Origin of the sequence: Flavobacterium algoris, from assembly GCF_048158525.1 — a bacterium.
In the GTDB taxonomy this organism is placed as follows: domain Bacteria; phylum Bacteroidota; class Bacteroidia; order Flavobacteriales; family Flavobacteriaceae; genus Flavobacterium; species Flavobacterium algoris.
Map to the genome: position 1 here is coordinate 1 of NZ_JBLNKT010000021.1, position 57,671 is coordinate 57,671.

Consider the following 57,671-nt stretch of genomic DNA (forward strand, 5'->3'; position numbering starts at 1 on the left):
TCTAACAATTTGAAGCTTTAAAGACATACTGTAATCGCGTTGGGTGCGTTTTACATAATTTATGTTTTCTTCCATAACGATCTTTTTTGTGTATCGCTATTTCAGGACGGGACATTTAGATACAATAAAAAGCCATTCGCAATTCGAATGGCTTTTTTTATGCAACAAAATTGAACAATTCTATTATTTCTTATATGGTTTGTCTTTATCAACATATAAGAAATAGAAGTTCATCTGAGCATTAAAAAACAGTAATCTCATATTCTTCATTAACATTAGTCGTTTTTATCTTAAATTTGATTTTCAATTCAAACCATATCTAATGGTTTAGTTTAAAATAATAACTCATGAAATCGCCATGATTCAAAATCACAAACAATAATGGAGAATGGCGATACCATATTCCTATAAAAAATAAATATTAACTTCGTATGAAAATCAACTCCCTTATAGTAGAAATAGACGGTATCGATAAAGAAATATTACGTGACCTGATGGAAGATGCCCGAAAACCAATTCTTCAAATCGCGAACAAAATAGGGATTTCAGGAGCCGCCATTCACCAGAGATTGCGAAAACTGGAACAATCCGGCGTGATTTCTGGGTCCAAGTTTACGGTAAATCATAAGATTTTGGGTTATAATACAATGGCCTTTGTTGGAATTTACTTAGACAAAGCAGCTCGAAACCCAGAAGCCGTGAGAGATTTGAAAAAAATTCCCGAAGTGCTGGAATGTCATTATACCACTGGAAACTGGTCGATATTAATCAAGATTATTTGTCGCGATAATGAGCATTTAATGCATTTGCTCAACACAAAAATTCAGGCTATCGAAGGCGTTTCCAGAACAGAAACCTTCATATCATTAGACCAACAAATTGATCGACAGATTCAACTCTAAAAAGACTTTTAGATTTATAAAACAAAGAAACCGTCTCGTTAAGATAACAAGACAGTTTCTTCTATAATTCTCTAAAGATCTAACAATCTAATTTCGTCTTCCGCCCATGTATATCGAAACATAATACAACAGCGTTGCAATAGACCCCAAAGCAGCAACCACATACGTTCTGGCAGCCCATTTTAGTGAATCTTTTGCTCCAGCCTGTTCTTGCGGCGTCAGCATTCTTTTATTTTCCAACCAAGCCAAGGCACGATTACTCGCATCATATTCTACCGGTAAAGTAATAATAGAGAACAAAGTTGTTGCCGCAAAAATTACGATTCCTACCAATAACAATTGAGGAAAAGTTCTCATCATCAAAATACCAGCCAGTAAAATCCACTGCATGTACGTTGAAGCGACATTTACGATTGGAACTAATTGCGAGCGCATAGTCAACCATCGATATCCTACAGCATGTTGTACTGCATGACCACATTCGTGAGCAGCAACAGCGGCCGCAGCAGCATTTCGTTGGTTATAAACCGCCTCGCTTAAATTTACTGTTTTATCCAAAGGATTATAATGATCCGTTAATTGTCCCGCAACCGAGATTACCCGCACATCCCGAATTCCATTATCAGCAAGCATTTTCTCGGCAATTTCAGCACCGGACATTCCGTTTTGTAATTGTAATTTAGAATAATGTTCAAATTTGCTTTTTAGTCTTGAACTAACTAACCAGCTGAAAAGCATAATTGCTCCGGCAAGAATCAAATAACCCATTCCCATATTTTTGTTTTTTAATTGTATCGTTTAAACTTATAAAAGAATCATCAAAATCTGAACCAATTTTTTACAATGTCAATTTGGCATCCTGAAATGGAACGCAGATGAAACGAATTTGCGCGGATTTCATGAATGGGAATAAAAAAATCCAAATTCTAATATAGAATTTGGATTTCAGAATAATTGTAAATTCTATTTTTATCCCACCAAATTAATAATTTTCCCCGGAACAATAATCACCTTATTTGGTATTTTACCGTCCAATTGTTTGATGGTTCTTTCGTCTTTCATTACGATTTCCTCGATTTGTTCCTTGGTTAAATCCAAAGGTAAAACCATCGTGAAACGCATTTTTCCGTTGAAAGAAACTGGATATTCTTTATTACTTTCCACCAAATGTGCTGGTTCGAACACTGGAAAAGCAACCGTTGCAATCGAACCCGTATTTCCTAACAACGACCATAATTCCTCGGCGATGTGTGGTGCATACGGCGAAATCACAATCGCTAATGGCTCCAGAATCGCACGAGAATGACAGTTTTGGGTTGACAATTCATTCACACAAATCATAAATTGTGAAACCGATGTATTAAAAGAGAAACTCTCAATATCTTCCGCCACTTTTTTGATAGTTTTGTGCAATGATTTTAAGTTGTCTTTAGTTGGTTCGTCATTGGTAACAATCAAACCATTTTCATCAAAATACAAACGACACAGTTTTTTCAAGAAACCAAAAACGCCTGAAATTCCTGCCGTGTTCCAAGGTTTCGCTTGTTCCAATGGTCCTAAGAACATTTCATACAAACGCAACGTATCCGCTCCGTATTCAGTACAAATATCATCTGGCGTTACAGCATTAAACCAACTTTTTGACATTTTACCTATTTCTGTTTTAGCAAAAATTTCGTTTTCAGAAATATCAATTGAGTATCTAAAAGTACTATCTAAAGATATCAAATTTACATCAATCTTATTAGTTTGTGAATCAACTCCTTTTATAGGAATTCTCTTGTACTCATAATTATAATTAATATTTGAAATTTGAAATTCGAAGAACTCATCATCTATTACATCTAAAGTTTCAAAATCACCTTTACAATCAATAAATGAATATTCTGACTTCATCTTTTTCAAAACGGGAGAAAAAATCAAACACTTTTTAGCATTTATCTTTTGTTCTATAATAGAAGTTAAATTATTTTCAATATTTGAAAATGAACTATTAGGTTCTTCAATTAAATCAAAAAACACCTTCACAAAAATTTCATAACCAAATACATTACCGTATTTTTCTGAAATAAAGGGATTATCCTTAACGTCAATTTTAACATTAACATCGATATAAGGATAATAACCAATATTTCCCAAAATCATTCCCTGATTAATCAGTTTTTTGAACGGTTCTTCGGTTGGTGCAAAACCTTTGTCTTTTAGGAATTTGTTCCAAAAACGGGAATATAATAAATGTCCGGTTGCGTGTTCGCTTCCGCCAATGTATAAATCGACGCTTTCCCAATATGCCAAGGCGTCTTTACTGGCAAATTCATTCTTGTTATGTGCATCCATATAACGCATCCAGTACCAAGAACTTCCCGCCCAACCTGGCATCGTGTTCAATTCAAGAGGATGAATTGTTTTATTGTCGACTAAATCCGTATTAACTACTTCATTCGTTTCTGTATTCCAAGCCCAAACCAAAGCATTACCTAAAGGCGGTAAACCATCTTCGGTTGGCAGGTATTTCTCTACTTCCGGCAAGATGATTGGCAAATGTTGCGCATCAATCATTTGCGGCAAACCATTTACATAATATACCGGAAACGGTTCTCCCCAATACCGCTGGCGAGAGAAAACGGCATCACGCAAACGGTAATTCGTTTTTCCTTTTCCTTGGTTTAATTTTTCCAGTTCCTCAATTACTTTTTGAGTTCCTTTTTTATAATCTAATCCATTTAGGAAATCAGAATCTACTAATTGAAAACCTTCTTTGGCTCCAAAAGCAGCTTCAGAAATATCTTTATCAAAAATGTTTTTGATTTCGGGCATTCCATTTTGACCTTTGAAAAAATTCGCAAAAGCATAATCTCTTTCGTCGCCACAAGGAACCGCCATAACGGCACCTGTTCCGTAACCCGCCAAAACATAATCCCCAATCCAAACTGGAATTGGTTCTTTCGTAAACGGATGTTCTGCATACGCTCCCGTAAATACTCCCGAAATGGTTTTTACATCGGCCATACGTTCTCTTTCGGAACGTTTTGACGTTTTTTCTATATAGGCTTCTACTTCCGCTTTTTGTTCCGGAGTAGTGATTTGCGCTACCAATTCATGTTCTGGCGCCAATGTCATGAACGTAACTCCAAAAATTGTATCAGGACGCGTTGTAAAAACATCTATATATTGTTGCTCCCTTTCGACGGTAGAATTTTGACTTTTGACTTTAAAAGAAACTGTCGCTCCAACGGATTTCCCAATCCAGTTTCTTTGACTTTCTTTGATACTTTCGCTCCAGTCAATATCGTTCAGCCCTTGTAACAAACGTTCCGCATAAGCCGAAATTCGCATGCTCCACTGTGTCATTTTCTTACGAACCACAGTAAAACCACCTCGTTCAGAAACGCCATTTACGATTTCGTCATTCGCTAAAACTGTTCCTAATCCCGGACACCAGTTAACCTCAGTCTCGGCTAAATAAGTCAATCTGTATTGCAGCAAAATTCGCTCCTGCTGTTCTTTTGCGAAAGCATTCCATTCATTTGCTGAAAAAGCTTCAATAGTATCATCACAAACTGCATTGACATTCGTATTTCCTTCCGTTGAAAAAATGGAAACTAAAGTTGAAATATCTTCTGCTTTATCGCTGTTTTTATTGTACCAAGAATTGAATAATTGGATAAAAATCCATTGGGTATGTTTGTAATAATCCGGATTTGAAGTACGCACTTCCCTGCTCCAATCGAAGGAGAACCCAATTTTATCCAATTGCTTTCTGTAACCCGCAATTTTATTTCCTTCTTTATCCGTTCCTCCGTCAATATTTACCGAAGTCGTATCTTCCGGACGTTGCCCCGTTTGAATGGCATATTGCTCTGCAGGCAATCCAAAACTGTCATAACCCATAGGGTGCAATACATTAAAACCTTGGTGTCTTTTGTATCTTGAATACACATCAGAGGCAATATATCCCAGCGGATGCCCAACGTGCAATCCCGCTCCAGATGGATAAGGAAACATATCAAGTACGTAATATTTAGGTTTTGTTGCGTTATTTTCAGCTTTAAACGTTGCGTTATCTAACCAATATTTCTGCCATTTGGCCTCTATTTCGTTCGGATTGTATTTCATTCCTCTTTTTTATTGTTTTTTAAATGGAGTCATGCTGTCGCGCACTCAAGTCATTCCTCTTTTTTATTGTTTTTTAAATGGAGTCATGCTGTCGCGCACTCAAGTCATTCCTCTTTATGTATTGTTTTTTTTAATGAAGTCACGCTGTCGCATACTCAGGTCATTTTATAAAAGTTGTAAAGTGACAAAGACTTTTCAGGATGGCTATTTTAGGTGCCAAATTTAAGGTTATTGTACATTGTACCAAAGCTATTTCTTTGACAAAGAAAAAAATAAATAATTAATTAATCAAAACTAAGTAAAAATACTTATTTTTGTAAAATAATATATACGTACTTTGAATTTATCAAATCCTACATAATTTTATTTATAAGTAGTTAGTTGCTTTTCACTATATCTTTTAAAACATACTGATGGAAGAAAATAAAAAATACACTATAGCGGTCAGAATTTGGATTGAAGAAGCTGACGGCCCTTTTTTAGGCATTGGAAAGATATGGTTGCTGGAGAATATCGCAAAAACGGGTTCAATCACTAATGCAGCCAAAGAAATGAAAATGGCCTACCGACAAGCTTGGCAATTGGTTGAAGAAATGAACAAACGTGCCGAAAAACCACTGGTAGAAAAACTACTTGGCGGCAAAGGTGGTGGTGGCGCCAGATTGACGGAAGCCGGAGAAAGAACCATTCGAACTTTTTATGAATTAGAAAAAAAAATTCAAGATTTTGCCCGAAAAGAAACGTTGAATTTGAAATTTTAAAAAATTTGAATAGCAGTATTCTTTTTAAAACATACTGAAAAATCAAAACTATTATGAGCCCAAAATTATATCTGACCCTAGTACTACTAAGTTTAAAAAGCTTTGCCCAGTCTCAAAAAGAAAATTCAAAAACAAGTCAAGACAGTCTCAAAAAAGAAATACTAAAGGAAGTAGTCGTTACCGCTTCCCGTATTCAAGAAACGTTTATACGATCTCCTATAAGTATTGAACAATTAAAATCGGCTGATACAAAAAACATGGGCTCTCCATCCAATTTTGATGCGCTCGAAAACTTAAAAGGAGTTCAAATTATCACACCAAGTTTAGGTTTTAAAGTCATAAACACGAGAGGATTTGCCAACACAACCAATGTACGGTTTGCCCAATTAGTAGACGGTATAGACAACCAAGCGCCACATTTAGGGGCACTTGGAGCAAACGACCTTGGAGCAAACGACCTTGACATCGATAAAATTGAAATAATTCCCGGAGCGGCTTCTGCACTATATGGAATGAATGCCATCAATGGACTGGCAAATATCCAAACCAAAAATCCATTTGAATATGAAGGATTGAGTATTCAGCAATTAACCGGAGTCAATCATGTTGGACATGCAGACCGCTTCTCTCCAAAGCTTTATAACCAGACCAATTTCCATTATGCAAAAGCAATAAATTCCAAAATAGCTTTCAAAATAAACGGTTCCACAACCGGAGGAACGGATTGGGTTGCAGACAACAGAACCGATTTGGCTCCAAATATAAATTCTTCAACCAATTTATATGGTGCTGATAATCCCGCTTTTGATGAAGTAAATGGTTATGGAAACGAATCAGCAAACCGAAGAACGGTAACCCTGAACGGTAAAAAATATGTAGTTTCCAGAACGGGTTATAGAGAAACCGACATTGCAGATTACAATATCCAAAACTACAAAGGTGATGTTGGCTTCTATTTCCGTCCAAAAAAGGGACAGGAATTGGTCCTAACTTATAAAGGAGCTTTAATCAATACGGTCTACCAACGTTCGAATCGTTTTAGATTAGAAGATTATACCTTACATCAATATAGCATTGATTACCATACCGATATTTTCCAGATACGAACCTATTTAACCCAAGAAAACACTGGAAAATCATATAATATGCGCTCTCTGGCAGAAAACATGGATCGGGCTTTCAAATCGGACGACCAATGGTTTTCGGATTATACAACTGCTTACAAAAATGCAATAACCACTGGGGCTACCGTTGCAGACTCCCAAAGAATGGCTAGAACAGCCTCTGACCAAGGAAGATTTATTCCCGGAACCGATGCCTTTAACAATAAGAAAGACGAGTTAACCAACATCAACAATTGGGATTTTGGTGCCGCTTTGCACGTAAAATCTTCTTTAGTGCATGCGGAAGGCTTGTTTAATTGGGATAAAGCTTTTGCTGACTTTTTTAAAAAAATCGATACACAACTCTTAAGTGGTTTCGATTATAGAACGTACATCATTGTTCCCGATGGAAATTACTTTATAAATCCTGTTGATGACGGCAAAAACCTGACCTATGGAAAAACAGGGGGATTTACCCAGTTAAGCACCGATTTATTTGACAAAAAATTACGCCTGAGTGCAACCGTTCGCGCAGACAAAGTAGACTATTTCGATCTGAAATTCACCCCTCGATTTACCGCTGTGTTTTCTCCAAAAGAGGAAATCAACTTTAGAGCTTCTTACCAAAGCGGTTATAGATTCCCGAGTATTTTCGAAGGATTTTCTAACGTTAACAGTGGTGGTGTAAAACGCGTGGGTGGATTACGCATCATGTCTGACGGGATTTTCGAAAATTCGTACACAAAAGCATCTATCGATAAATTCCAAGCACAGGTAACTAGCGACATCAATACACTAGGTCTAACACAGGCACAAGCCATTGATAAAAACAAGGGCATTATCCAGAAAAACCCATATACTTATTTACAACCTGAATTTGTTCGTTCTTTTGAATTTGGATTTAGAGGAGCTGCCCTAAAAAAGAACTTGTTTATTGACGCCGATTTTTATTACAACTCCTATGAGAATTTTATCGCTCAAGTTGAAGCAAGTATTCCTAACACAGCAGATGCAGCACTTATACCAACTTCGCTATATTCTAAAGCTTCGCAAAGTCGCTATCGTTTGTGGACCAATTCTAAAAGTAAAATCTACAATTACGGAGGCAGTTTAGGATTGAAATACAAATATAACAATGTGTTTTCATTTTTAGGGAATGTAACCTACACAAAATTAGACCGAACAGATGATAAAGATGGACTGGAAGATGGTTTTAACACGCCTAAATTCATTGTGAATGGAACAGTAATAACAGAAAATTTATGGAAAACCCTTGGTGCAAGTATTACGTATCGCTATCAAAATAAATATGATTATGTTTCTTTCCTTGTTAGTGGTGAAGTACCCGCCTATTGGTCCATGGATGCACAGGTCAATTATAATTTTAAAAAACCAGGTGCAACTGTTAAACTGGGAGGGACTAATTTTCTCAACAAAACGTATTACTCTATATTGGGTGGACCTTCAATTGGAGCATTGTATTATTTATCATTGACTTGGAATATTGGTAAAATCTAAAAAAAGAGTATTTAAAAGATTGGTTTGCTTTTGAAATTTACGTTTATTGTACGAAAGTTAAAACTTTGAGCGTTATTAACTTTAAATAAAGAAATTCTTTATTATTTTTACCCCATAATTTAAGTAAACTATGAGTTCTTCCTTTGATAAATTTCAAAAACGCAGATTAATTTCCTCTTATTTTTCGGTTGTACTAAGTGTATTCTTAGTGTTATTCCTATTAGGAATGTTAGGATTTTTCATTATAAATTCTAAAAAACTGGCCGATGATTTCAAGGAAAAAATTGCCATGACGGTGTTTTTCAAAAACGATGCTAATGACAGTATTCTGAAAGCTTTTGGAACCGAATTAAAAAAAGCTCCTTTTGCAAAATCATACGTTTATGTCACTAAAGAAGCTGCAGCAAAGCAACATACTGATATTATAGGTGAGGATTTTATGGAATTTCTTGGTGAAAATCCTTTGCAAAACTCCTACGATATTCACTTAAAAGCAGATTATGTAATCAAGGACAGTATTGCAAAAATCGAAACTCGCTTACGCAAAAATGCCATGATTTCGGATATTGTTTATGACAAACAATTAGTGAATCTGGTAAATGACAATATCAAAAAGGTCAGTATGTGGATTTTAATAATCAGCGGATTTTTTACCGTTATCGCCGTTTTATTAATCAACAGCTCTTTACGTTTATCCATACATTCGAATCGATTTATCATCAAAACCATGCAAATGGTTGGTGCTACGAAAGCCTTTATCAGAAAACCATTTGTGATGCGAAGCATAAAACTGGGAATGATTGGTGCAGGTTTAGCGATTTTAGCGTTGATTGGTGTTTTGATTTACGTTCAAACTAATTTTCCTGACCTTGGTATTCTTGACGACAAATTACTGGTTGGCTTAGTTTTATTAGGTGTTTTGGGTATTGGTATTTTGATCACTTGGTTGAGTACTTATTTCGCAACACAACGCTTTTTGAACTTAAGAACAGACGATCTTTATTAATTTTAGATTGCAGATTTAAAAAAACAGCCTTATAATTCAGCATTTTTAGATGCTGAAATAAATTCAGCATAAATGAAAAACGAAGAACAAAAACAAGAATTTCTTTTTGACAAAATAAACTATAAAATCCTATTGATTGGAATTGGAGTAATTACTTTGGGATTTATTCTAATGTCAGGTGGCGGAAGTAATGATCCAAAAGTATTTAGTGAAGCAATATTTGATTTCAGAAGAATTCGTTTGGCTCCAACAACTGTTTTAATCGGTTTTGGGATTACCGTTTATGCCATTCTTAAAAATCCAAAAAAAGCATAAATGAATACACTACAAGCTATTATTCTTGCCATAATTGAAGGAATTACTGAATTTCTACCTGTTTCTTCAACTGGACATATGATTATCGCATCTTCTTTTTTTGGAATTGCACAGGATGATTTTACAAAACTATTTACGATTGTCATTCAATTGGGAGCTATTCTTTCAGTTGTAGTTTTATACTTTAAACGATTCTTTCAATCCTTTGATTTTTATTTCAAACTGCTTGTTGCATTTATTCCAGCAGTAGTTTTTGGATTGCTTTTCAGCAAAAAAATAGATGCTTTGTTAGAAAGCCCGGTTACTGTTGCCGTTTCTCTTTTGATAGGCGGAATCATTTTATTAAAAGTAGATGATTGGTTTGCAGTCCCAGAAGTTGGTTCTCCGGTCAGTAAAGAAATCACCTATCTGCAAGCATTCAAAATTGGTTTGTTCCAATGTCTTGCCATGGTTCCCGGTGTTTCCCGAAGTGGCGCCAGTATTGTAGGCGGAATGTCCCAAAAATTATCTCGAACTACCGCAGCCGAATTCTCGTTTTTTCTTGCCGTTCCCACCATGTTAGGCGCAACTGCAAAAAAATGTTATGATTATTATAAAGACGGATATGTATTGACACACGATCAAATCAACTTTCTTATCATTGGTAATGTGGTGGCCTTTATTGTCGCACTTTTAGCCATAAAATCATTCATCGGTTTTTTAAGTCGAAAAGGATTTAAACTATTTGGTTATTACAGAATTATAGCTGGGATTGTATTATTGATAATCCACTTTTTTATTCATCCCTTGACTATTATTTAATGACAGCCGAAGACTTTCAAAACGGACAAATCATACTCATTGACAAGCCTTTACATTGGACTTCCTTTCAGGCAGTGAACAAATTAAAGTGGGCTTTAATAAGCAAGCTGGGTCTTCCAAAAAAATTTAAGATTGGCCATGCAGGAACTTTGGATCCGTTGGCAACCGGATTGCTTCTAGTCTGCACCGGAAAATTTACCAAAAGAATTACCGAACTTCAAGGTCAAGCCAAAGAATATACTGGAACGTTCTATATAGGAGCGACAACGCCTTCGTATGATTTAGAAACCGAAATTGACCAGACATTTCCAACTGAACATATTGACGAGGCTTTAATTCAGGAAACTGTAAAACAGTTTTTAGGTGAAATAGACCAAAAACCGCCTATTTATTCCGCTATAAAAAAAGATGGCGTTCGCTTGTACGAGCATGCAAGAGCAGGAGAAACAGTAGAAATTGCTACTAGAAAAACAACTATACACGAATTTGAAATTACCAGAATCGCACTTCCTGAAGTCGATTTCAGAGTAGTTTGCAGCAAAGGAACTTACATTCGTTCGCTGGCTTTTGATTTTGGAAAAGTCATGAATTCAGGTTCGCATTTAACCGCTTTACGCCGAACAAAAATTGGTGATTATAATGTAAATAATGGAATGGATGTTGAAGCATTTGAACAAACTCTAGCTCCTCAATTGTAATCAAAAAAGCAAAAACACATGACAAATTCAAAAAATGAACTTGCGATGTGTTTTTTCTAAAAATTAAAGTAGTTTTAATCCATACTTTTTTTGTTTACTTGGCTGTGCCATCGGTTTTAATAATGCGTTACGTTTTTACCCCCAAATAGTAAGCACGATAAATAATCATAAAACCTTTCAAATAGCTTTTTCATAACGATGTTTTTTTAATTGAAACAATATTTAAACACCAATAAAAAAAGTAAATTGTAAATCAAATAATAGACCTGGTTGGCAGTCACTAAGTTACGATTTATTTTAAAAACAACAACAACAAAAACAAAAAAACACACTTAATTATTAACACAAAGAAGTTAATAACCGTGCGTCTTTTTGTATTTAAAGATTCTGCATCACATCAATTATTTCCTGTTGTGTACTTAGACCTTTATCTTTTAAATACCATAATTGTAATTCTGTTTTGACTTTTTCATCAATGACTCCAAATTTCTTTTTATAATCATTTATCAAATCTGTTGCTCCTTTTGGTCTGGGTCCCCAACTGCCGAGCACGCTTCCGGTTTCTCTGTCAATTATAATTAGTTTGGGAATCGCTTTCTTTTTATTAGTCAAAAACAGCTCCATCAACTCTTCATTTTCATCACGCAAAACAACTTTCATTTCTATTTTATACTCTGAAGCAATAGTCATTTGATTGAAAACAGGCATTATTTGCGCTGCATCTCCACACCAGCCCTCAGAAATAACCAACCAGACGTATTCTCTTTTTAAATTTTTTATTTTTAAAATATTTTCATCTGAAATTCTCATCGTTTTATCCAAACGATCCATACGGGTTTCATTCAAAGAACTATACTGTGTCAAATTTTCGGATTGTTCATTTCCAGTTGATTTCCCATCAAATAATAAATCAGAAACTAATTTTCTATATTCTGAATACGAATGACTGTGAAATAATGCTTTAGCTACTATTGTTTTCATGATAAAATCTTTATACATACAAAGTTACCATAAAATTGGGTCTTAAATATGACTTATATCAGTTACAGTTACACAAAAAGAGTAATTTTATAACAAATATTTAGAATGGATTTAAAAACAAAATCGATAGGACTGGTACTTTCTGGCGGAGGCTCTAAAGGTATCGCACATGCTGGTGCAATTAAATTCTTGGAAGAGAAAAATATCTTTCCTTCTCGTATTGCAGGAACAAGCGCAGGCTCAATTGTTGGTGCCTTGTATGCCTGGGGAAAAACACCCGACGAAATCCTGGAGTTTTTTAAGTCTATCTACCTATTTCATTGGAAACATTTTACCTTCACCAAAGCAGGTATAATTGATTCTGAATCTTTCAAAAGTTATTTTCATGCTATTTTCAAGGATGCCTTACTACAGGATCTCAAGATTCCAATTCATATTACAGCGACTGATATGGTAAGAGGAAGGCTAAAAATATTTGGTCCTGAAACAACCATTATTGATGCTATTCTCGCTTCATCTGCATTTCCCGGAATTTTGTCACCTTACGAAATCAAAGGAAAATTATATAGTGATGGTGGCATATTAAATCATTTTCCCACAGATATTTTACAAGGACAATGTGACACTGTAATTGGAGTTTATGTAAGCCCTATCCAAAAAATTGAAGCGAAAGACTTAAATTCAATAAAAGCCGTAACTACCCGCGCTTTTGATATCCTTTCGGCAAATTCAAATATGCATAAATTCAATGTTTGTGATTGGGTTATTGAGCCAAAAGATTTGTGCCTCTATAGTACTTTTGAAACCAATAAGATTAAGATGGATGCCATCTTCAACATTGGCTATGAAGCCGCAAAAAAATCCTATGGAAAACTTAATTTATAAATTTTAAATAACACTTTTTTTAAAAAACAGAATATGTCTATATTTGCACCAATCAACGCAACACAAAAATGAAATACAAAAGAATTCTTCTAAAACTAAGTGGCGAAGCTTTAATGGGCGACTTGCAATACGGAATTGACCCAAAAAGATTAGCTGAATATGCTGACGAAATCAAGCAAATTCATGAAAAAGGAGTAGAAATAGCCATTGTAATAGGTGGTGGAAATATTTTTAGAGGAGTTGCCGGAGCGAGCGCAGGAATGGACAGAGTGCAAGGAGATTATATGGGAATGCTTGCCACAGTTATTAATGGAATGGCCTTGCAAGGGGCATTAGAAGATAAAGGAATGCTTACTCGTTTACAAACGGCTTTGAAAATTGAAGCTATTGCTGAACCTTATATAAAAAGAAGAGCCGTTCGCCATCTTGAAAAAGGCCGAATTGTAATTTTTGGTGCAGGAACTGGAAATCCTTATTTTACAACGGACACTGCTGCCGTTTTACGTGGTGTGGAAATCAACGCCGATGTAATTCTAAAAGGAACTCGTGTTGATGGGGTATACGATTGTGATCCTGAAAAAAACGCATCTGCAGTGAAATTTGATTTTATCTCATTTGATGATGTTCTTAAAAAAGGATTAAATGTAATGGATACCACAGCATTCACATTAAGCCAGGAAAACAAATTACCAATAGTAGTTTTTGACATGAATAAAGTAGGTAACTTGTTGAAAATTTGTGAAGGAGAAAACATAGGAACAGTAGTAAATATATAATAGACTAATTAGATTATTAGACTACTTAGATTGTTAGATAGACTAGATGATTAGTGGAACTAAAAAACTAAAAGCTTAATAAATCTAAGAAGTCCAAAAGTCTAAAAAACTAAAGATCTAAATTATGACAGAAGAAATTGAATTTATATTAGATAGTACTAAAGAATCTATGACAGGTTCTATTGCGCATTTAGAAAAAGAATTTTTAAATATTCGTGCAGGAAAAGCATCTCCAGCAATGCTAGGAAGTGTTTTTGTAGATTATTATGGATCCGCAACACCGCTTTCACAAGTATCTAAAATTAGTGTTCCTGATGCCAGAACGATTACTTTACAGCCTTTTGAAAAAAACATGTTACAAGTAATTGAAAAAGCAATTATGGTAGCAAACATTGGTTTCAACCCAATGAATAACGGGGATGTAATTATCATAAGTGTTCCTGCATTAACTGAAGAAAGAAGACGTGATCTTGCTAAACAAGCTAAAGTAGAAGCTGAAGATGCTAAAGTTGGTATTCGAAATGCAAGAAAAGATGCTAATACTGATATTAAAAAACTAGAAAAAGAAGGAACATCCGAAGACATTTGTAAAAGTGCCGAAGAAGAAGTTCAAAACTTAACCAATAGCTACATCAGAAAAATAGACGAACTTCTAGTGCTGAAAGAAGCTGAAATAATGAAAGTTTAAGTTTCAAATCAATCAATATTAAAAATCCGTCCCGACAAAATTACGAGACGGATTTTTTTATTCTTATTTTTGCCATAACAAAATGAGATTGTACCCGTTTTGTAATAAAATGTATTTATGAAGCAATTTTGTTTGTTGTTCTTTTTATTTACGATTTCGCTTCAGGCACAATTTCAGGCAAATGGAATTGTAAAAGATTCTTCAACAAATAAACCACTCCCTTTTGCAACCATTATTACAGATAATAGTATAAATACCATCTCCGATGTTGACGGAAAATTTAGTGTTTTATCTCTAATTCCCATATCAACTTTTGATGTTTCTTATATTGGTTTCATCAAAACTACTGTTCCTATCCAGAAAAACAAAAACTATTATATTGTAGTTCTTTCCCAAAAAACAAATAATCTGAACGAAGTTCTTGTGCCAAAAGAGAATCCGGGTTTGGCAATTATTAGGAAAGTAATCGAAAACAAAAACAACAATAATCCCCAAAAAAAACTAAACAGTTTTGAGTTTAAATCCTATAATAAATTAATTGTAACAGCTAATCCTGATTCCATTGACGGAAGAATCGATTCTGTTTTTATCCAAAAATCCATTGGAAAACAGTTCTCTAAAATTGATTCCTCTGATTATAAGTTTAAAGAAATTATCCGGAAACAACACTTGTTTCAAACCGAAAAAGTGTCGCAATACCAATTCCATAATTCGAAATTAAAGGAAACGATTTTAGGCACTAAAATGGCTGGTTTCAAACAACCTATTTATGAAATTCTTGCTTTTAATTTGCAGTCTTTCTCTATTTATGATTCGAGTTATGAACTTTTTGAGACCAAATACAATAGCCCAATTGCTAACGATGCTTTAAAGGATTACAACTATAAACTACTCGACTCTTTGACAATAGATGGTAGGAATACCTATATGATTTATTTTAAAAACAAGAAGAAAAGGAAAGCATCGGGACTAGAAGGAGTATTGTATATTGATCAAAATAATTTTGCTGTCGCCAAAGCTATCATGCGTATAAAAGGAGTGCTTGACATTAGCGGAACGCATAATTTCAAATACATTCCTAGTGAGAATTTATGGTTTCCATCTGATAAAACTTTTAAAATAGTAAAAGGCAAAAATGATGACGATCTAAAAATTCTGGGCGGAACCATTCAATTTGACGGTGATGTAGAAAAAGATTTTAAAAGAAGAAAAAAAGAAGCTTCAGATTACACCTACTTGTTATCACAAAGCAATAATTTTGATATTCATTACAATACGCCAATAGAAATTAAAAAAGCATCCATTTATATCGAGATTAAAGACGATGCCATTAACAAACCCGAAAATTTTTGGAACAGCTACAGAAAAGACAGTTTAGACAGTCGAAGTAAAAACACCTATTTAGCACTTGACAGTATTTCTGTAAAAAAAAGAATAGAAAGCCGCATCCGTTTTGGCAGAAAAATCATCAATGGGTATTTGCCTATAGGAAAATTTGATTTAGACCTGCGAAAATTGTTTAGCTATAATAACTACGAAGGCTTCCGATTGGGAATAGGCGGTATTACAAACGAGGATTTTTCAAAAAAATATAGAATTGAAGGCTATTCTGCTTATGGAACAAAAGATGGTAATTTCAAGTATAACTTAGCAACGGCAACTCGGGTGGGGAAATTCTCCAATTCTTGGATTGGTGTTTCTTACACTGATGATGTTCGGGAAATTGCCAGTACTTCCTACGCTATAGATAAAAGAATTTTTAAACTCTATGATCCTAGGCCTATAAACATTAGTACATTTTACAAATATGTGAGTTGGAAAACATTTATAGAAACTAAAATCATCCCTAAAACAGAAAGTATATGGGAACTTTCTCATTCTGTTGTGGAACCCAAATTCAACTATCTGTATAATCTTAATGGGAAATTATATTCTAATTACACCATGACAACAGCAATGGTATCCTTGCGATGGAATCCTTTTAGTGATTATATGCAAACACCAACAGGAAGAATTGAAGTAGAAAAACGTTTCCCAAAATTCACCTTTCAATATACACAATCACTACCTAAAATTTGGCAAAATGATTTTGTCTTCAGTAAAATTGACTTCAAAACCGAATATGAAAAAAAATATTTAAACGGTCAAAAAACGAGTTTGCTTTTTGAAGCGGGATATGCTTTTGGTGACATTCCACTGACCCATTTGTACAATACATCCCCTAATAATTTAAATAAAGAAACGATAATTCAAAGAATTACTTTTGCAGGGAAAAACAGTTTTGAAACTATGTATTTTAATGAATTTTTCTCCAGTGAATTTGCTTTTTTTCAATTCAAGCATAGCTTTAGTCGCGTTACTATATTCAAAAAAATAAAACCTTCCTTAGTTCTTGTATCCAGAATGGCTTGGGGAAATATGAAAAAACCGGAACAACATGTTGGTGTCGATTACAAAACTTTAAATAACGGCTTTTTTGAATCAGGAATAGAACTTAACCAAATTTTTAAAGGTTTGGGACTGAGTGGATTTTACCGTTACGGATCCAATCAACTTCCTAAATTTGAAGATAATATCGCTGTAAAAATAAATTATGTACTTAATTTAGGTCTTTAAACTAAAAACAAAGTCCTGCAAGTTTTATAAAAATGCAGGACTCTATTTGTTTTTATTTAAAATATTTTATGGTTTAATAATCAATACTGACGGTGTATTATTAAGCCAGATACTGTGGGAATCCAGTAGTTTTTTCCAACTTTCTAAACTAATAATCATCAAATCCTGATGTTCTAAAAACTCTTTTTTAATCGTTCTTTCCTGCATCATCATAATATGATTGGGCGCTATTTGTTCTATGGAACGAATCCCTTCTTGGATTTTTCGATTGTTTCTAATGTGCCCAACGGCATCTAAAACGGTAATTTGGGAACCATTATTGTGAATCAATTTCTGAGCAAATTCAATCAAAAAAGCATCTTCATCACTAAAAATAGGCATAAAAACCTGATTGATTTCATCTAATTCTTTATCCACGAGAATTCCAACTGACATTTTACTTTTAGCAATAATTTGCCTTGTTCTTTCATCAAAAGGAGAGTTTTCAAACAAGCCTTCTTTTCCAGTAAATTTATCAATCAAACGGTCTGGATTGATGATTCTTGTCGTAAAACCAAGCACTTTCCCTAGTAATGTTCCTTCAAAAATAGACTGTCCTAAACCTACTAATAACAAGTCATAGTCACCATGATTTGCTGTGTCCGTTATATCCGAATCAATGTCATTTGATGCCTTGAAAAGGGTAATTATTTTTTGATTTAGATTTTCTGATTCCGAAATAACCGGTAAAAACATTTCTCGTTCATAATCTTTCACATCAAAGGAGTGCAACTCTGAACTCAAGGATAAATGCATTGCGGTGACAACGCTATTCCCACTTTGCTTTTTAACCAAACTATTGGCCACTTTCAACAATGTTTTTCCTTTTTCGGGTGTAGCAAAAGAGATCAGCACTTTGTATTTACTTTTATTACTGATTTCTTCTGGTACGACGTTGCTTTTCGTTTTAAAAATAAAATTAATTAAATCCAAAGCCGGACCGGTCATAAAAGTGGTTGCCAGTGCCATAATAACCATCATGGTGAAAATTTGAGTGGACAAAACACCTAAATCATACCCAATATTCAGCACCACCAATTCCATTAAACCCCTTGTGTTCATTAATGTACCAATCGACAGGCTGTCTTTCCAACTGTGCCCAACGAATTTTGCCGCAAGCGCACTACCAAAAAACTTACCTACTACTGCCACCAAAATAATCAAGCCTGTAATTTTCCATAAATAAGGATCGTCGATTAATCCTATTTGGGTGCGTAAACCCGTAAAAACAAAGAATAAAGGGAGCAAGATTACAACAGACACGTCTTCTACTTTTTCGATAAAAATAGTACGGAATTTATTATTTTCCGGCATGATTGCCCCAGCCAAAAAGGCTCCGAACAAAGCGTGAATCCCTATTAACTCAGACGCATAAGACGACAACAATAATGTCAAAAAGAAAATAGCCACAACGGGTTTATTCAGACTTTCCCTGGTGGAATTCAAATCACCAACTCTTTTCAGGAAAGGGCGAACCACTTTTAGCATTACAATTACATAGAGTATCGCCAGTCCAATAACATATAACGAACTCATAAAAGAACCCGCTTTTACAATGGCGATTACTGCTGCCAGAATGCACCATGCCGTAATATCATCGGCAGCGGCACAAGTAATTACAATTGCTCCCAATTTAGTTTTATGAATTCCGCGTTCCCGAACGATACCTGCCAAAACCGGAAATGCCGTAATACTCATGGCAATTCCCAGAAACAAGCCAAAAGAAAGAAATTCAACACCGGGAGGCGCAAAAGAATGGTATATAAAATAAGCAAGTCCCAACCCTAAAGTAAACGGAATAATAATACTGGCATGACTAATAACAACAGCATCATGCGCTTTATTTTTAAGCACTTTTAAATCCAATTCCATTCCAATGACAAACATAAAAAGGATCAACCCAATTTGGCTCAAAAACTGCAAGTTGCCTAACGAGTCTTTTGGAAACAACATTGCCGAAAATTCAGGAAAATACATCCCGATTAAAGAGGGACCTAAAACAATCCCTGCAATCATCTCCCCTATTACTGTTGGCTGCCCAATTCTTCTACAAACCCATCCAAAAAATCGAGCTACCAAAATAATAGTTACGATTTGCGCCAGAAGAATGGCTAGAGGATGCTGCAAATTGTTGTTCATCGACGTCAAAAAATCATTCCAATGTCCGTTTTCTATTTGGTAACGAACAATATTCTGTCCTATTTCCAATGTTTTCCCTTTTAGGATAATCCAATACATCAAGGCAGAAAATCCGCCTATAATTATCAAATAAAAAAATGAATTTTTAAAACTTCTCATGCAACCTGTTTTTTAAATTATCAATGTTTTGCGATGCAAATATGGGAAGTGATTTTTGAGGAATAAAGGAAAACACAAGGTAATTTCCTTCGAATGTAACAAGATAGGAAAACTTTGTAATAAGTTAGATTTTGACTTTTATTGAAAAATCCGAACGATAGGTTTCGCTCAAAATTAGCGTAGTGAATTTTCCGTTTTGTTCTTGATGGTTTAGCGTAATTTCATTGTGATTGAAAAATTTCACCGCCGTCATCGCAATAATTTCTTTTTTATTCACTCTGCAAAAATCAGTATTAGGAAGTTGGCTTAAAAGCGAATCAAAATTAATATTTTTTAAAATCAGGGAACTGCCATCAACCAGAAACACTTCCTTATCTCTACTGTCAGTCACAGCAGTTTTGATGTATTGAATCTGATGAAAATACAACAATGCTTTCCCTTTATCCGTATTCAAATGAATGAATTTTTTAGTAATTACCGGTTTATTGAATCGCTCCAAAGCCTTTGCAACTGCTTTTTGCAAACGCTCTTTTGTAACCGGTTTTGTGATGTAATCAACCGCATCAATATCAAATGCTTCGGCAGCGTAGTTTTTATAAGCCGTGGTGAAAATGACTAATTTATTTTGTAGTAAACCCGCAAGAGTCAAACCATCAATCCCAGGCATTTCGATATCTGAAATACACAAATCAAAATCGAGTTTTGGAATTTCAGCCAGTAATTTCTCCGGATCATTGAATGCCTTTACGATTTCTAATTCTGGAATTTGCTCACACAGCATTTTCAGGTACGTTAACCCCGGCAATTCATCGTCCAGCAGCAAGCATTTGAGTTTTGTATTCAAGAAGATTGATTTTTAAGTGCGCAATGTAAATGTCATTTTCGACAAATTTATCCAGTTTGAACTGATTTTTGTATATAATTTTCAATCGTTGTTCCAATGTCGTGGCTCCAATGCCACTTCGTTCTTTTTTCAATGTCTTTTTATCTGAAATTTTATTCGAAACCGTCAAATAGAAACAATTGTCTTTGAATTCAAACAACACCGAAATAAAGGCGTCTGCACTTTGCAAATCAGCATGTTTAAAAGCATTTTCTATTAAATCAATCGAAATTAAAGGTGCTAAAAGTCGTTGTTCATAAAGCATTTCGCCTTCATTGATTTTGGTTTTCACTTTCAATTCAAAAAGCGGGCTAACTTTAATTTTATTGATTTCTATCAAATTCAGTGCAAACTCGATTTCTTCTTTTGGGGAAACAAACTTTTTTTGGCTTTCATATAAAATGTAATCCAACACATTCGCCAATTTATCCAACGCAAAGTACGTTTGATAGGCGTGTGACTGAATCGAATTGAGAATGTTTTTAAAAAGATGGGGATTAAGCTTGGATTCCAATGTTTCCAACTGTAAAGTATTCACTTTCATTTCCAGTAAATGAAATTTCTCTTCCACACTTTCTTTCGCTTTTCCTGATTGAATTAATCGATAAATAAGATAACAAAGTGCAATTATAAGGATCAGAATAATCGCCAGAAACATATAAATCACACCATTATTTTCTTGAATTTGATTCATATTTTATATTTAAAATACTTTAGAAAGTAAAATCATTTTTTGAGTTTAATGACTCGACACGAATTTCAGCCCAATAATCGAAGCGATTAAAGTAGTGATAAAGAAAACCCTCCAGAAATCAGCCGGTTCTTTAAAAATAAAAATTCCTACCAAAACAGTTCCCACGGCTCCTATTCCTGTCCAAACCGCATAGGCAGTTCCTATTGGCAATGTTTGCGTAGCTTTATAAAGCAATACCATACTAATGGTCAAACAAACTAAAAAACCACCCAACCATAGTGTGGCGGTAATGCCTGAGCTTTCTTTAGCTTTACCTAAACAAGTTGCAAAACCCACTTCAAAAAGACCTCCTATAATCAATAAAATCCAGTTCATTTTTAATGTTTTAAAATCAATACAGACGGAACACCACTCAACCAAACACTTCTTGAATCTACCAGCGTTTTCCAACTTTCGAGACTTATTAACATTAAATCCTGTTTCGCTAAAAATTCTTTTTTAACGATTTTATCTGTGATGATGCCAATGTTATTTGGGTATTTTTGTTCTAAAGAATTTATGGCACTTTTAATCACAAAGTTAGAGTCAATATGGCCATTTACATCCAAAATCATTATTTTAGAATTGTTATTGTAAATTAATTTTTGGGCATATTCAATCAAAAAGGAGTCTTCCTGACAAAAAACAGGAAGAAAAACTTCGTCCACATTTTGTAAATCTTTGTCAATCAAAATCCCGATAGGCATCTTGGTTTTAGAAATAATCTGTCTGGTTCTTTCGTCGAAAGGGGAATTTTCAAACAATCCCTCTTTTCCAGTAAACTTGTCAATCAATCGGTCCGGATTGATTATTCTGGTTGTAAAACCAATCACTTTTCCAAGTATTGTCCCTTCAAAAATTGATTTCCCCAAACCTATAAGTAACAAATCGTAATCGCCTTGATTCGCAATATCTGCAATATCCGTTTCAATGTCAATCGTGGCTTTAAAAATAGTGGTGATTTCCTGTTTTAGAATTTTAGATTCCTCAACAATTGGAATAAAACTATTTTTCTCTTTATCCTCCATATTAAATTGATGCATTTCATCACTCAAAGACAAATGCATTACTGTAATAGAGGACGTTTCCTTTGTTTTCTTTAATAAACTGTTGGCCAATCGTAAGAGTGACTTCCCTTTTTCATTATTTCCAAACGAAATTAATATTCGGAATTTATTATTTCCAACTTCTTCGTTGTCAACATTGTCTTTCGTTTTAAAGATGTAATTGATTAAATCCAAAGCAGGACCAGTCATAAAAGTAGTGACCAACGCCATGATAACCATCATCGTAAAAACTTCGGGAGTCAACACCTTAAGTTCTAATCCGATGTTTAACACGATTAATTCCATCAACCCTCTGGTATTCATCAAGGCACCAATAGTTAAACTGTCGCGCCAACTCTGACCTACAAATTTAGCAGCCAAAGCACTTCCTAAAAACTTCCCGACAACCGCAACCAGAATGATAAATCCAGTTACTTTCCATAAATAAGGATCATTGATAAGTCCAATCTCCGTTTTTAATCCTGTAAAAACGAAAAATAAAGGCAGTAAAAGAATCAAAGCAACATCCTCGACTTTTTCAATAAATATAGATCTGAATTTTGGAACATCAGGCATAATAGCTCCCGCCATAAAAGCTCCAAAAAGCGCATGAATACCAATCACTTCAGTAGCATACGATGAAAGTATAAGCACCAGAAAAAAGATGGCTACAACCGGTTTTATAATACTATCCTTACTTCCATATAAATCCCCGATTCTTTTCAAAAAAGGCTTTACGATAAAAATCATCAATAGCACATAAATGATAGCCAGCGAAATAATGTAAAGCGAACTAACGAAAGTTCCTGCTTTTACAATCGCAATTACTACCGCCAGAATACACCAAGCCGTGATATCATCCGCAGCAGCGCAGGTAATAACGATGGCGCCAAGTCTTGTTTTATGAATTCCTCTTTCCTGAACAATTCTTGCCAAAACAGGAAAAGCAGTTATACTCATGGCAATTCCCATGAACAAACTGAAGGAAAGAAATTTTACGCCTTCGGGGGCAAATCTATTGTAAACGAAATAAGCTAAACCAATTCCAAGTGCAAAAGGAATAACTATACTGGCATGACTAATTACAACGGCTTCATTGGCTTTATTTTTTAATACTTTCAAATCGAGTTCCATTCCTATGACAAACATAAAAAGGATCAATCCTATTTGACTCAAGAATTTTAAATTTCCTAGGGATTCCAACGGAAATAAAGCGGCTGAAAATTCCGGAAAATACATTCCTAATAAAGAGGGTCCAAGGACAATCCCGGCAATAATCTCACCAATCACAGAAGGTTGCCCGATTCTTTTAAAAACCCAGCCAAAAAAACGGGCCACAAGTATTATCGTTATAATTTGGGCTAAAAGTATCGCTAAAGGATCTTGAAAGTTATGTTGCATTGAAGCTATAAAATCATTCCAAGAACCATTTTCAATTCCGGAAACAGTGATCTTTTTACTACTTTCTAAGTGTTTTCCTTTTTTAATAATCCAATACATTAAAGCCGTGAACCCACCGGTTACACCGAAATAAAATAATGCATTTTTATAGTTTTTCATATTTATTTTTAGGTGAACTTACTCCTCTTTTAAAAATGCAAAGATGAGAAAACCAAATATATAATTTATATCTCATAAATTATATTAATGTAAATAAAAAACAATGAATTATCCTTGCAACGACACAAAAAATTGGCTTTAAACTTTATCGTTATAACGGTTTTTATTACATTTGCATGCATTTTTAAAACAGCTATGAAAAAGAAAATAACAGTAGGATTCTGGGAATTAATAGCCCGAATTGTACTTAAAAATAGAATCGTAATACTAGGAGTTATTCTTGCCCTAACCGTTTTTCTGGCATTGCAATGGAAAAACCTTGGTATGACGTATACCGAAGCCAATTTACTTCCTAAAAAACACATTATAAATCAACAATACGAAGATTTTTTAAACAAGTTTGGCGAAGAAGGCAATTTGATTGTTATCGGTTTCAAAGACAAAACCTTTTTCACCCCAAAAGCTTTTGCTGCTTGGAATGAATTAATGACAGGTTTAAAAAATTCCAAAGAAGTGGAACTGGTTGTTTCTTTGAATGATTTAAAAAAATTACAAAAAAACGAAGCAGAAGAAAAATTTGAATTGGTTCCGCTTATCGACCAAACTCAAACTGTAAACCCAGAATATTTACAGAAAATAAAAAACGAACTCTTTAATAATTTGCCTTTTTACGAAGGATTATTATTCAATAAACAATCTGGAAGCATTCGTTCAGCGGTTTATTTAAACAAGAAAATTGTAAATACTGCAGGTAGAAAAACTTTTATTATTGAGAATCTGGTTCCAAAAATCGAGAAATTCGAAAAAACAACTGGAATCGATCTTCGCGTTTCGGGAATGCCTTACATCCGCACGATAAATGCCGAGAACATGAAAGGCGAAATTGGTCTTTTCATTGGTGCGGCGTTGTTTATTACTTCATTAATTTTCTTTTTATTCTTCCGTTCGTTTCGAGCGACATTTATATCCATTTGTATTTTGCTTTTTGGAGTGATGTGGTCTTTTGGAACATTGGGATTATTCCATTACAAAATCACGATTTTAACGGCTATTATACCACCATTGATTATTGTTATTGGGATTACAAACTGTATTTTCCTGATTAATAAATACCAGCAGGAAATAAAACTGCATAATAATCAAGCCAAAGCCCTACAACGTGTAATTTCCAAAATTGGTGTTGCTACGCTGATGACGAATTTAACAACAGCTGCCGGTTTTGCCACATTTATGATTACGGGTAACGACTTACTTTTTGAATTTGGATTAGTGACTTCCATCAACGTCATCTCCGTGTATCTGTTGACACTGGTTGTTGTGCCAATTTTTTACAGTTTTATGCCTTTACCAAAGGAAAAACACCTGTATCACTTGAGTAAAACCTATATTTCAACCTTGTTAGATCGGGTGGAGAACATTGTAAAATACAAACGAAAAACGATTTATATCATCTACGCTTTACTACTTCTATTTAGCTTAATTGGGGTTTCACAGATGAAAGTTTCGGGAAGTTTAATTGGTGAAATGCCAAAAAGCGCTTCTTTCTTTAAAGACATTGTTTTCTTCGAAAAGGAATTCAACGGCGTTATGCCACTGGAAATCATGATTAACACCAAACGCAAAAAAGGGGTTATGAAGTTGTCCACAATGAAAAAAATGGACGAGTTACAAGAAACTATTGCTGCCATTCCAGAATTGTCAAAACCTATTTCTATTGTAAATTTGGTTAAATATTCCAAGCAAGCCTATTACAACGGCAATCCGGAATACTATGAATTACCTACCTCGCAAGAACAGGCATTCATCCTTTCGTATGCCAAAAATGCCACTAAAAACACCAAAGAAAACTTGATGAAAAGCTATGTGGATTCCACGGGACAATATGCCAGAATCACCACTTTCATGAAAGATATTGGAACCGTGGAAATGGCAAGAGTGGAACATCAGTTGCAACAAAAAATAGATAAAGTTTTCCCAAAAGAGCGTTACGAAGTGACACTTACCGGAAAAGCATTGGTTTTCCAAAAAGGAACTTCTTACTTAATTGACAACCTTATCGAATCCTTGATTTTCGCTATTTTCTTGATAGCACTATTAATGACCTATTTATTCAGATCGGGGAAAATGGTAATGGCGTCCGTAATCACTAATATTTTACCGCTTTGTATCACCTCCGGATTGATGGGTTATTTTGGCATTCCCTTGAAACCATCTACAATATTGGTTTTCAGTATTGCTTTTGGGATTTCGGTGGATAATGCGATTCAGTTTATGGCAAAATACCGTCACGATTTACTGCAAAACAACGGAAAAGTCAAAAAATCAGTATTCAGTGCGTTGAGAGAAACGGGAATTAGTACGTTTTATACTTCGGTTGTATTGATTCTTGGATTTGCGACTTTCACACTTTCCAGCTTTAGCGGAACCATTGCCCTTGGTGGTTTAATTTCTTGTACTTTATTGTTCGCGATGTTTGCCAACTTATTGGTTTTACCCGCACTGGTATTGACTTTTGAAAAGAAAAGAGCCAAAAAAGAAGACCTTATAGAAGCCGAATTAGTGAATTAATTTTTTTATTTGGAGCTGTTTCCCGCTATTCGTTGCAATCTTTTTCAATCCTGTCAGGGTTCAAAACCCTGACAGGATTTAGAAAAAGGATTTCCACTACTATCGGGGCTAGGGAATTGTGGTAACTAGAAATTATTAAGCATTCTATTTGTACCGTTAGGTACTACATATTGGTAACAACATCCAGAATCCAATCATTTGTCCCGTCAGGGACTAAACCAATTTAGGCTATAATATAGTCCCTAACGGGACAAAAGAAATGAATCGTATATTATTTCTACCAATAGGTATTTGCTCACGCAAATAATCTACGGGATAAAACAATAACCGAACTCAGTTGCGAGATTAAAAAACCCTGCAAAATATTCAAAAAAAATATTTCCTGAAACACCAAATCTATCCATTCGTTTAGCCCCGATAGCAGCGGCATCCTTTTACTTTTTTCTTTAAAAAGTAAAAGATATAGCGGATAGCGGGAAATAGCTCCTGATTACCCAATTTCTCGCAATGACTTTTAAAACAAATCCTTTATATTTGCACTTCGGTTACAATTTTCAATATCAATTATATACTTAAAATGAGACATACAAAAGTTAAAGACTTACTAAACAGTACCACGACGCTTCACGAAGTTAATGCAAAAGGATGGGTGAGAACTTTTAGAAACAATCAATTTATTGCCTTAAACGATGGTTCGACCATTGATAATATACAATGTGTTGTCGATTTTGAGAACACGCCAGACGAAACTTTAAAGAGAATTACGACCGGAGCAGCCATATCTGTAACTGGAACTTTAGTGGAAAGTAAAGGTGCTGGGCAAAAATTTGAAATTCAGGTGATAAAACTAGAAATCCTTGGAGATTCGGATGCGGAGAAATTCCCGATACAACCTAAGAACAAACCAAGCTTGGATTTCTTGCGTGAAAATGCGCATTTAAGAGTTCGTACTAATATGTTTGGTGCGATTATGCGCGTACGCTCCGTATTGTCGTTTGCCGTTCATAGTTATTTTCAAGAGAAAGGTTTTGTGTACGTGAATACGCCAATCATCACGGGATCGGACGCGGAAGGTGCCGGTGAAATGTTCAAAGTTACTGCTTTGCCATTTGACGGGACGCCAAGAACGGAAGACGGAAAAGTGAATTATAAGGAAGATTTCTTCGGGAAAGAAACGAACCTTACGGTTTCGGGACAATTGGAAGGAGAAACTTTTGCAATGGCTTTAGGTCAGATTTATACTTTTGGGCCCACATTCAGAGCCGAAAACTCAAATACTTCGCGTCACCTTGCGGAATTTTGGATGATTGAGCCAGAAGTGGCTTTCAATGATTTGAATGACAATATGGATCTAGCCGAAGATTTTATTCAGCATGTAATCAAATATACCATGGACAAATGTCCGGAGGATTTGAAATTCCTGGAAGGACGTTTATTGGATGAAGAGAAATCAAAACCGGTTGCGGAGAGAAGCGAAATGCCTCTTTTGGAAAAATTGAACTTTGTTTTGGAAAACAATTTCAAACGTGTTTCGTACACCGAAGCAATTGATATTTTAAGAGAGTCTACGCCAAATAAAAAGAAAAAATTCAACTATATCATCAACGAATGGGGTGCTGATTTACAATCGGAACACGAGCGTTATTTAGTGGAAAAACACTTTAAATGTCCAGTAATCTTGTTTGATTATCCGGCCAATATCAAAGCATTTTACATGCGTTTGAACGAAGACGGGAAAACAGTTCGCGCGATGGATATCCTTTTCCCTGGAATTGGAGAAATCGTAGGAGGTTCGCAAAGAGAAGAACGTTTTGATGTTTTGGTCGAAAAAATGAAAGCCTTAGGAATTGACGAAGAAGAATTGTGGTGGTATCTTGATACTAGAAGATTTGGTTCAGCGGTTCACTCTGGTTTTGGACTTGGATTCGAAAGATTGGTATTGTTTGTAACTGGAATGACAAACATTCGTGACGTAATTCCTTTTCCAAGAACCCCAATGAATGCGGAATTCTAAAAAAATTTATTCGGTTAATCGTTTATTAGTTTAACCGATCATCCCGAATAAACGATTAAACAAATAAACGATTAAACGTAATGTTAAAGCAATTCTTAAATTTAAAATTATCCCAGAAATTATCTCCTCAACAAATCCAGTTGATGAAGTTAATTCAATTGCCTACGCAAGCTTTCGAACAACGTTTATTGGAAGAAATGAACGAAAATCCAGCGCTGGAAACTGGAAAAGAGGAAGAGGATTATGAGAAAGATGAGTTCGAAAACGAAGATTATGACGATTATGATGATGCCGAATCGGAACGAATTGATGCCGAAGACATTAACATAGATGAATATTTAAGTAACGACGAAACACCAGATTATAAAACACAGGCCAATAATTACAGTGACGATGATGATGATCGCGAAACACCTTTCGCGGCTCCTGTAAGTTTTCATCAGGATTTAATCAATCAGTTGAATACGTTCATCCTGAATGATGAAGAGCGTGAAATTGCCGAATTCTTGGTAGGTAGCATCGATGATATGGGTTATATCCGCCGCAGCGTGCCTGATATGGTGGACGATATGGCGTTTACCCAAGGCATTTATACCGATGAGAAGATGGTGGATAAAATGTTGCAGGTCATTCATGAACTGGAACCTTCGGGCGTGGGAGCAAGAGATTTACAGGAATGTTTGTTGTTGCAATTGAAACACAAAACACCAACGGAATACGTAGCATTAGCCACCGATATTATCGAAAATCAATTTGATGCGTTTACCAAAAAACATTACGATAAATTAATTCAAAAATACAATGTTTCGAATGAGCAGCTTAAAAAAGCCATTCACGAGATAGAAAAATTGAATCCAAAACCAGGTGGTTCTTTTACCGGAAACAATAAAGTTACCGAAAATGTAGTTCCTGATTTTGCTATCCGAATTGTGGACGGCGAACTCGAACTGACCTTAAACGGAAGAAATGCTCCTTCCCTGCATGTTTCCAAAGATTATCAGGAAATGATGCAAACGTATAAGGATTCCCGTGATAAATCAGCGCAGCAAAAAGATGCGGTACAATTTATCAAGCAAAAATTGGATTCGGCTAAATGGTTTATTGATGCGATACGCCAACGCCAAGAAACGCTTTTTGTAACCATGAATGCCATTATGCATTATCAGGAGGAATATTTCCTCGATGGTGATGAAACCAAGTTGAAACCGATGATTCTAAAAGACATTGCTGATATGGTAGGTCTAGATATTTCAACCGTTTCGCGTGTGGCCAACAGCAAATATGTGGAAACCCCTTATGGTACTAAACTGATCAAAGAATTCTTTTCTGAATCGATGAAAAACGATCAAGGAGAAGATGTTTCTACGCTTGAAATCAAGAAAATTCTTCAGAATACGATTGAGGAAGAAGACAAGAAAAAACCACTTCCAGACGATCAATTAGCCGAAATTCTTAAAGAAAAAGGCTATCCAATTGCGAGAAGAACGATTGCAAAATACAGGGAACAACTCGATATTCCGGTAGCGAGAATGAGAAAGAAGATGTAAGATTGTTGATTAACGATTTAAGATTTAGTGTTGTTAAATAAAACATTATGGATTATGGATTACATATTTATTGTGCAGTTTTTTTTTAAAGCAATCCAAAAAACAATGTTTCTATAAAAAGACAAACCCTTTCATAGTTCTAAACTCTGAAAGGGTTTTATATTTTAATCCAGTTTCGCCTCCCTCTCCTTTGGAGAGGGTTGGGGAGAGGATTTACTTATCCTGATCTTTCCGCATCGCGTGATAATAGGCGGCACGGCTCAACGGTTCGTATTCTTCGGTTTCGCCTAACATGACGAGTTTGTCATTATCGGTTTTACGGAAACTGTAATTAGCCAGATTTCCGGTGCGGGTGCATACGGCGTGCACTTTGGTCACATATTCGGCTGTGGCCATTAATGCAGGCATTGGACCAAAAGGATTTCCTTTGAAATCCATATCCAATCCGGCAACAATTACTCGGATTCCTTGGTTTGCCAAATCATTACAAATTTTAACGATTTCGTCATCAAAAAATTGTGCTTCGTCAATTCCCACCACATCGCAACCTTGCGCCAAAATAGCAATATTTGCAGCAGCAGGAACGGGTGTGGAACGGATTTCGTTGGCATCATGCGAAACTACCATATCGTCATGATAGCGTGTATCAATTTCTGGTTTAAAAATTTCAACTTTTTGCTTGGCAAACTGCGCTCTTTTCAAACGACGGATAAGTTCTTCGGTTTTTCCCGAAAACATGGAGCCACAAATGACTTCAATCCAACCAAATTGTTCTTTATGATTTACTGTATTTTCGAGAAACATTTTGTATTTTTCTGACTTAAAAAATGAATAGTTTTTATTACTTTGTACCAGATAAAACCCACTTAAAATTTTATACTTTTACACCGTTTCAAAAGTATGACATTTTTATTAAAGGTTACTTCTTCCTTATGCTAAATAAAACCCAGGAAGGAACTTATTGAAAAAGACCCGCCTAAAACACTATAATTTCAAAGTTATGAAAAAAAAATTGGAAGCCGATTTAATCAGCATTGCACACAGAATATTACAACTAAAAAATAAATCTGATATCAATCAATTATATCTGGAAACACAGAAACTGTATGAAAAACTTTCTGTCTTGCGATTTGTAGACGAGCATTTTAGTGCCGCAAAACCAACTATTGGAATTGCGGAAATAGAGAAAAAAATTGAAGAAGTTTTTGACCAAAAAGAAACGGTACAACCCGAAACTAAAACAGCGGTTGAAGAAATTACAACTGAAAAAACCGGATTATTTCAACCAATTGCGACTATTGTTCCTGATGAAATAATTCTGGAGGAGACTATCGAAACGCCTTTAGAGGAAAAAGAAGAAATAGTTGCTGCAGAAGAACCTGTAATTGAAGAAGAAATAGTTACTGAGGAAGAAGCCGCAATTGAAGAAAAAATAACCGCACCAGAAACTCCTCCATTCCTTCCTGCTTTCGAATTATCAGAGGAAGTGGAAGAAGAGGAAGTGGAAGTGGAAGTAGCGAAAATAGAAACACCAAAGAAACCGGAAGCAATCCAAATTTCTTTCGAAGATTTATTAGGCGGAAATTATAGGGATCCCCAGTTTGTAAAAGTGCATTCGCTTGAAAACATTCCTACTGTCATTGCTATTGATTTCGAAGAAAAACAATTGGACACCATTGAAGAAGTAAAACCGGAACCGGTGGAGCCAAAAACAGCTTCCTTAAACGAAAAATTAGCGAAAAACATCAATATTGATTTGAATGATCGCATTGCATTTACAAAACACCTTTTTGGCAACAGCAGTGAGGATTACAATCGTGTTTTAAATCAATTAATCACGTTTGATACATTCTACGAAACCAGAGATTTTATTCAGGAAATGGTAAAACCAGATTATAATAACTGGGAAGGGAAACAAGATTACGAGGAACGATTTATGGATATTATCGAGAAAAAATTCTTGTAATTCCGTTTGAATTGTTCTGAGTGTTCCTTTGAACAAAAACAAAATAATAAAAAACGGAATGAATTTTAAGTTTAAAATTCATTCCGTTTTATTTCTTATCTCGAAAATTCGGGATGTGTTTAATTTTTTAATTATGTCAAAATTATATATCGTTCCCACGCCTATTGGCAATCTCGAAGACATGACTTTTCGAGCGATTCGGATTCTTAAAGAAGTCGATTTGATTCTCGCCGAAGACACGCGAACCAGCGGAAAATTGTTAAAGCATTTTGAAATCGGCACGCACATGTACAGCCACCACATGCACAACGAACACAAAACCATTGAAAATTTAATTTCGAGATTGAAAGCCGGAGAAAATATTGCTCTGATTTCGGATGCGGGAACACCTGCCATTTCTGATCCTGGTTTTTTATTAACCCGCGCTTGTGTCGAAAATGGAATTGATGTCGAATGTTTGCCTGGTGCAACGGCTTTCGTTCCCGCATTAGTCAATAGCGGTTTACCCAATGACAAGTTTGTTTTTGAAGGATTCTTGCCTGACAAAAAAGGGAGACAAACCCGATATTTAGCTTTGGCAGAAGAAACCAGAACGATGATTTTGTATGTTTCCCCACATAAATTAGTAAAAACTTTAGCGGAGTTCATTACCTATTTTGGCGAAGACCGACAAATATCGGTTTCACGGGAATTATCAAAAATGCACGAAGAAAACATTCGTGGAACAGTCCAAGAAGTTATCGCCCATTTTGAAAAAACAGCCCCAAGAGGCGAAATTGTCGTGGTAATCAGTGGAAAAACAATTACCAAAGAACCTAAAAAATCAAAATTTTCATCAGAAGAATAATATAAATATGAGCCTAACATCTTACTTAGAAAAACTAAAACAAACTCCGGAAGCAATCGCATTTACGGACACCATTGCTACCATTGAAGAAAACTATATTTTCACTCCAACCAACTTTCAGAACGGTTCTCAAATCAATGCCGCAGGAGAAAATTCGGGTTCTTGCAAATTATTTGCTTTTGCCCAATTGCAAAACTTAACCGAAGCAGAAACATTAGCGTGTTTTGGAGCCTATTATTATGACGATGTTTTGAAAAATCTAGAAGGAACGGATCATCAAAACATCCGTAACTTTATGAAAACAGGATGGAACGGAATTCAATTTGAAGGTGAAGCTTTAGTTTCAAAATAAAAAATAAAAGTTACTATTTGGTGTCAGGTCGAGCGCAGTCGAGACCAATTGATGTGTCTCGACTGCGCTCGACTTGGCAAAATCCTTACTGAAAATCTTATAATCCCAAATCAACATGCGTTGGACCATTAAATCAAAACCTTCCGAAGATACCGTGAAACATCTCGCTCAAGCTTTGAATGTGGAAGATTTTGTGGCCACCCTATTAGTGCAACGTGGCATTGAAACTTTTGAAGATGCCAAACGTTTTTTTCGTCCCAGTTTAGATGATTTACACAATCCATACTTGATGAAAGATATGGAAAAGGCGGTAGAACGTATCGAAAAAGCGATTGAAAAACAGGAAAATATTCTTGTTTTCGGTGATTATGATGTCGATGGAACTACAGCCGTTTCGCTTGTTTCTTCGTATTTAAGAACCTATTACCCTAATGTTGCGACCTACATTCCGGATCGTTATGATGAAGGATACGGAATTTCCTTTAAAGGAATTGACTTTGCCGATGACAATGGATTTTCGCTTATCATTGCTTTGGATTGTGGTATAAAATCTATCGATCATGTGGCTTACGCCAAAGAGCGAAACATTGATTTTATCATTTGTGATCACCACAGACCCGGAAAAAATTTACCCGAAGCCGTTGCGATTCTTGACCCAAAACGGGATGATTGCAACTATCCGTATGATGAATTGTGCGGTTGCGGCATTGGTTTCAAATTGATTCAGGCTTTAGGCCAAAAGCGTGAGGAAACCATCGAAGACTTATTTCCCTATTTGGATTTAGTGGCGGCTGCAATTGCCGCTGATATTGTACCAATGACCGGAGAAAACAGAGTGTTGGCTTATTTTGGATTGCAAGTAATCAACACTGAACCAAGACCCGGAATCAAAGCTTTGATTCACCAAGTAAAAAAACAAACCTTAGATATTACCGATGTTGTTTTTATCATCGCGCCAAGGATTAATGCTGCCGGACGCATCAAACATGGCAATCACGCCGTGGAATTATTGACCGAATTTAATTTTGAACAAGCACAACAATTTGCCTCTGAAATCGAAAAATACAATTCGGATCGAAAAGAATTAGACAAACAAATTACCAAAGAAGCGCTTTCGCAAATTGAAGACAATCAGGAAAAAGAGCGATTCAGTTCGGTAGTTTTTCAAGAGGATTGGCACAAAGGAGTCATTGGGATTGTCGCTTCACGCTTGATCGAAACCTATTATCGTCCGACCTTGGTTTTTACCAAAAGTGGCGATAAATACGCAGCTTCGGCTCGCTCTGTAAAAGGATTTGATGTCTATAATGCACTCGAAGCCTGTGCGGAACATTTGGAGCAATTTGGTGGTCACATGTATGCTGCCGGAATGACTTTAGCAGCAGAAAACTACCCACTTTTCAAGGATGCTTTCGAAAAAGAAGTACAAAAAACCATTCATCCTGATATGCTGACTCCGGAAATTTCAGTTGATGCTGAAATTGATTTTGCCGATATCACTCCAAAACTGATTCGGATTCTAAAACAATTTGAGCCTTTTGGACCCCAAAACATGACACCCGTTTTCCTGACCAAAAATGTAAAAGATACCGGTTACGGAAAGCCAATGGGACAAGAAGACGAGCATTTAAAACTGTTTGTAAAACAAAATAATTCCGAAGGTATTGCCGCGATTGGCTTTGGCTTAGGCACAAAATTAGAAACTACTAAAAACGGACAACCCTTTGAAATGGTTTATTCGATTGATGAAAATGAATGGAAAGGAAATGTAAGTTTGCAATTGCGATTAAGAGATATTAAATAATTAGGTTAACAAAATGAAAAAAACACACGATCCCTACGCAGCCTTGCGTTATAAAGAATTCAACACCTTTTTATTATTACGTTTTGCCATGGTTTTTGCGTGGTCCATGCAGTTTATTGTTATTGAATGGCAAGTATATAGTTTGACCAAAAACCCACTTTCACTGGGAATCATTGGATTAATGGAAATAATTCCTGCTGTTGCCATGGCCTTATTTGCAGGACACATTGTAGATCAAAAGGAGAAAAAAGGACTTCTTTTCAAGTGTATTTTGGGTTTTTCGGCAATCAGTTTTGGGTTATTTATGTTAACGTGGCCACCAATTGTAAGCGGGTATTCTACAAAAGTAATTTTATACGGTATTTATTTTCTGGTTTTTCTGGGGGGAATTGTACGCTCTTTTCTTGGTCCAACCATATTTTCCCTTTTATCCTTAATCGTTCCGAAAAAAGTATATCCAAATGCTGCTACTTGGAGCAGCTCGGTTTGGCAAATAGGTGCTGTTTTAGGACCTGCAGTTGCGGGTTTTTCTATTACTTTAATTGGTGTTCACTGGTCGATGTGTTCCGTTTTTTTATGTTCTATTTTTTCTTTAATTGCTTTGTCTCAAATAGCCGCTAAACCTATTTTGAATCCAAAAATTGGGGAACCCATTATGGAAAGCTTGAAAGAAGGCGTGAAATTTGTTTTCACTAACAAAACCGTTTTAGGAGCTCTATCGCTGGATATGGCGGCAGTTCTTTTTGGCGGAGCGGTAGCGTTGTTACCCATTTTTGCCCAGGATATTTTAAAAGTGGGTCCCGAAGGTTTTGGTGTGTTGCGCGCCGCTCCAGCGGTTGGTTCATTTTTAACATTGATTATTTCAGCCTATGTGCCCATGAATAAAAATGCAGGAATAAAACTTTTGTCAGCCATTTTTGCCTTTGGAGTATGCATTATTGTTTTTGGACTTTCCACTATTTTCTGGTTGTCTGTATTGGCATTATTTTTTAGCGGTGCTGTTGATGGAATTTCGGTGGTGATCCGTCAGACTATTTTGCAATTGAAAACACCGGATCACATGCGAGGCCGAGTTTCGGCAGTGAATTCTATCTTTGTGGGTTCTTCCAATGAATTGGGTGCTTTTGAAAGCGGATTGACAGCAAAACTTATGGGAACGGTAACTTCAGTTGTTTTTGGAGGAAGCATGACTCTTTTGATAGTGCTTGGAACGGGAATATTCTCGCCAGCCTTTAGAAAACTGGACTTGCAAAAGGATATTGACGAACATGAAAAAGGTGATTAAAAGAGCTTCTCAAAACACTTATATACGGGCTTTTATTTTACAAAGCATGAATTCCATGTTTTTAAGTCTTGCATACAATATACTAAATAAATGCAGTGCCGATTGCGAACTTAAAACAAATACCACAAATTATTACCGTTTCCATGAAAGAATTAAATTCCGTAAAAGATTTGGTGGAAGGCACCTTGTTTAAAATGAATTTGGATGGTTATTTGTGTGGTGTGGGAATGAATTGAGGATGAAAAAATCTACGCCGATAAAATACTTGAAAATTTATTGATACTTTTTGATTTCGAAAGTCTCTCCATCAAAAACACCATAGGTAAAATAAGTAATCCAGTCACCCAGATTCACATATTCGGAATTTTCTCCAACTGTTACTTTCATAGGTAAATGACGGTGTCCAAAAACAAGGTAATTGTAGTGTTTGGTTTCCAGTTTTCTTTTGGAATAGAGAATCAACCATTCGTTGTCTTCGCCAAGAAAGGTCACATCTTCATCACCCGAAATCAATTTGTTTTTTACCGAAAGATATTGTGCCAAACCAACTCCAATATCCGGATGAAGCCATCTAAAAAGCCATTTGGAGAATGGATTTGTAAATACTTTTTTCATTCGTTTGTACCCCAAGTCGCCAGGACCTTTTCCGTCTCCATGCCCCACTAAGAATGTTTTATCTCCAAAAGTATATTCTTGATTGTCATGATACACCGGAATATTCAATTCTTTCTGGAAATAATCTTCCATCCATAAATCATGGTTTCCCACAAAGAAATAAATAGGGATTCCGCTGTCTCGAATTTCGGCCAGTTTGCCTAAAACACGAATAAATCCTTTGGGAACCACAGTTTTATATTCGAACCAAAAATCAAATAAATCACCTACTAAAAAAATAGCTTCCGCATCTTTTTTAACCACATCAAGCCAAGCCACAAATTTTTGTTCTCTTGGAAAACTCAATTCTGGTGTTGGTGCTCCAAAATGCTGATCGGAGGCGAAATATATTTTTTTGTTATTTGGTAATTGCATGAAGCTACAATATAGAGTTCACATTATCACTGGCAAACCATTCGGCAAAAGAAGATTCCGTTTCTTGCAATTTTAACGAGAAAAGTTTAATTCCTTCCGGTAATCTTCTCCTAATTCTTTGAGAAAAATCGACTACCATATTCTCGCTCGTTGGCTGATAATCTACCAAAATAACATGATGTCCGCGATTTTTCAATTCGTTTGCCAATTCAATATGAGGAGTTGTTTCGTTAAAAACCGTTGCATGGTCAAATTGATCTACAATTTCTTCTTTTACAATTTTCTTCAAATCAGAAAAATCGATTACCATTCCAAATTTTACGTCGTTACGGTTTTCGATTGGCTGCCCTATTACGGTTACTGACAATTTATAACTATGCCCGTGAACATTTTTACATTTCCCGTCATAACCATATAAAGCGTGACCGGTTTCGAAACCAAATTGTTTTGTAATTCTGATATTGCTCATCGGAGTTTAATTTTGATTGCAAATTTAGCAAATTGATATGAGAAATGAGATGTAAATGTGGGGCAAACGCTTTAAAGAAATTATTTCATCGTTTCGCAAGAGATATGCAACGACGCACAAAAACTTAGCTAATTAGAAAGCAGATTGATTTTGTTAACCACATAAGGGATATAAGTTCATTTAAGTTTTTAGCACAATGGATTTAGATCAAATGAACTTATTTCCCTTACTGTTTTAAATTATATTATCATTGTTTCAAAACATTTCTAATGCAACTAAAAATAAAACCTAAAATTAATTCGAATAAAACGCATCTAAATTCCACCGAGGTCTAGCCCTGATGGAAGCGGCATCCTATTGTGGCGGTGTTCGCCATAATAGATATAGCGGACAGCAGGAAATAGCTTCTGAAATAAATTCAGAATAAATCCTGAAAAAATTATTTTTTGAATTGAGACAATGCCTTTTTGGTAAAATCGGACAACACTAATCTTCCCGAAATCTCAGCACGCTCCAGTAATAGTGTTTCCCAATCTTGGGTTCCTTCCCACAAGACTTTTTTCATTTCGGCTAATGCTTCTGGATTGTAGCTCGATAATTTTGTACTAAAATCAGCTACAGCACTATCAAGTTCTTGAATAGTTTCGAAAGTATTGGCGTACAAACCCTTGTCTTTTGCCCAGTCTGCCGTTTTCCATTCGTGCGCTGCCAATGTCATTTCGGCCATTGCCATTTTTCCCATTTTTCTGGAAACTACGGGTTCTATTACAAAGGGTCCAATGCCTATCGCAAATTCCGATAATTTGATGGAAGCATTTTTAGTTGCCAAAGTGTAATCGCAAGCCGAAGCAATGCCCACTCCTCCTCCAACTGCTTTGCCCTGAATGCGACCAACAATTAGTTTGGAGCAATTTCTCATGGCATTAATTAAATGTGCAAATCCCGAGAAGAATCTGGTTCCTTCTTCTTGACTAGAAACCGCCAAAAGTTCATCAAACGAAGCTCCGGCACAAAAAGCACCCGTACCTTCGCTTTTTACAACAATCACCGAAACAGTAGGATTAGTGCTCAAACTATTGAATTCATTTGTTAGGCGGTCTAGCAATTCTCTTGGAAAGGAATTGCTCGCCGAATGACCAAATTCAAGTGTTGCGATTTTATTTTCGATTGTTGTGATGAGCGAACCTGTTGGAATTTCTGTTACCATAGCACCTATTTTGATGTAAAGTTAAAAAAAGTAAAGGATGCTTTGGCTTTTTTTTCAAATAGTATGGATTTGTCTTTTTGAAATTTGCTTTTTGCTTTATTAATATCTTATATTTGCGATCTAGTTGGGGGATTAGCTCATTTGGCTAGAGTGCTTGCCTGGCAGGCAAGAGGTGACCGGTTCGAATCCGGTATTCTCCACAAAACAAAAACCGTAAAATCTTTTAATTAAGAATTTACGGTTTTTTAGTTTAATAATCTTTCTGCTAATTTTTCTTTAAAAATCGAAAGCTTTCTTTTTTTACCTCCAATTGTAATTCATTTTCTTTTTCAACAAAATTCATTTCGATAATTGCTACTTTTCTAGGTGCTTCGTTTGTAGCATTGAAATGCGTATGAAAAACATACTGCAATTGGTTGTCTTTGTCTAAAAATAAATCGCCGTGACCGGTTCCGTTTTGTCCAATTAAATTTCGGGAAATAATGGGGCTTGTTGTTGATTTTTTCCAAGGGCCTAATGGACTTTTACTAGTTGCATATCCTACGGCATAATCCGGATTTCTAAAATCATTTGCCGAATAGATTAAATAATACAAACCGTCTTTTTTCAATACTGTAGGCCCTTCGGCAACTGGCCAGTTCCCATTTTGTGTGTTTTCCCATTGCAATTCTGCAGCGATACATTCTGTAAGTGTTTCTGGTTTTATACTTAAAAGATCATCGTTTAATTCGGCTACAAAAATTCTGTTACCATTCGTAAGTCTAACGTGATACAAATATTTTTTACCATCATCATCTATAAAAACAAAAGGATCAATTTGCTTGACTGGAGCAGCTAATGGTTCTTTAGATACACTTCTGAAAGGTCCAAGCGGACTATCACTTGTTGCAACAGCAATATTTTCATTGGCTGTATACATCATGTAAAACTGATTGTTATACTTCAATATTTGTGGAGCCCAAAATCCTTGCGAACCAAATACATCTCCTTTTTTAAGTGCAAGACCACCTTGAGCACCCACGGGTCCTTTCCAGTTTTTTTGATCAGAAGAAGTATAGACTTGAAATCCTTCTCCGTTTAGCGGGCTGTTTCCAGTAGTTGTTCCATACAAGTAATAGGTGCCTTCATTATAAAAAATGGTAGGGTCAGCCAGAAAAATATCTTTTAATACAACAGCAGGTGGAGGTGTTATTTTGGTTTCTTCTTCTTTTTGTTGTGAACATGAATTTAAACTTAGTCCTATAAATAGAATGGTGTATATAAAATTCATTTGAGTTGGTTTAGAATTCATTTATTTACGAATTGAAAATTGATAATACGAAACCGTTTGGTATTTTTTTCCTGGTTTTAAAGTAATGGATGGGAAATTAGGTTGATTGGGCGCATCCGGAAAGTGTTGTGTTTCTAAAGCGAATGCCGTTCTAAAATCATCTTTTGCTCCTGATTTGAACGTGTTTTGACCTTGCATAAAATTCCCGCTGTAAAACTGAATCCCAGGTTCAGCAGTATAAATACCCATAGAAATCCCCGATTTGTCTCCGGTGATGGTTGCGGCATGATTGATTCCGTTTTTGATAGTTCCGTTTAGGACATAATTATGGTCGTATCCTTTTCCGAATTTTAATTGCTCGTTATTAGCCTGAATACGTTCTCCAATAGTATGCGTTTCAAGAAAATCGAAAGGTGTTTGGGCAACATCTTCTAATTTTCCAGTTGGAATTAAACCTTCATCTACCGGCGTGTATTTATTGGCAAAGAGTTGTAATTCATGGTTCAAAATGGTCCCGCTGCCTTCCCCATTTAAATTAAAAAAAGCATGATTGGTCAAATTAACAATCGTTGTTTTATCAGTGGTCGCTTCGTATTCCATTTTTAAGGTTTTATCAGCCGTAATGGTGTACGTTACTTTTACTTGCAGATTACCCGGGAATCCTTGTTCCATATCAGGAGATTTATAAGTTAAAACTAAAGTATGTTCGTCCGTTTTCTCCGCATTCCACACCACATCCTGAAAGCCTTTTTTCCCGCCATGCAGCGCATTTTTACCATTATTTAAAGGAACATTGTATTCTTTTCCTTCCAAGGTAAATTTTCCTTTAGCGATTCGATTTCCAACTCTGCCAATGGTGGCTCCAAAATAAGGTTCTGTCGATTTTTGAAATCCGGTAACGCTGTTCATTCCAACCACAACATCCGTTAGCTTCCCGTTTTTGTCAGCTAACCACAATCCTACTAATCGTCCTCCGTAATTGGTGAAAGCCGCTTTTAAACCGGTATTTTCAATCCAATATAAGTGCGTATTTTTATTATCTATTACAGCTTCAAAATTTTTATTTTCTAAAAAAATCTGAGCCGAATCAGTAGTTGTTTCTTGATTCATTTCTTTTTGAGTTGAATTATTGTTTTTATTTTCTTTGCAAGAAACCTCAAATACAGCAAGAATAATAACTGCGTAAATCTGAATTTTTTTCATTTTTTTAAATTTTATATCGTTTTAATAAAAAACTATTCGGCAGGAATTTCTAATTTCGTTCCTTCACTAACAGGTTCCCCAAATACTGGAAATCCATTCGAATCCCAGTTTATTTTTTGCATCCTTGGCGCTCTTTTATTCCCACAACCTTCTCCGGGATTAGAGTTGGCATGGTACAAAATCCAGTCTTCTTTTCCGTTTGGTGATTTGAAAAACGAATTGTGTCCGGGAGCAAAAACTTGGTTTTTTACAGATTGTTGGAATAATGGTTTTTCTGATTTTACCCAAGAAGAAGCATCGAGTAAATCTCCATTTCCTTGAAAATGCAACAAACCCAAAGCATAAAAATCAGTCCAGCAACCGCTTGCCGAAAACACAATAAATACATTGTTATCGTGCATCAAAAACTGAGGTCCTTCATTGACATTTACCTGAGACGGATTATTCGGGTCGTTTAAAGCACCGTGCGTTTCCCAATCGAAAGTCGGTGATGAAATCAAAACCCGATCGCCTTCTATCTCACAAGGATTTTTCATTTTTGCGATATAGATATTCTGCTGTCCGTTAGTTTCTCCTTCCCATCCTGCCCAAATCATGTAAAGACTATTTTTATACGAGAATACATTTCCATCAATGGCCCATTTATCAGTTTTTGCGGCTATTTTTCCTTTAAATTCCCATTTCCCCTGAAAAGGGTCATCTGATTTATTTTCTAAAACATACATTCTGTGGGTAGCATTATCTCCATTGTCGGCGGCAAAGTATACGTACCACTTGCCATTGATAATATGAAATTCTGGTGCCCAAATATCTCCGGAATAGTCTGTGTCTTTTGGCGCTGTCCAAATGGTTCTGCTCTCTGCATTTTTTAAATCGGCTAAACTTTTTGTTTTCCATAAAACCAACCGATTTTGCAAGGTATGGGTGTAATAATAATATCCTTTGTAATACGTGCTATAAGGATCCGCACCGGATGGTAAAATAGGATTTGTAAACGTTTCTTCTTGTGAATAGGTTTCCGAATGACAACCCGAAACAATTATAAGTACAATCAGTATTAAATATTTTTTCATTTCAATTATTTTAGTTTGATTAACAGGGCATTCACTTTTATTTTTTTGAAATATTTAAATTTTACAAAATCTGCCGAATCTGCTTGTCGAAATTTTCACGCAGACCTTGTAGATTTACGCAGATTTTAAAAGCAAATACCCTACTCGATTAATGATTTAGAGCATCAATAACCTCTTTGTTAATAGCGCTAACTTTTTGGAAATCCATTTTGTCTACTTTTCTGTCATACGTCATAAATCCATTTACTTCGCCTTCTACATCCGTTGTTTGGGTATAAACTGCCGCAGAAAATCCAGTTTTAACTAATTTTTTCAGCTCATTGGCATACTTAATATACTCATTGGTTACTTCGGTAGCGTTTTTGAACTTGATATACCCCCAATTGTCGTTTGCTCTCCACAAATGACCTTCCAAAGGCAATCCAATTCCACCATATTCGCCTAAAACGGTAACTCTACGCGCATCATAAAGATACAATTCCGGTCCGGGATAATTGTGTAAATCCAAAATGTCGCCTGTTTGAAAATGATTTCCTCCACTGGATGAATTGACTAATCTACTTGGATCGTGATTCTTGGTCCACTCCGTAATTTCAACCGTTTTGAATTGTCCCCAAGCCTCATTAAAAGGTACCCAAACTACAATACTTGGATAAGAATACAAATGGTCCATAATCTCTTTCCATTCTTTTTTATAAATTTCTTCCGATTTCGGAGTTCTTTGCAATTCAGTACCTTCAAAATATTTTTTATTTTGCCATAAAGGTTGTTCGTCACCACTTGGCATATCTTGCCATACCAAAATTCCCAGTTCATCACAATGCGTATACCAACGATCTGATTCTACTTTGACATGCTTACGAATCATATTAAACCCTAATTCTTTGGTCTTAACAATATCATATTTTAAAGCTTCGTCAGTAGGTGCGGTATACAATCCGTCTGGCCACCAACCTTGATCCAATGGGCCATACTGGAAATAGTCCTTGTTGTTTAATTGCATTCTAAGGACGCCATTTGCATCTCTTTTAGATCCAATTTTTCGCATGGCAAAATAACTTTTTACTTGGTCTACAACTTTCCCGTTGCTAATCAATTTCACATTGGTTTTGTATAAAAAAGGAAATTCTGGCGACCATAATTTTGAATTATTTAAAACAATTTCTAAATTTTCTCCAACGGAAGCTTTTCCGGTTGCAATTGTTTTTGAATCCTCATAAACCGTTACTTCTATTACATCTCCATAACTCGCTCCTGTAACTTCGGGTTTTATATTAATCACATTCTGATCAACATTTGGAGTGGTTCTAATCGTTGTAATGTTCTTTTTATTTACAGGTTCGATCCAAACTGTCTGCCAAATTCCCGTAACCGGCGTGTACCAGATTCCTTCCGGGCTTTTTACTTGTTTTCCTCTTGGCTGAGGCCCATCATTTGAAGGATCCCAAACTTTTACCGTTAATTGCTGCCTTTTTCCAGTTATAAAAGGCGTTATATCAAAAGAAAATGGAGTATAACCGCCAGTATGGGAACCTATTTTAACGCCATTCAACCACACTTCGGTTTTCCAGTCGACTGCACCAAAATGCAGTAAAATATTCTGACCTTTCCAATTCGATTCTATGGTAAAACTCGTGTCATACCAAAGCTCATTTTTAGCGCCAACTTCTTTCATCACGCCAGACAAACTGGATTCTACTGCAAATGGTACTAAAATTTGGCCATCATATTTTGCAGGAGCTGATTTCCCAACTTCTTGAATAGCGTAGTTCCATAATCCGTTTAGGTTTTTCCATTCCTTGCGTTCCATTATAGGACGAGGATATTCAGGAAGCACATGATTAGGATCTACTTTATTTGCCCATTCTGTTTTGATTTTTTCTCCAGCGGGTTTCCATTGTGCGGATAGTGACAATCCTAAGCATAAAAAGAGAATTACTGTTGCATTTTTTTTCATCTGTATTTATTTTATTTTATGAGCACGCATCACTAAAATTGATGTGCTATTTTTCTATTTCTGTTACTAAATAAATTACCAGACTATTTAGAATAGTCTGGTAATTCCCAAAAAAACTAACCTAATCAACCACCTTTATGTGAATTCTTTAACCATTAAAAATTCACTGGTTTTTTACATTTCTTTATCTATTAATTAGCCAACTTTAAGGTGGACCAAGAATACGGTTTATCATTTATATTGGTTGCAATACCTTCTATATAACTATTTGCTCCTTTTTCCCTAAGTTCTATATTGCAACCCATTCTGGTTTGTTTTGCAGGCATTCCGCCTAATACTATCCAGGGAATTTTGGCTTCTATTCGATACCCATTTGTAGTTTTGACTGTAATTGTTACAACTCCTTGTGAACCCTCTAATTTTTTCCATTTGCTGTTTTCTCCCTCATACATTGAAAAAATAGTGGACTGTCCTAATTCTAGTTTAAAAATGGAACTTCCTGGACCTATTAAATTTTTATTCTTAGGGTCTAAATACAAATTCAAACCATCACTTCCTGTCAAAGCATCGGTACTTACAATTTGGCTGTCTTTTACTTGGGCAAAGGCATATAGAAATTCGGTATCATACGTAAAATTAGCTTCTAATTGAGTGCTGCTTTTTTGACCAATAAAAACAGGGCTTTCTTTTTGCCAAACCGTTTCATTGTTTAGTCCGTCTATTACGGCTGTTTCTTGTGCTGCATTAATCTCAGGTAAAACATGCCCTTTTATCATCCAGATTTGTGAAGAATTTGAAAATTGGTTCGTGCTGGTTAAAGCAACTACGGTATCATCATCCAAAACTGTAATACTGTTCCACAAAGCTGATTTTCCGATGGAAATTAAAAACGGAGTAGATTTTCTATTAAAATTTTTAGCGTCATTAGTCCCAATAGCCACTTTCATATCGGCATTATTAATATCATTTGTCGATCTGTTTTCGGTTCCTTGATAAGACATCAAAACTTCTCCCGTACTGATTTGTGACAGATACGGAGCGCCCGCATAAATTCCGTTACTCAGCACTTCTTCCAAAGCATAATTTCTATTATTGCTATTTGCATCGACTGGTTGTTTCCAGTTTTCGGAAATAGAATTTCGGATTATATAGGGTTTAAATTGATTCTCAACGCCATTATCTTCAATAGAAAAAACAATTTCTGTTTGGTTTTTTAATAGAATCGGAGAAGGCATTCCATCTCTTTTTCCGGCTCTGAAACTTACAATTTTTGGTGTTGTTGACCATGTTAATCCATTATCCGAAGAACGAATTAGAGAGATATTTTGCTCATTCGAATTGCGATACACATTTTCATTGGAAAAAAACAATTGAATTTCGCCACTTGGAATTTGTAACGCAGAAGGTTCCCAACAGCCATTTTCAAAATCAGAACTGGCTTCATATACGATTTGATTTTCTTTCCAAGTCAAACCTCCGTCATAACTTTTAATCGTGTTGATAGAAAATTTTTCGGTGCCGTTCCCTCCTACAATTGGTCTTGGATTATAACAAATCAAAATAGAATTATCTTTTAATTGTAAAATATCCGGAGTAGTCATATTCACCAAAGCATTCCCAGAGACCACTTTAATGGACTCGCTCCAAGTGTTGCCAAAATCACTGCTCGTTTTTACTAAAATCGCTCCGCCGGATTCATAAGTGCAGATTAATTTCTTGTTCTTTAATTCCACTAATCTGGCGTATCCATTATAATCGATACTGTTTTTATCCGAAACTTGAATTAAAGAGTTGTAGTCCCAAGCAATTCTGATGCCTTCGACAGCTGGTTTGGACGCAATATTTTCTACAATTGGTTTTTCATCAATCACATTTGGAGAATCACTACAGGAAAGTAATGGAATGAAAATAAGTCCTAGAAATACGTGATTTATTTTTTTCATTTTTTACTTTTTTGGATTCGATTCTGTTTTGTTTATACCAAATTTTTGCACCAAACTATCATACTCTTTTGTAGAAATAGAAATCATACAACCATGTCTTGCTTTTTCCGGTAAACTGTATTTGTCCCAGTCGCTATAAAAAGTGTATCCCGATGCTTGAAACCAAGGACCGTTTAAATTATCTGAAATTGATAATCCATAAGAAACTCCAGGATATTGCTCGTAATACATATACCAAATTTTATCGTCGGGAGATGGGATTAGCATAGGTGCTTCCCTAAAATTTGGACTAATTGATTCTTGAGGCAAGGAGTAAGGTCCTAATAGCGATTTTGATTTAGCAATTCGAATAGTTTTTCCCGTTGTCCAATATAAAGTTGGGTAGGTTTCATCTTTTAGAATAGCATAATAGGAATCCCCCACTTTTCTGATGAAGACATCAATCGTTCCCATGTCCCAATCAAACAATCGATTTGGAGTCCCTTCAAAAGTTTTTAAATCTTTTGACAACACATAAAGTGTTCTTTGGCTTGCCCAATAGGCTTCTGGATCTTCTTTAGACCCTTGTTTGTGAGGGGTGTGCCAGGTTAGCATAAACTTTGCGGAATCTTTGTCGTAATATAATTTTGGAGCGCCTATTCTTTGCAATGCGTTTGAATAATCAGGAGTGCTTTTTAAATCTGGCGTATAAACAGCGTGTTTTTTCCAAGTAATCAAATCATCAGAAACCCATATATTAATTTCTGGTGACTCATCGCTGGTATTTCCTGCTATATAATAGTTGCCGTCCGGACCTTTGCAAATATCCGGATGTCCTTGATATTCCGGAAAAACTCTTTTACCATTGTTTAAATTAGTCCAATGTAAGCCATCAAGACTTACTGAATAGTACAACCTCCCATAATCCGTATGCGTCATGTGCGCAAACAAATAGGCTTCATTTTTCGCTTTTGAACCGTTTTGTATTTGTCCCGGCGGATTAGGTTGCTGCGCAAATAATGCTGTTTCTAACAATAAAACGGCAATTAAAAAAAGCATATTTAGGATTCTGTTTTTCATTCTTTTTGGTATTATAACCCTATTTTAAGGAATCAAAATAGGGTTAGTTTTTTTAGCTTATTTTATTTATTATTAGCCTCAGAAGTCATCTTTTTTATAAAATCTGTTTCTGATTTTTTATACGGCGTACCGTCAGTATGAAATACTTCGTGAAACCATAATTTTGGTTCCGAATTGTATTTTTTAGTCCAACTGTCCCAAGAGTATTTCGTTTGGCTTTTGCCATCAACAAATCCCCAATTAATCATTCCTACATTATACTTTCTTGCTATCGGTAAAAACCCTTCAAAAGTACTTCCGTTTGGACGCGCCATATATTCGGTACATAGCAATGGTTTTCCGTAGCGTTGCAATTGTTTGATTACTTTTTCAAAATCTTTTGGTGTATTATAATTGTGAAAAGAAATAATATCCGATTGTTCCAATTGCAGTTTATGCATCGGTTGCATTTTAGTTTCATCGCTCCAATCGCCAACCCAAACTCCTGAAGTCAAAGGCTGTGATGGATTACTTGATCTTGCCCACTGAAATGCTTTTTCTAAAAGAGGCAATATCAATGCTGGTTTATTTTTAATTTCTACCGCTTCATATGATGGTCCGGTCATGTTGTCCGGCTCATTCCAAACATCCCAAGCCAATACACGATTATCATCTTTAAATTCAGCTATGGTTTCTTTTACATATTTTTCTAAACGAGGATATTGTGTTGCATCCTGTAATGCTTTTTGACCAGGACTTTGTACCCAACCGGAGTTGTGAACATGGGGTTTTGGGTCGCGTTGTTTACCCGATTTTGGAAACGGATCCCAACACGAATCGAATAAAACAAATACAATTTTGATATGGTGTTTATCAGCAATTCCTAAAAAGGTGTTCATTCGTTCATAAAGACCTTTAGCATCATCCTTGTGTAACAAATCGTGCAAATAAACACGCATGGTATTCATTCCTATTTGCTCAGCCCAACCTAGTTCTTGATCAATTCTTTTAGGATCAAAAGTTTCCTTTTGCCACATTTCCAGTTGATTTATTGCTGTACTTGGGTTATAATTAGACCCTACAAGCCACGGCTGTTTTGCATACCATGAATTTGCCTGTTCTTTAGTCCAAATTTCTCTCTTATCTACAGATTGTTCTGCTTGATTTTTTTTATTATTTGCTTCTGAATTGGTTTTGGCTCTGTTACAACTAAGTAATAGCATTCCTACCAACATAAATGCCAGATATAGTTTCGTTTTTTTCATTATAAATTTTCTTAATTTGAACAAGTCTGCGTTAATTTTTAGGGAATGATTTTACGGTCATTCCCTAAAAAATTAAAAGTTAGTATTCCGGATGTTGACTTAAATTAGGGTTATTATCAACTTCAACTTGAGGAATTGGTAATCTTTGATTTTTACCAACCTTAAAGTTTTTAAAATCAGGATCACGCAATGAAATTTTATCCACAGCAGCTTGAGTGTCTAAATCTCCCCAACGTTTTAAATCTTCCCAACGAACACTTTCGCCAGCCAATTCTAAAACGCGTTCCATTTTTAATTGTTCCAAGAATTTAGCTTTATCATTCCCAATTTCAGGATGCGCAGCTACTAAAGTCCCCATGTTTACACGAGCTCTTACTTTATCTACATATTGGTAGGCACCAGCTGTATTTCCTGTTTCGTTCAAGACTTCCGCATAACGCAATAAAATATCAGCATAGCGAATTAATCGATAGTTTACTTGACTGTAATAATCTTCATTATCTCTGTAATAATCTCTACTGCCTTTTCTGAACCAAGCTTCATTTGCTCCCCATTGCCAAGTTTTATTGTATGTTTTGTCTCCAAAATCGGCTAATAAATCAGGATAAAACAAAGTGTATTTTAATCGAATATCTAAACCACCGTCTTTGTTTTTTTCTTTTTTGAATGCGTCTACTAACCAAAATCTTGCTTGTCCGTCTGACCATCCGATACTTCTTGGGGCAAAAAATTGAGCACGGTTACTGGAAACAGCAGCACTTGGACCTTCGTCAGTTCCGCCTTTTCTTTGGTCTCCAAACTGAATTTCAAAAACAGATTCGCTGTTGTTTTCATTTACAGCGGTAAAGTTATCTCTGTAATTAGCGACTAAACTGTATTTTGCTCCAGCACCAGAAATTAAATATTCTAAAGCTGTTTTAGCTTCTGTCCATTTGTGTTGTTGCATGTACACTTTAGCAAGCATCCCTTTTGCAGCACCTTTGTCTGGTCTTCCTGTTTGATCCCCTGCCCATTCAGTAGGTAAATCAGCATAAGCATCATTTAAGTCTTTTTCTATTTGAACCCAAACTTCCGTGATATTTTTTTGCTCTGGACGGTCATTTGGTGTTGATGGCTCTAAAACGATTGGAATATTTTCCCAAAGTATGGCTGCATAATAATAGTGTAATGCTCTTAAAAATTTTGCTTCAGCTAAAATTTTCTTTTTATCTTCTTCATTTTTGAATTCGATTTTTGGAACATTGGCAAGAACCTGATTGCATCTGAAAATAGCTTTATAGGTATCTCTCCAGGTTACGCTGTTTCCTTCCCAAAAATTATAATTGATGTAATTAAATCGTGTCCAGTCTGCTAATTCTGTCCAAGGACTTTGGCTGAAGCCCTCATCGGATGTTAGATCCAGACGAAAATAAATCCATCTTGCCCACAAACCATCTTTGTAAAACATGGCATAAACAGAATTTATTCCTGCTTGTGCATCACTTTCTGTAGCCCAATACTGACCTGTTGTTAATGCATTTGGATTGCTAAGTTCAAGCTCATTATCGCATGAAGACAAGGATAAGAGAAAAACTACGGTTATTAAAAATATTTTTTTCATTATGCTTTTTTTTAAAAATTAAAAACTAAACTCCATACCAAATGAATAGGTTTTCAGGTTTGGAAAAGAACCTATATCGGCACCTCTTTCAAAAATATTACCATTACTAAATTCAGGATCTAACCCTAAATATTTTGTAATTGTAATCACGTTTTGAGCAGATAACGAGAATCTTGCGTTTGTTAAACCTACTTTCTTTAAAAGATTTTCAGGTAGATTATATCCAAATCCAATGTATTTTAGTCGAATAAAATCGCCGTTTTCTAAAAATCGATCACTATCGCCTCTTGAATTCAATGTAGTCCCTTTTACAATTCTAGGAAAATCAGTATTTGGATTTTCAGGAGTCCAAGGCTGAATTCCTGTTCTGTAATTACTGTCATCATCAAAACGGTCAACCGTACTTCTAAATCCATTATAAACCGTAGCACCGTGTGATCCTATCCAGTTCATAGAGAAATCAAACCCTTTGTAAGAAGCTCCTGCATTGAATCCCATTTCAAACTTTGGCCATGGACTGCTTACAATTGCTTTATCTTCATTCGTAATTTCGCCATCATCATTAATGTCTTTGAATCTAATATCACCTGGTTTTGCATTTGGCATAATTACAGTTCCATTAGAATTCACATAACTTTGAATTTCTTCTTGATTTTGAAATAATCCGTCCGTTTGTAATACATACCACATCCCTACAGCATTTCCGGCTCTTGTGATTGTATTTCCTTGAATACTTTCGTTTTGTCCGTTACCAAGAGAGATCAATTTATTGTTTAGTTTAGTAAAATTTACTGAGGCATTAAAAGAGAAATCATTTATTTTTTTGCTGTAACTTAAATCAAATTCAAATCCTTTATTTTCAACAGTTGCGGCATTTGAAATAGGATTTCCTCCGTCATTACCCGTTGTCATTAATATTGGAAATCCAAATAACACATCTTCTGTGCGAGCAACAAAATAATCTGCTGTTAATCGTAAAGAATTATTCAGCATTCCTAAATCCATTCCAACATTGGTTTGTTTTAATTTTTCCCAACGCAATTCAGCATTTGCTAATCTAACTTGAGTGGCTGATGGATATAAAGTTTGACCATCCCCAAGAACAATAGCACCAAATCTATTTATAAAACCTTGGTATTCATAGTTACCAATGTTTCCACTTCCTAATTCACCATAACTGGCTCTTAATTTTAAATCGCTTATAAAATCAACATTAAAAAAAGATTCATTGCTCAATCTCCATCCTAAAGAAACCGAAGGAAAATTACCCCATTTATTGGCATCACTAAATTTTGAAGAACCGTCACGTCTGAAAACAGCATTAAATAAATAGCGATCATCATAATTGTATTCCAGTCTTCCCAAATAAGAAGCTAATGCAGCTTCGCTTCTAAATCCACCAACTTCTGCTTGATCTCCTAAATCCAAAACATCAAAATATTGACCTGTTCCCGGATTAATTAAAAGATTTCTTTTGGTTCCATAAATTTGCTCGTAGTTGTCTTTTTGAAATGTTTGACCCACTAAAAGCGAAAGATCATGTTTCCCGAATTCTTTTTTAAAGGTCAGTGTGTTTTCAAACAATTTAGTTTGTGAACGACCTTTATTTTGATTTGCAAATGACTGCTCATAAGGCTGATTTAAAGTCCAATTCCCCAGTTTTCTAATAAAGTTGTAACTATCAAAACTTGTTTCGTAACCAAAATTAAAACGATACTTTAAAAAAGAAGCCAATTTCAATTCAGACCATAAGTTTCCTCTAATTCTAAAATTTTGATTTTTAGCATTTATTAAATCTGCAATTGCAATTGGATTTGTTCCAAAAGTATTTGCGACTCCTTGTTTTCCATAACCATACCCTCCTGGATTATCTTCATCATAAACCGGTATCGTAGGCAATAATCTATAAACATCAATTATTGGATTCCCAGACATTTCATCGGTTTTTGAATTACTGATAGCCAAGTTCTCTCCAATGCTAAAAATCCCTTTACTTCCGCTAGAGTTCACTCTAAAAGAAACGCGGTCAAAACCGGTAGATTTTATAGTTCCTTCATTTCCAAGATAGTTTGTTGACATAAAAAAAGTCGAATTGTCTCCTCCACCAGAAAAACTAGCGTTATAATCCTGAATTAACCCTTGTTGAAAAACTTCTTTTTGCCAATCTGTGTTAACACCAAGATTTAAGTTTTGCCTCGGAATACCTGCATTATCATAGGCTTGAAAATTGAATTTAGAAAACTCTTCAGTTCCCATTAAATCATATTTTGGCATACTTGTGATACTCGTTTTAGAAGAAACTTCAATTTTCAAAGGACCTTTTTTACCTTTTTTAGTCGTGATAATAATTACCCCGTTAGCAGCTCTGGAACCATAAATGGCAGCAGCGGACGCATCTTTTAAAACCTGAATTGTTTCAATATCATTTGGATTAAAATCTCTGTTAGCTGTAGTAATTAACCCATCAACTACATAAAGTGGGTTTGTATTTTGAAGATTTTTCAATCCACGAATTTCGATATTAGCTTCTTGTCCAGGTCTTCCTCCACCTCGAACCTTAACTCCCGTTACTAATCCTTGCAATCCTTCGGCAACTGTGGTAACTTGTCTTTTCTGAATCTCATCGGCTTTAACGACAGAAATAGCTCCCGTCAAATCTTTCTTTTGCTGTGATCCGTAACCTACAAGTACAACTTCGTCTAAAGCAACTGCACTTTCTTCGATTGAAATATTAATTGTTTTCTGATTCTTTATAGCTATTTCTTTTGTTTTGTATCCTTGGTAAGAAACTATAAGTGTTTGATCGGATTTAGCAGTAATAGAAAAATTTCCGTCAAAATCTGTCACTGCACCATTTTGTGTATTCTTTACAAGAACATTGGCAAAAGGAACAGGATCTCCGTGAAGAGCAGATGTTATTTTTCCCGTAATTTTAATTTGCTCTTGAGCATACCCTTTTTGTAGCAGTAAGCTAAAAAAAAGTAAGAGGCAATATCTCTTCTTTAAAATTTGGTTGATTTTTGTTTTCATTGGTTTTTCATTTTAAATAGTTTTAATTTATTTAGTTTGGTTTATTAAATGATTGGGAGATTTCAATCGTCTCTTATTCGAACAAAAAAGCAATTCATATTGTTTTCCAATAAAATTTGGTTCATTTTTTTTATAAATTAATAATGTGAATTTTTTATTGATTTTTTTTATAGATATAATAATTTTAAAGCCAATAAATTATCAATATCTTTTATTTGAAAATTCAAAATAGGGCATTTTAATTCAAAAAAAATCTATTCATTTGTGTCAATATTTACTGGAAATGGTGCAAATTCTTGTTTTAGAGCTATAAAATTAGAGTGTTGCAACATTTGGAATATAATTGAGACGATTCGTTGAAGTCGGTATTTAACATCAAAACCATAAACATGCGTAAATTCTTATTTTTTTATATTTTTTTAGTTTTAACAATAGATTCTCTGCAAGCGCAAGAGTATTATTTTAAGCATTATCAAGTAGAAGAAGGACTCTCAAATAATACTGTTTTATCATCATTACAGGATGAAGATGGCTTTATGTGGTTTGGCACAAAAGATGGTTTAAACCGGTTTGACGGCTATCGTTTCAAGACCTACCGAAGCAATTCAGACCCAATTCATAGTTTAGGAAGTAATTACATTCAATCCTTACATGAATATAAAGGTATAATTTGGGTAGGAACGGATAAGGGATTGTATAAATACGATAAAAAACTAGATCGTTTTAGTATCCTAAACGAAGCAATTAATGATCGAATAGCAGCAATTGAGCATGATAAACATGGTAATATATGGTTTATTTCAGGCAATATTCTCTATAAGTATTCCACTGCAAAAAACGAAACCACTACATTTAATCCAAACAATTATTTTATAGCTACTTCTATTACAAGAGATGCAAAAGGAGGAATATGGGTTTCTTCATTAAACAAATTATATCATTATTCAGAGGAAAGTTTATCATTTGAAACCGTTCCCTTAAATTATAATAATCCATCTTATAGAATAACGGTAATTTACGCTTTAGACAAAAACAACATTTTAATAGGCACACAAGATCATGGTGTTCTTTCCTACAATCACATAACTAAAAGTACGTCCTCCCTACCATTTGCGACAAAAGACCCTTTGTTTGTAAGACAATTCAAAAAAAAGGGGAAAAATGAAATTTGGATAGCAAGCGAATCAGGTGTTTATATTTACAACATTAAAACAAAAAAATATATCAATCTAAAAAAAGACTTCAATGACCCTTTCAGTCTTTCAGATAATGCCGCTTATTCTATAACTATTGATAAAGAAAATGGGGTTTGGATTGGGACTTATTTTGGAGGCATCAACTATCATCAAAAACAATACACACAGTTTAAAAAATATTTCCCTAAAAACAATCAAAATTCTATTAGCGGAAGTGCCGTCAGAGAAATTCACAAAGATGATAACGGTGATTTTTGGATAGGAACTGAAGACGCGGGACTCAATAAATTTAATCCAAAAACTCAGGCATTCACTTCTTATAAACCAAATGGGAGTCCAAGTTCAGTATCCTATTACAATATTCATGCTTTACTGCCACGAAAAGAAAATATTTGGATTGGTACTTTTGAACATGGTTTAGATGTTTTGGATCGCAAATCAGGAAAAGTAATCAAACATTACAACGCAGGGACTGAAACAGGAGCTCTTAAAAGTAATTTTATCTTTAGTTTCTATGAAACCCGCAACAAAGATTTTTTGGTACAAACTTCCGTAGGAATTTACAAATACAATTCGATAAATGACAATTTTGACATTTTAAAGAATTTCCCTGAAAACATGCATTATACCTCATTTATGGAAGATAATGATGGAAATTACTGGGCCGGAACCTATAGAGACGGGTTATTATTTTACAATTCTAAAAATAAGAAAAAAGAAATTTTCAGATACAATTATAAAGATGTTAAAGGAATAAGCAACAATTCTATCAACTCCATTTTTGAAGATAGTAAGAAAAATTTATGGATTGCCACCGAAAACGGTTTAAATTTATTTGACAAACAAACAAGAACCTTTACCAAATTCAACACAAAAAAAGGATTCCCAAGCAATGTTTTCTATTGTATTTTAGAAGATGACAAGCAAAATTTATGGATAACAACCTCTAAAGGATTAGTGCAGTTTAATCCTAAAAACAATAGTATTAAAATTTACACAACCGCTAATGGTTTATTAAGTGACCAGTTCAACTACAACTCAGCTTACAAAGACACTAATGGAGATATGTATTTTGGTAACTTAAACGGAATGATTAGCTTCAATCCTAAACATTTTAGTAAAAATAAATATGCTCCAAAAATCTTTATAACCAGTTTACAAATAAATAATCAGGAAGTACAAACAAACGATATAGACTCTCCCATAAAAAAATCCATTTCGCACGTAGACGAACTAGAACTAAACCACAATCAATCGTCTTTTAATATTGAATTTGCGGCATTAAATTATACCGGAGCTGAGCTAACAGAATATTGGTACAAATTAGAGGATGTAAATAAGGATTGGGTCTATTTAGAAAGAAACAATAAAGTTTTCTTTACGGAACTTTCTCCTGGTTCTTATGTTTTTAAAGTAAAATCACGCAATAGTTTTGGTGTTTGGAGTAAAGAAATTGCTGTTAAAATAAAAATACTACCGCCGTTTTGGGCAAGTACTTATGCTTATCTATTGTACTTTATGTTAATCTGTTATGGCTTGTTTATGATTATTCGTTATTCTAATAATTTAAGCCAAGAAAAAAATGACAGAAAAATTAAACATCTAAACGACGAAAAAGAAAAAGAAATCTATCAAGCCAAGATAGAATTTTTCACCAATGTTGCCCATGAAATCAAGACACCATTAACACTTATCAAAAGCCCTTTAGAAAAACTTTTAAAGTTTGAATATCAAACTCCTGAGATTCCGCAAAATCTCTCCATAATGAAAAAAAACACCTCAAGATTATTAAAACTGGTAAATGAACTTTTAGATTTTAGAAAAACAGAAATTGGTGGTTTAAAACTAACTTTTGTTGAAGTAAATATTTCAGCATTGGTCCGAAACATGCATTTAAGATTTAGCCAACTCATCGAAGAAAAAAACATTGATTTTGAATTAGAATTAAGCGATAAAGACATTTATGCTTTTGTCGATAAAGAAGCCTTAAAAAAAATATTGAGCAACCTATTCAATAACGCCATCAAATATTCTGAAAACAAAGTCATAGTGAGTTTGATTAGAGATGAAAAAAAATTAGAACTAATTGTCAAAAACGACGGAAAATTAATCCCGAGTAATTTAAAAGATAAAATCTTCGAGCCCTTTTTCAGAGTTGATAATATGGATACTAATTCTGGAACCGGAATCGGGCTTTCTCTAGCTCATTCGCTAACACAACTTCATCATGGTAGTTTGCAATTGGTTTTTTCTGAACCAAAAATGAATGTTTTTGAGTTTATCGTCCCTTTGCATCAAGAAGAGGAATTTATGCTTTATGACGAACTGGCTAAAGAAACCAACAGCAATGAAAACGAAATAATAGAACCCGAAATAAAAAGTGAAAAAACAACCATTTTAGTTGTTGAAGATAATGAAGATTTATTGAATTTTATAACCAAAGAATTGCTGTCTTCCTACGCTGTTTTAAAAGCCAACAATGGAGAAACAGCACTTAAAATAATTCACAATGAAAATATTGCATTAGTGATAAGTGATATAGAAATGCCCATTATGGACGGAATTACGCTGTGCAAAAAAATTAAAACCAATCTAGAAACAAGTCATATCCCAGTGATATTACTAACCGCTAAAAATTCCCTTAAATCCCAAATTGATGGATTAGAAGTTGGGGCAGATTCGTATGTTGCCAAACCTTTTTCTATGGAATACTTAAAAGTTCAGTCTTCAAATCTAATCGAAAACAGGAAACAAATAATGAATTATTATGCTAGCTCTCCTCTTTCTCATATAAAAAGCATGGCACACAATAAGACAGATGAAAACTTTTTGAAAAAATTAGATGAAGAAATTATAAAAAATATTGCAGATCAAAATTTAAGCGTGGAATCCCTTTCTGAAATAATGAACATGAGCAGATCTACGTTGTATAGAAAAATCAAGGATATTTCAAATATGAGCCCGAATGAATTAATCAACTTAGTCAGGCTAAAAAAGGCTGCCGAATTACTATTAAATAAAGACTATAAAATGTATGAAATTGCAGAAATAGTAGGCTACAAATCCCAAACCAGTTTTGGCAGAAATTTCCACAAACATTTCAAAATGTCGCCTTCTGATTATATTTCTATGAATAAATAAGCATTCTTACATTTACTTTCTTCATAAAAAAACCGTAAATCCTTTAGTTAGAATTTACGGTTTTTTTAGTTTTTGTGCGATTAGCTTCTTTAACCAAAGAATCTAATATTCCAGTTTCCCCACATGTCGCATGATGCGGACA

At 35.0% G+C, this 57,671-nt stretch carries 42 protein-coding genes and 1 tRNA gene (1 of these 43 running past the window's edge); 21 read left to right on the forward strand and 22 right to left on the reverse strand.

The annotated features are described in order from the left end of the window. Nucleotides 1–431: 431 nt before the first annotated feature. Nucleotides 432–902, forward strand: coding sequence for an Lrp/AsnC ligand binding domain-containing protein (locus ACM55I_RS11305; RefSeq protein ID WP_143387568.1), 471 nt, complete (start codon nt 432–434; stop codon nt 900–902). Nucleotides 903–989: 87 nt separating this feature from the next. Here the strand turns inward: ACM55I_RS11305 and ACM55I_RS11310 are convergent, their stop codons facing one another. Both ACM55I_RS11310 and ACM55I_RS11315 read right to left on the reverse strand, forming a co-directional pair. Then, the gene (locus ACM55I_RS11310; protein ID WP_416846904.1) at nt 990–1,676 is read right to left on the reverse strand and encodes a zinc metallopeptidase; all 687 of its coding nucleotides are present in this window, start codon (nt 1,674–1,676) and stop codon (nt 990–992) included. Nucleotides 1,677–1,871: 195 nt separating this feature from the next. Beyond that, nucleotides 1,872–5,018, reverse strand: a complete 3,147-nt coding sequence (locus ACM55I_RS11315; protein WP_416846905.1) for a leucine--tRNA ligase — start codon at nt 5,016–5,018, stop codon at nt 1,872–1,874. Nucleotides 5,019–5,431: 413 nt separating this feature from the next. Here ACM55I_RS11315 and ACM55I_RS11320 point away from each other — a divergent pair, with 413 nt between their 5' ends. The 6 genes from ACM55I_RS11320 to truB all read left to right on the forward strand — a co-directional run bounded on the left by ACM55I_RS11320 (nt 5,432) and on the right by truB (nt 11,220). After that, entirely contained in the window at nt 5,432–5,779 is a 348-nt protein-coding gene (locus ACM55I_RS11320; RefSeq protein WP_416846907.1) for a winged helix-turn-helix domain-containing protein, read from the forward strand. A gap of 53 nt (nt 5,780–5,832) precedes the next feature. Then, nucleotides 5,833–8,400, forward strand: coding sequence for a TonB-dependent receptor (locus tag ACM55I_RS11325; protein ID WP_416846908.1), 2,568 nt, complete (start codon nt 5,833–5,835; stop codon nt 8,398–8,400). Between the two features lie 130 nt (nt 8,401–8,530). Further along, nucleotides 8,531–9,406 (forward strand): cell division protein FtsX, encoded by an 876-nt coding sequence (locus ACM55I_RS11330; RefSeq protein ID WP_416846909.1) that lies wholly within the window; start codon nt 8,531–8,533, stop codon nt 9,404–9,406. Nucleotides 9,407–9,478: 72 nt separating this feature from the next. Then, nucleotides 9,479–9,721: a DUF3098 domain-containing protein gene (locus ACM55I_RS11335; protein WP_416846910.1), complete on the forward strand. Its 243-nt coding sequence runs from the start codon at nt 9,479–9,481 to the stop codon at nt 9,719–9,721. Beyond that, nucleotides 9,722–10,522: an undecaprenyl-diphosphate phosphatase gene (locus ACM55I_RS11340; RefSeq protein ID WP_416846912.1), complete on the forward strand. Its 801-nt coding sequence runs from the start codon at nt 9,722–9,724 to the stop codon at nt 10,520–10,522. It abuts the gene before it with no gap. Next, nucleotides 10,522–11,220, forward strand: coding sequence for a tRNA pseudouridine(55) synthase TruB (truB, locus tag ACM55I_RS11345; RefSeq protein ID WP_416846913.1), 699 nt, complete (start codon nt 10,522–10,524; stop codon nt 11,218–11,220). The genes ACM55I_RS11340 and truB overlap by 1 nt, the downstream gene beginning before the upstream one ends. A gap of 378 nt (nt 11,221–11,598) precedes the next feature. Here truB and ACM55I_RS11350 read toward each other — a convergent pair whose 3' ends face one another. After that, a complete protein-coding gene (locus ACM55I_RS11350) occupies nt 11,599–12,201 on the reverse strand; it encodes a thioredoxin family protein (RefSeq protein ID WP_416846914.1) in 603 nt (200 codons plus the stop codon). A gap of 105 nt (nt 12,202–12,306) precedes the next feature. Between ACM55I_RS11350 and ACM55I_RS11355 the strand changes: the two genes are divergently transcribed. From ACM55I_RS11355 to ACM55I_RS11370, 4 genes are all read left to right on the forward strand, one after another. After that, entirely contained in the window at nt 12,307–13,086 is a 780-nt protein-coding gene (locus ACM55I_RS11355) for a patatin-like phospholipase family protein (RefSeq protein ID WP_416846915.1), read from the forward strand. A gap of 68 nt (nt 13,087–13,154) precedes the next feature. Continuing rightward, nucleotides 13,155–13,862, forward strand: coding sequence for a UMP kinase (gene pyrH / locus ACM55I_RS11360; protein WP_416846916.1), 708 nt, complete (start codon nt 13,155–13,157; stop codon nt 13,860–13,862). Between the two features lie 124 nt (nt 13,863–13,986). Beyond that, nucleotides 13,987–14,550, forward strand: coding sequence for a ribosome recycling factor (gene frr, locus ACM55I_RS11365; RefSeq protein ID WP_039108610.1), 564 nt, complete (start codon nt 13,987–13,989; stop codon nt 14,548–14,550). A gap of 117 nt (nt 14,551–14,667) precedes the next feature. Next, nucleotides 14,668–17,166 (forward strand): DUF5686 family protein, encoded by a 2,499-nt coding sequence (locus ACM55I_RS11370; RefSeq protein WP_416846917.1) that lies wholly within the window; start codon nt 14,668–14,670, stop codon nt 17,164–17,166. A gap of 66 nt (nt 17,167–17,232) precedes the next feature. On the opposite strand, the gene ACM55I_RS11375 is transcribed toward ACM55I_RS11370, so the two are convergent. From ACM55I_RS11375 to ACM55I_RS11395, 5 genes are all read right to left on the reverse strand, one after another. Then, nucleotides 17,233–19,503 carry a cation:proton antiporter gene (locus ACM55I_RS11375; protein ID WP_416846918.1) on the reverse strand — a complete coding sequence of 757 codons (2,271 nt, stop codon included), beginning with the start codon at nt 19,501–19,503 and terminating at the stop codon, nt 17,233–17,235. Nucleotides 19,504–19,627: 124 nt separating this feature from the next. Further along, nucleotides 19,628–20,347 carry a LytR/AlgR family response regulator transcription factor gene (locus ACM55I_RS11380; protein WP_416846919.1) on the reverse strand — a complete coding sequence of 240 codons (720 nt, stop codon included), beginning with the start codon at nt 20,345–20,347 and terminating at the stop codon, nt 19,628–19,630. Then, nucleotides 20,310–21,080 carry a sensor histidine kinase gene (locus ACM55I_RS11385; RefSeq protein WP_416846920.1) on the reverse strand — a complete coding sequence of 257 codons (771 nt, stop codon included), beginning with the start codon at nt 21,078–21,080 and terminating at the stop codon, nt 20,310–20,312. Before ACM55I_RS11385 ends, ACM55I_RS11380 begins: the two co-directional genes overlap by 38 nt. A 45-nt stretch (nt 21,081–21,125) precedes the next feature. Beyond that, nucleotides 21,126–21,455 (reverse strand): DMT family transporter, encoded by a 330-nt coding sequence (locus tag ACM55I_RS11390; protein ID WP_416846922.1) that lies wholly within the window; start codon nt 21,453–21,455, stop codon nt 21,126–21,128. 2 nt (nt 21,456–21,457) lie between these two features. Continuing rightward, on the reverse strand, nt 21,458–23,725 hold the full coding sequence (locus ACM55I_RS11395; RefSeq protein WP_416846923.1) for a cation:proton antiporter: 2,268 nt from the start codon (nt 23,723–23,725) through the stop codon (nt 21,458–21,460). A gap of 195 nt (nt 23,726–23,920) precedes the next feature. On the opposite strand from ACM55I_RS11395, the gene ACM55I_RS11400 reads away from it, so the two are divergent. The 3 genes from ACM55I_RS11400 to rpoN all read left to right on the forward strand — a co-directional run bounded on the left by ACM55I_RS11400 (nt 23,921) and on the right by rpoN (nt 29,854). Next, complete coding sequence (locus ACM55I_RS11400; RefSeq protein WP_416846924.1) at nt 23,921–26,293, forward strand: efflux RND transporter permease subunit; 2,373 nt, start codon at nt 23,921–23,923, stop codon at nt 26,291–26,293. Nucleotides 26,294–26,870: 577 nt separating this feature from the next. Then, a complete protein-coding gene (gene asnS, locus ACM55I_RS11405) occupies nt 26,871–28,307 on the forward strand; it encodes an asparagine--tRNA ligase (RefSeq protein ID WP_416846925.1) in 1,437 nt (478 codons plus the stop codon). A gap of 80 nt (nt 28,308–28,387) precedes the next feature. After that, nucleotides 28,388–29,854 carry an RNA polymerase factor sigma-54 gene (rpoN, locus tag ACM55I_RS11410; RefSeq protein WP_416846926.1) on the forward strand — a complete coding sequence of 489 codons (1,467 nt, stop codon included), beginning with the start codon at nt 28,388–28,390 and terminating at the stop codon, nt 29,852–29,854. 213 nt (nt 29,855–30,067) lie between these two features. Here the strand turns inward: rpoN and ACM55I_RS11415 are convergent, their stop codons facing one another. Then, nucleotides 30,068–30,658, reverse strand: a complete 591-nt coding sequence (locus tag ACM55I_RS11415; RefSeq protein ID WP_035669475.1) for a thymidine kinase — start codon at nt 30,656–30,658, stop codon at nt 30,068–30,070. 196 nt (nt 30,659–30,854) lie between these two features. Between ACM55I_RS11415 and ACM55I_RS11420 the strand changes: the two genes are divergently transcribed. The 5 genes from ACM55I_RS11420 to ACM55I_RS11440 all read left to right on the forward strand — a co-directional run bounded on the left by ACM55I_RS11420 (nt 30,855) and on the right by ACM55I_RS11440 (nt 36,108). Continuing rightward, nucleotides 30,855–31,820, forward strand: a complete 966-nt coding sequence (locus ACM55I_RS11420; RefSeq protein ID WP_416846927.1) for a hypothetical protein — start codon at nt 30,855–30,857, stop codon at nt 31,818–31,820. 133 nt (nt 31,821–31,953) lie between these two features. After that, nucleotides 31,954–32,667 carry a 16S rRNA (cytidine(1402)-2'-O)-methyltransferase gene (gene rsmI / locus ACM55I_RS11425; RefSeq protein WP_416846928.1) on the forward strand — a complete coding sequence of 238 codons (714 nt, stop codon included), beginning with the start codon at nt 31,954–31,956 and terminating at the stop codon, nt 32,665–32,667. Nucleotides 32,668–32,674: 7 nt separating this feature from the next. Continuing rightward, nucleotides 32,675–33,019 (forward strand): HopJ type III effector protein, encoded by a 345-nt coding sequence (locus tag ACM55I_RS11430; protein WP_416846929.1) that lies wholly within the window; start codon nt 32,675–32,677, stop codon nt 33,017–33,019. Between the two features lie 115 nt (nt 33,020–33,134). Further along, nucleotides 33,135–34,823 carry a single-stranded-DNA-specific exonuclease RecJ gene (gene recJ / locus ACM55I_RS11435; RefSeq protein WP_416846930.1) on the forward strand — a complete coding sequence of 563 codons (1,689 nt, stop codon included), beginning with the start codon at nt 33,135–33,137 and terminating at the stop codon, nt 34,821–34,823. A 13-nt stretch (nt 34,824–34,836) separates the two neighbouring features. Beyond that, entirely contained in the window at nt 34,837–36,108 is a 1,272-nt protein-coding gene (locus ACM55I_RS11440; protein ID WP_416846931.1) for an MFS transporter, read from the forward strand. A gap of 273 nt (nt 36,109–36,381) precedes the next feature. Here the strand turns inward: ACM55I_RS11440 and ACM55I_RS11445 are convergent, their stop codons facing one another. The 3 genes from ACM55I_RS11445 to ACM55I_RS11455 all read right to left on the reverse strand — a co-directional run bounded on the left by ACM55I_RS11445 (nt 36,382) and on the right by ACM55I_RS11455 (nt 38,813). After that, entirely contained in the window at nt 36,382–37,137 is a 756-nt protein-coding gene (locus tag ACM55I_RS11445) for a UDP-2,3-diacylglucosamine diphosphatase (RefSeq protein ID WP_416846932.1), read from the reverse strand. A 4-nt stretch (nt 37,138–37,141) separates the two neighbouring features. Next, entirely contained in the window at nt 37,142–37,606 is a 465-nt protein-coding gene (locus ACM55I_RS11450; RefSeq protein WP_416846934.1) for a 6-pyruvoyl trahydropterin synthase family protein, read from the reverse strand. 439 nt (nt 37,607–38,045) lie between these two features. Next, nucleotides 38,046–38,813 (reverse strand): enoyl-CoA hydratase/isomerase family protein, encoded by a 768-nt coding sequence (locus tag ACM55I_RS11455; protein WP_416846936.1) that lies wholly within the window; start codon nt 38,811–38,813, stop codon nt 38,046–38,048. A 126-nt stretch (nt 38,814–38,939) separates the two neighbouring features. Here ACM55I_RS11455 and ACM55I_RS11460 point away from each other — a divergent pair. Beyond that, nucleotides 38,940–39,013 (forward strand) — tRNA-Ala (locus tag ACM55I_RS11460). Between the two features lie 65 nt (nt 39,014–39,078). Here ACM55I_RS11460 and ACM55I_RS11465 read toward each other — a convergent pair. From ACM55I_RS11465 to ACM55I_RS11505, 9 genes are all read right to left on the reverse strand, one after another. After that, nucleotides 39,079–40,083 (reverse strand): glycoside hydrolase family 43 protein, encoded by a 1,005-nt coding sequence (locus tag ACM55I_RS11465; protein ID WP_416846937.1) that lies wholly within the window; start codon nt 40,081–40,083, stop codon nt 39,079–39,081. A 21-nt stretch (nt 40,084–40,104) separates the two neighbouring features. Beyond that, a complete protein-coding gene (locus tag ACM55I_RS11470) occupies nt 40,105–41,286 on the reverse strand; it encodes an aldose epimerase family protein (RefSeq protein WP_416846939.1) in 1,182 nt (393 codons plus the stop codon). A 32-nt stretch (nt 41,287–41,318) separates the two neighbouring features. Next, nucleotides 41,319–42,359 carry a glycoside hydrolase family 43 protein gene (locus ACM55I_RS11475; RefSeq protein ID WP_416846940.1) on the reverse strand — a complete coding sequence of 347 codons (1,041 nt, stop codon included), beginning with the start codon at nt 42,357–42,359 and terminating at the stop codon, nt 41,319–41,321. Nucleotides 42,360–42,507: 148 nt separating this feature from the next. Further along, nucleotides 42,508–44,316, reverse strand: coding sequence for a glycoside hydrolase family 2 protein (locus ACM55I_RS11480; RefSeq protein ID WP_416846942.1), 1,809 nt, complete (start codon nt 44,314–44,316; stop codon nt 42,508–42,510). 191 nt (nt 44,317–44,507) lie between these two features. After that, complete coding sequence (locus tag ACM55I_RS11485) at nt 44,508–46,259, reverse strand: exo-alpha-sialidase (RefSeq protein ID WP_416846944.1); 1,752 nt, start codon at nt 46,257–46,259, stop codon at nt 44,508–44,510. A gap of 3 nt (nt 46,260–46,262) precedes the next feature. Further along, nucleotides 46,263–47,318 carry a glycoside hydrolase family 43 protein gene (locus ACM55I_RS11490; protein WP_416846945.1) on the reverse strand — a complete coding sequence of 352 codons (1,056 nt, stop codon included), beginning with the start codon at nt 47,316–47,318 and terminating at the stop codon, nt 46,263–46,265. Between the two features lie 62 nt (nt 47,319–47,380). After that, complete coding sequence (locus ACM55I_RS11495) at nt 47,381–48,562, reverse strand: glycoside hydrolase 5 family protein (RefSeq protein WP_416846946.1); 1,182 nt, start codon at nt 48,560–48,562, stop codon at nt 47,381–47,383. A gap of 79 nt (nt 48,563–48,641) precedes the next feature. Then, nucleotides 48,642–50,162, reverse strand: coding sequence for a RagB/SusD family nutrient uptake outer membrane protein (locus ACM55I_RS11500; protein ID WP_416846947.1), 1,521 nt, complete (start codon nt 50,160–50,162; stop codon nt 48,642–48,644). An 18-nt stretch (nt 50,163–50,180) separates the two neighbouring features. Next, a complete protein-coding gene (locus tag ACM55I_RS11505; RefSeq protein ID WP_416846948.1) occupies nt 50,181–53,192 on the reverse strand; it encodes a SusC/RagA family TonB-linked outer membrane protein in 3,012 nt (1,003 codons plus the stop codon). A 389-nt stretch (nt 53,193–53,581) separates the two neighbouring features. Between ACM55I_RS11505 and ACM55I_RS11510 the strand changes: the two genes are divergently transcribed. After that, entirely contained in the window at nt 53,582–57,529 is a 3,948-nt protein-coding gene (locus tag ACM55I_RS11510; RefSeq protein WP_416846949.1) for a hybrid sensor histidine kinase/response regulator transcription factor, read from the forward strand. Nucleotides 57,530–57,631: 102 nt separating this feature from the next. Here the strand turns inward: ACM55I_RS11510 and mtgA are convergent, their stop codons facing one another. Then, nucleotides 57,632–57,671: the final stretch of a monofunctional biosynthetic peptidoglycan transglycosylase gene (gene mtgA, locus ACM55I_RS11515; RefSeq protein WP_416846950.1), read on the reverse strand. Its footprint extends 701 nt past the window's final position; 40 of the gene's 741 nt are visible here — the last part of the coding sequence; its start codon lies off the right edge, out of view; the stop codon is at nt 57,632–57,634.

Bases quoted from the DNA above. Each gene is read 5' to 3' on its own strand.
- ACM55I_RS11400 (WP_416846924.1), top strand. From the start codon at position 23,921: ATGAAAAAGAAAATAACAGTAGGATTCTGGGAATTAATAGCCCGAATT.
- ACM55I_RS11445 (WP_416846932.1), bottom strand. From the start codon at position 37,137: ATGCAATTACCAAATAACAAAAAAATATATTTCGCCTCCGATCAGCAT.
- ACM55I_RS11330 (WP_416846909.1), top strand. From the start codon at position 8,531: ATGAGTTCTTCCTTTGATAAATTTCAAAAACGCAGATTAATTTCCTCT.
- ACM55I_RS11320 (WP_416846907.1), top strand. From the start codon at position 5,432: ATGGAAGAAAATAAAAAATACACTATAGCGGTCAGAATTTGGATTGAA.
- ACM55I_RS11490 (WP_416846945.1), bottom strand. From the start codon at position 47,318: ATGAAAAACAGAATCCTAAATATGCTTTTTTTAATTGCCGTTTTATTG.
- ACM55I_RS11450 (WP_416846934.1), bottom strand. From the start codon at position 37,606: ATGAGCAATATCAGAATTACAAAACAATTTGGTTTCGAAACCGGTCAC.
- ACM55I_RS11465 (WP_416846937.1), bottom strand. From the start codon at position 40,083: ATGAATTTTATATACACCATTCTATTTATAGGACTAAGTTTAAATTCA.
- ACM55I_RS11500 (WP_416846947.1), bottom strand. From the start codon at position 50,162: ATGAAAAAAATATTTTTAATAACCGTAGTTTTTCTCTTATCCTTGTCT.
- ACM55I_RS11485 (WP_416846944.1), bottom strand. From the start codon at position 46,259: ATGAAAAAAATAAATCACGTATTTCTAGGACTTATTTTCATTCCATTA.
- ACM55I_RS11310 (WP_416846904.1), bottom strand. From the start codon at position 1,676: ATGGGAATGGGTTATTTGATTCTTGCCGGAGCAATTATGCTTTTCAGC.
- frr (WP_039108610.1), top strand. From the start codon at position 13,987: ATGACAGAAGAAATTGAATTTATATTAGATAGTACTAAAGAATCTATG.
- ACM55I_RS11495 (WP_416846946.1), bottom strand. From the start codon at position 48,562: ATGAAAAAAACGAAACTATATCTGGCATTTATGTTGGTAGGAATGCTA.
- rpoN (WP_416846926.1), top strand. From the start codon at position 28,388: ATGTTAAAGCAATTCTTAAATTTAAAATTATCCCAGAAATTATCTCCT.
- ACM55I_RS11505 (WP_416846948.1), bottom strand. From the start codon at position 53,192: ATGAAAACAAAAATCAACCAAATTTTAAAGAAGAGATATTGCCTCTTA.
- ACM55I_RS11415 (WP_035669475.1), bottom strand. From the start codon at position 30,658: ATGTTTCTCGAAAATACAGTAAATCATAAAGAACAATTTGGTTGGATT.
- ACM55I_RS11385 (WP_416846920.1), bottom strand. From the start codon at position 21,080: ATGAATCAAATTCAAGAAAATAATGGTGTGATTTATATGTTTCTGGCG.
- ACM55I_RS11455 (WP_416846936.1), bottom strand. From the start codon at position 38,813: ATGGTAACAGAAATTCCAACAGGTTCGCTCATCACAACAATCGAAAAT.
- ACM55I_RS11475 (WP_416846940.1), bottom strand. From the start codon at position 42,359: ATGAAAAAATATTTAATACTGATTGTACTTATAATTGTTTCGGGTTGT.
- ACM55I_RS11375 (WP_416846918.1), bottom strand. From the start codon at position 19,503: ATGAGAAGTTTTAAAAATTCATTTTTTTATTTGATAATTATAGGCGGA.
- ACM55I_RS11340 (WP_416846912.1), top strand. From the start codon at position 9,722: ATGAATACACTACAAGCTATTATTCTTGCCATAATTGAAGGAATTACT.
- ACM55I_RS11470 (WP_416846939.1), bottom strand. From the start codon at position 41,286: ATGAAAAAAATTCAGATTTACGCAGTTATTATTCTTGCTGTATTTGAG.
- pyrH (WP_416846916.1), top strand. From the start codon at position 13,155: ATGAAATACAAAAGAATTCTTCTAAAACTAAGTGGCGAAGCTTTAATG.
- ACM55I_RS11350 (WP_416846914.1), bottom strand. From the start codon at position 12,201: ATGAAAACAATAGTAGCTAAAGCATTATTTCACAGTCATTCGTATTCA.
- ACM55I_RS11430 (WP_416846929.1), top strand. From the start codon at position 32,675: ATGAGCCTAACATCTTACTTAGAAAAACTAAAACAAACTCCGGAAGCA.
- ACM55I_RS11395 (WP_416846923.1), bottom strand. From the start codon at position 23,725: ATGAAAAACTATAAAAATGCATTATTTTATTTCGGTGTAACCGGTGGG.
- rsmI (WP_416846928.1), top strand. From the start codon at position 31,954: ATGTCAAAATTATATATCGTTCCCACGCCTATTGGCAATCTCGAAGAC.
- truB (WP_416846913.1), top strand. From the start codon at position 10,522: ATGACAGCCGAAGACTTTCAAAACGGACAAATCATACTCATTGACAAG.
- ACM55I_RS11440 (WP_416846931.1), top strand. From the start codon at position 34,837: ATGAAAAAAACACACGATCCCTACGCAGCCTTGCGTTATAAAGAATTC.
- ACM55I_RS11355 (WP_416846915.1), top strand. From the start codon at position 12,307: ATGGATTTAAAAACAAAATCGATAGGACTGGTACTTTCTGGCGGAGGC.
- ACM55I_RS11335 (WP_416846910.1), top strand. From the start codon at position 9,479: ATGAAAAACGAAGAACAAAAACAAGAATTTCTTTTTGACAAAATAAAC.
- ACM55I_RS11315 (WP_416846905.1), bottom strand. From the start codon at position 5,018: ATGAAATACAATCCGAACGAAATAGAGGCCAAATGGCAGAAATATTGG.
- ACM55I_RS11420 (WP_416846927.1), top strand. From the start codon at position 30,855: ATGAAAAAAAAATTGGAAGCCGATTTAATCAGCATTGCACACAGAATA.
- asnS (WP_416846925.1), top strand. From the start codon at position 26,871: ATGAGACATACAAAAGTTAAAGACTTACTAAACAGTACCACGACGCTT.
- ACM55I_RS11370 (WP_416846917.1), top strand. From the start codon at position 14,668: ATGAAGCAATTTTGTTTGTTGTTCTTTTTATTTACGATTTCGCTTCAG.
- ACM55I_RS11390 (WP_416846922.1), bottom strand. From the start codon at position 21,455: ATGAACTGGATTTTATTGATTATAGGAGGTCTTTTTGAAGTGGGTTTT.
- ACM55I_RS11510 (WP_416846949.1), top strand. From the start codon at position 53,582: ATGCGTAAATTCTTATTTTTTTATATTTTTTTAGTTTTAACAATAGAT.
- ACM55I_RS11480 (WP_416846942.1), bottom strand. From the start codon at position 44,316: ATGAAAAAAAATGCAACAGTAATTCTCTTTTTATGCTTAGGATTGTCA.
- ACM55I_RS11305 (WP_143387568.1), top strand. From the start codon at position 432: ATGAAAATCAACTCCCTTATAGTAGAAATAGACGGTATCGATAAAGAA.
- ACM55I_RS11325 (WP_416846908.1), top strand. From the start codon at position 5,833: ATGAGCCCAAAATTATATCTGACCCTAGTACTACTAAGTTTAAAAAGC.
- recJ (WP_416846930.1), top strand. From the start codon at position 33,135: ATGCGTTGGACCATTAAATCAAAACCTTCCGAAGATACCGTGAAACAT.